A 55,354-nucleotide genomic window follows, 5' to 3' on the forward strand; every position below is an offset into this window, starting at 1 on the left:
CAGGACACGGGATCGGCTCGCCTCGCGGAGCTCGACGACGACGGCGAGCGCGTCGAGCGCCTCCGGCAGGACGGCGACGCGGCGCGCGAGGCGCTCGACCGGGCCGCGGGCGCCCTGACCGCCGCCCGGCGCGCGGCGGCGGAGGCGCTCGGCGAGGCGGCGACCGCCGAGCTGCACGCGCTCGCGATGCCCGACGCGCGGCTCGTCGTCGACGTCTCGCCCGGCTCGGAGTCGGCGCACGGGCACGACGAGATCGCCTTCCTGCTCGCGCCCCACCCCGGGGCGGATCCCCGGCCCGTCGCGAAGGGCGCCTCGGGCGGCGAGCTGAGCCGCGTCATGCTCGCGATCGAGGTCGTCGTCGCGCAGACGGATCCCGTGCCGACGTTCATCTTCGACGAGGTCGACGCGGGCATCGGCGGCGCGGCCGCGATCGAGGTGGGGCGGCGCCTCGCCCGCCTCGCCGAGTCGTCGCAGGTCATCGCCGTGACGCACCTCGCGCAGGTCGCGGCGTTCGCGAACAACCACCTCAACGTCGTGAAGTCGAGCGACGGATCCATCACCGCCTCGAGTGTGACGCGCCTCGAGGGCGACGCGCGCGAGGCCGAGATGGCGCGGCTGCTGTCCGGGATGGCCGACAGCGACGCGGCGCTCACCCACGCCCGCGAGCTGCTGTCGCTCGCCGCCCGGCCGTGAGTATGCTCGTGCTCAGTCCATTCCCAGCGCCGCGAGGCGGCGCGCCCACGCGGAAACCGACAAACGGCGTTAGGATTGAAGCCCGTGATGCAGACTTCTGACGCGGCGACGAGCGACACCACCAAGCACATCTTCGTGACGGGCGGTGTCGTTTCCTCTTTGGGTAAGGGGCTCACGGCGGCCAGCCTGGGCAACCTCCTCACGGCCCGCGGCCTGCACGTGGTCATGCAGAAGCTGGATCCGTATCTGAACGTGGATCCGGGCACCATGAACCCGTTCCAGCACGGCGAGGTGTTCGTCACGGACGACGGCGCCGAGACCGACCTCGACATCGGGCACTACGAGCGCTTCCTCGACATCAACCTCTCGCAGGCGGCGAACGTCACGACGGGGCAGATCTACTCGAAGGTGATCGAGCGCGAGCGCCGCGGCGAGTACCTCGGCGACACCGTGCAGGTCATCCCGCACATCACCGACGAGATCAAGCGCCGCATGCGCCTGCAGGCGGAGGATGACCCGAAGCCCGACGTCATCATCACCGAGGTGGGTGGCACCGTCGGCGACATCGAGTCGCAGCCGTTCCTCGAGTCGGCCCGCCAGATCCGCCACGAGCTCGGCCGCGACAACGTGTTCTTCGTGCACGTCTCGCTCGTGCCGTTCATGGGCGCCTCGGGCGAGCAGAAAACGAAGCCGACGCAGCACTCGGTGGCGGCGCTACGTCAGGTCGGCATCCAGCCCGACGCGCTCGTGCTTCGCAGCGACCGGCCCGTGACCGAGCAGAACATGAACAAGATCGCCCTCATGTGCGACGTCGAGTCCGACGCCGTCGTGAACACGGTCGACCTGCCGAGCATCTATGACATCCCGTCGACGCTCAACCGCCAGGGACTCGACGCCGTCATCGTCCGCAAGCTCGGCCTCGACAAGGCCGGGGAGGTGGACTGGTCGCGCTGGCAGCGCGTGCTCGACGCCGTGCACCACCCGAAGCACGAGGTCACGATCGGCCTCGTCGGCAAGTACATCGACCTGCCCGACGCGTACCTGTCGGTGACCGAGGCCATCAAGGCGGGCGGCTTCGCGCACGACACCAAGGTCAACATCCGCTGGATCCCCTCGGACCTGTGCGAGACCGAGGAGGGCGCGACCGAGCAGCTCGGCTCCCTCGACGGGATCTGCGTGCCGGGCGGATTCGGGATCCGCGGGATCGAGGGCAAGCTCGGCGCGCTGAAGTTTGCGCGCGAGCAGGGGATCCCCACGCTCGGCCTGTGCCTCGGTCTCCAGTGCATGGTCATCGAGTTCGCGCGGAACGTCGCCGGCATCGAGGGCGCGTCCTCCAGCGAGTTCGACCCCGAGACGGCGACGCCCGTCATCGCGACGATGGCGGAACAGGTCGAGATCCTCGACGGCGGCGACCTCGGCGGCACGATGCGCCTCGGCCTGTACCCCGCGACCCTCGCGCAGGGCTCGATCGCCGCGGAGGTGTACGCGTCGACGCAGGTGACGGAGCGCCACCGCCACCGCTACGAGGTCAACAACGCCTACCGCGAGCAGATCGGCGCGGCCGGGCTGTCGTTCTCGGGCATCAACACGGAGCTCGACCTGGTCGAGTTCGTCGAGCTCCCGCGCGACACGCACCCCTACTACATCGCCACGCAGGCGCACCCCGAGCTGCGCTCGCGCCCGACCGAGGCGCACCCGCTCTTCCGCGGCCTCATCGGCGCGGCGCTCGAGCGCAGCCGTTCGAGCGAGCTGTTCGAGGTCGAGGAGTGACGAACGCCCTGCGCGACGAGGAGCGCCCCGCCGAGGTCGTCGCCTCCGAGGTCGTGTTCGACGGCCACGTGTGGGACGTGCGGGAGGATCGCTTCCGATACGGCGAGGGCGAGCTCGTCCGGCACTACGTCGACCACACGGGGGCCGTCGCGGTCGTCGCGGTCGACGCGGCCGGCCGGGTCCTCCTGATCCAGCAGTATCGGCACCCCATCCGCACGCGCGACTGGGAGATCCCGGCCGGCCTGCTGGACATCGCGGGGGAGGATCCGCGCGACGCGGCCGAGCGCGAGCTGGCCGAGGAGGCCGACCTCGTGGCGGACACGTGGGAGGACCTCGGATCGTTCGCGATGTCGCCGGGCGGGTCCACCGAGTTTATCCGGATCTTCCTCGCGACGGGGGTGGGGCCCGCGCCCGAGTCCTTCGCGCGCGACGCGGAGGAGGCCGACATTCGCGCCGAGTGGGTCCCGCTCGGCGACGCGGTCCGCGCGATCGAGGAGGGTCGCATGACGAACGCGGCCATGACGATCGGCGTCCTGCTCGCGGCCCGGCGGCTCGGCGCCTGAGACAGGCCGCGTGGGCATCGAGCGCGCGGTCGACGCGTACCTCCGCCACATCTCGATCGAGCGCGGGCTGAGCGACCACACCGTCGCCGCCTACCGCCGCGACCTCGGGGCGTACGCCGCGTGGCTCGCGGAGCGGGGCATCGACGACGTCGACGCGGTGACGCCCGCGCGGGTGTCGGAGTTCGCCGAGGAGCGCGCCGTGGCCGTCCCGCCGCCCGCGGCGTCCTCGCTCGCGCGCCTGCAGTCGTCGGTGCGCGGACTGCACCGCTTCCTCGTGCGCGAGGGGAACGCCGAGGCGGATCCGACGGCGCGGCTCGCGCCGCCCCGCCAGCCGCAGCGCCTCCCGAAGGCGCTCACGATCGACGAGGTCGAACGCCTCCTTCACGCCCCGAGCGGGGAGGATCCGATCGGGATCCGCGACCGCGCGCTCCTGGAACTCCTCTACGCCACGGGGGCGCGGGTGAGCGAGGCGATCTCGCTCGACGTCGACGATCTCGCTGCGGGCGACGTCCTCCGGCTGCGCGGCAAGGGCGACAAGGAGCGGATCGTGCCCGTCGGGTCGTTCGCCCGCGACGCCGTGGACGCCTACCTCACCCGGGTGCGGCCAGCGCTCGCCGCGCGGGGATCCGCGACGCCGCGTCTGTTCCTCGGCGCGCGCGGGGCGCCGCTGTCGCGGCAGAGCGCGTGGCTCGTGATCCAGAAGGCCGCCGACGCGGCGCACCTCGCGGCCCACGTCTCGCCGCACACGCTGCGGCACTCGTTCGCCACGCACCTGCTCCAGGGCGGCGCCGACGTCCGCGTGGTGCAGGAGCTCCTGGGGCATGCGTCGGTGGCGACGACCCAGATCTACACCCACCTGACCGCCGACGTGCTGCGCGACATGTATCAGCAGGCCCATCCCCGCGCCGTCTGAGGCCCCTTCCGCGCGCGCCGCGGCGCCGCTACCCTGGGGCGCACACGCCGCACGAGGGGGACGAGATGGCCGGCTCCGATCTCGCCGTCGAGGCGCGGGGGCTCGTGAAGACCTTCGGCTCGACGCGCGCCGTCGACGGGATCGATCTCGCGATCCCGCGGGGCGGCATATACGGCGTCCTCGGCCCGAACGGCGCCGGAAAGACGACCGCGCTGCGCATGCTCGCCACGCTCCTGCGGCCCGACGCGGGCGAGGCGCGCGTGCTGGGGCACGACGTGTTTACCGAACCGAAGCGGATCCGCGAATCGGTCGCGCTGACGGGACAGTTCGCCTCGCTCGACGAGGACCTGACGGGCATCGAGAACCTCGTGCTCCTCGGCCGGCTCTACGGGTTCCGCGCGGCGGCCGCGCGCCGCCGCGGCATGGACCTCCTCGAGGCGTTCGGCCTGACGGAGGCCGCGGGCCGGCAGGTGAAGAAGTTCTCGGGCGGCATGCGCCGGCGCCTCGACATCGCCGGATCCCTCGTCGTCACGCCGCGGTTGATGTTCCTCGACGAGCCCACGACCGGCATCGACCCGCGCAGCCGCAATCAGGTGTGGGACATCATCCGCGCGCTCGTCGACGGCGGCACCACGATCCTCCTCACGACGCAGTACCTGGAGGAGGCCGACCAGCTCGCCGGGCGCCTCGCGGTCATCGATCACGGGCGCGTGATCGCCGAGGGCACGCCCGGCCAGCTCAAGGCGCAGGTCGGGGCGGGCGCGCTGGCGGTGCGGGTTATCGAGCCGGAGGACCGGGACACCGCCGCCGTGGCCCTCGAGGTCGCTCTCGGGATCGCGGTCACGCGGGAGGCGGATCCGGCGGCGCTGTCCGCGACGCTCTCGGACACGCGGCGCGCGGGGGCCGCGCTCGCCGCGCTCGAGTCCACGGGCGTCGAGATCGAGACGTTCTCGCTGGGGCAGCCGAGCCTGGACGAGGTCTTCCTCGCCCTCACGGGGAAGCCGGCCGAGGACGCCGCGCCCGAGGGCGCCGCCGCAGAGGAGGGGTCGCGATGAGTATCGACCAGGCCGAGCACACCGCGCGCGTGCGCACCGTTCTCCTGCCGGAGCAGGACAGGCCCCGCCCCGCCGGCCCCGTGAGCTCCTCGATCACCTACGGGTGGCGCGCCCTGCTGAAGATCAAGCACATCCCCGAGCAGCTGTTCGACGTGACGGTCTTTCCCATCATGATGACGGTCATGTTCTCGACGATCTTCGGCGGCGCGCTCGCCGGGGGCGTCGGGAACTACGTCCAATGGCTCATCCCCGGCGTCTTCGTGCAGACCCTCGTGATGATCACGATGTACACGGGCCTCACCCTCAACCGCGATATCTCCAAGGGGGTCTTCGACCGGTTCCGGTCCCTCCCGGTGTGGCGCCCGTCGCAGCTCGTCGGCGCGCTCCTCGGCGACCAGGTGCGCTACACGATCGCGGGCGTGATCATCCTCGCGGTCGGCTTCCTCATGGGCTTCCGGCCCGAGGGTGGGTTCTGGGGGATGGCCGCGGCGTTCGCGCTCCTGCTGGTGTTCAGCTTCTGCCTGTCCTGGGTGTGGACGATGGTGGCGCTCATCATGCGCACCGAGCAGGCCGCCATGGGCGTGTCGATGTTCATCCTCATGCCGCTCACCTTCGTGTCCAACATCTTCGTGGATCCGTCGACGATGCCCCGGTGGCTGCAGGGGTTCGTCGAAATCAACCCCGTGAGCGTCGTCGTGGGCGCGAGTCGCGACCTGATGGGCGGATCCTTCGACGCCGCGCAGATCAGCATCGTGCTCGCGTACTGCGCCGTGCTGGTCGTGATCTTCGGGCCCGTCTCGATGCGCCTGTACAACCGGAAGAGCTGACCCGCCGCGATCCTGCCCGGCCACGAGGTAACGATGCGGATACACTCGTCTGAGCGTGTCAGGAGGTTCATCGGTGGCCCACACCCCACATCAGCCGTCGAAGAGCGACGAGGTCATTCTCGGCCCCACGGGGCGCCCGTACCAGGGCTTCTCGACCCCCGCGAAGCTCGACTCCCACGGCCCGGCCCGCATCATCGCCCTGTGCAACCAGAAGGGCGGGGTCGGGAAGACGACGACGAGCATCAACCTCGCGGCGTCGCTGGCCGAGTACGGCCGCAAGGTACTCGCGGTCGACTTCGACCCGCAGGGCGCGCTCTCGGCGGGCCTCGGCATCGCGACGCACGACGTACCGACGATCTACGACCTCATGCTCGACACGAAGCGCGACGCCCACGAGGCGATCGTGGAGACCAACGTGCCGGGCCTCGACGTGATCCCCGCGAACATTGACCTGTCGGCCGCCGAGGTTCACCTCGTCAACGAGGTCGCCCGCGAGATGATCCTCGCCCGCGTGCTGCGCAGCGTCGCGAAGGAATACGACGTCATCCTCATCGACTGCCAGCCCTCGCTCGGCCTGCTGACGGTGAACGCCCTCACGGCCGCGCACGGCGTGCTCGTGCCGCTCGAGTGCGAGTTCTTCGCGCTGCGCGGCGTCGCGCTCCTCATCGAGACGATCGAGAAGGTCCAGGACCGCCTGAACCCCTCGCTGGAACTCGACGGCCTCCTCGCGACCATGTACGACGCGCGCACGCTGCACTCGCGCGAGGTGCTGGAGCGGATCGTCGAGACGTTCGGCGACAAGGTGTTCGAGACGGTCATCGGGCGCACCGTGAAGTTCCCGGACGCGTCGGTCTCGGGCGTCCCGATCATCGAGTACGCGCCGCAGCACCCGGCCGCGCAGGCCTACCTCCGCCTCGCGCGGGAGCTCGTCGCCCGCGGCGCCGTCGCCTGAGTCCATGAGCCTCGGCGAGCCCGCATCCGGTTCGTCGGCGCCGGAGGACGGGCGCGGGTTTCGCGTCTCCCTGGCGAACTTCGACGGGCCGTTCGACCTGCTGTTGAGCCTCATCACGAAGCGCGAGCTGGACATCACGGAGGTCGCGCTCTCGGCCGTCACCGACGAGTTCATCGCCTACCTGTCGGCGCTCGGCCCGGACGAGAACCTGGACCAGGCCAGCGAGTTTCTCGTCGTGGCCGCCACCCTGCTCGACATGAAGGTTGCGGGGCTGCTCCCGCAGGGGGAGCTCGTCGACGCCGAGGCGGTCGCGCTCCTCGAGGCCCGCGACCTGCTGTTCGCGCGCCTGTTGCAGTACCGCGCGTTCAAGGAGGTCTCCGCGTGGTTCGCGGAGAACATCGCGCGCGAGGAGACGCGCCACACGCGCGAGGTGCCGCTGGATCCGACGTACCGCGAGCGGACCCCCGAGCTCGTCTGGACGCTCTCGCCCGAGGACTTCGCGGCGGTCGCGACCCTCGCCTTCGCGCCGCGCGAGATCCCGGCCGTCGGCCTCGGCCACTTGCACGCGCCGCAGGTGTCGATCCGCGAGCAGGCGGCGATCGTCGTCGCCGCGCTGCGCGGGCGCGCGTCGCTGACCTTCCGCGAGCTGATCGCGGGCGAGGGCGAGCCCGGCGTGATCGTGGCGCGCTTCATCGCCATCCTCGAGCTCTACCGGCACGCGGCCGTGTCGTTCGAGCAGCTCGAGCCGCTCGGCGAGCTCACCCTGCGGTGGGTCGCCGAGGCGTGGAACGACGAGAACCTCGCGAGCCTGGGAGCCGAGTATGACCGCTGACGACCGCCCTCTTTTGCAGCGCCTCGAGGCGCTCCTCATCGTCGCCGACGAGCCCATGAGCGTCGTCTCGCTCGCGACCGCCGTGAGCGCGCCGGTGGCCGTCGTGCGCCGGGCGCTCGCGCGGATCCGCGAGGAGTACGCGGGCGAGCACGGCCTGCCGCCGCGGGGCTTCGAGCTGCGCGAGGTCGCGGGCGGGTGGCGCGTGTACGTCCGGCCCGAGCTCGACCCCGTCGTGACCGACTTCGTGGGCAGCCAGGCGCCCGCGCGCCTGTCGCAGGCCGCGCTCGAGACGCTCGCGGTCATCGCCTACAAGCAGCCCGTGACGCGCTCGCAGGTCGCCCAGATCCGTGCCGTGAACGTCGATTCCGTCGTGCGCACGCTCCTCGGCCGCGGCCTGATCACGGAGATCAGCGCGGATCCGGAGACGGGAGCCATGCACTACGGCACGACCGACCTGCTGCTGCAGAAGCTCGGGATCAACTCGATCGAGGAGCTCCCGCCGATCTCGCCGCTGCTCGACGACGGCGCGAACGGCTTCGACGACATCGTGGGCGCGTGAATCGCGGCCGGCTTTCTGCGGGCGGTCAGGCGGATCCGCCATGATGGAGCGTTGACCTCGCGCGCGCGGGGGAGGGACGGATCCGTGAGGAGAACGAGATGAGCGATTCCGCCGAGGGCGTGCGCCTGCAGAAGGTGCTCGCGAACGCCGGCGTCGCGTCGCGTCGCGTCTCGGAGCAGCTCATCGTCGAGGGCCGCGTGCGCGTCAACGGCGAGGTCGTCTCCGAGCTCGGCTCGCGCATCGATCCCGCCACCGACCTCGTCGACGTCGACGGGCAGGCCGTACAGCTCGACACCTCGAAGCGCTATGTCGTCCTCAACAAGCCCACCGGCGTCGTCAGCACGATGCGGGACGACCGCGGCCGGCGCGACCTGACGGAGTTCGTGCGCGACTTCGACGAGCGGCTCTATAACGTCGGCCGCCTCGACGCCGAGACCTCCGGGCTCCTCGTGCTGACGAACGACGGCGAGCTCGCCAACGTCCTCGCCCACCCGCGCTACGGCGTGACGAAGGTCTACATCGCGCGCGTGTCGGGCGAGGTCCAGCCGAAGACCCTCGCGACGCTCACGCGCGGCATCGAGCTGGAGGACGGGCCGATCCGGGCCGACAAGGCGCGGATCCTCGACACCTCCCGCGGCTCGAGCCTCGTCGAGCTGACGCTGCACTCGGGCCGCAACCGCATCGTGCGGCGCATGATGGCGGCCGTCGGGCACCCCGTCACGGAGCTCGTGCGGCGCCAGTTCGGGCCGCTGCACCTCGGGACGCTGCAGGCGGGCCGCGTGCGCGAACTCGATAAGGTGGAGCGCGGCGCCCTGCTGACCCTGTCGCGTCAGGCGGCGGCGGACGCGCCCGGCGACAAGGAGGCCTCGTGACGGACGACACGCGCGCACCCGCTCTCGCCGCCCGCGTCTCCGGCACCGTCCGCGTCGTCGGCGCCGGTCTCCTCGGCTCCAGCATCGGGCACGCCCTTGCGCCGCTCGGCGTCGACGTCGCGCTGAGTGACACGTCGCCCGCGCAGCTGCGCCTCGCGATCGACTACGGCGCCGGCCGCGCCGCGACCGAGGCCGACGACCCCGCCCTCGTCGTCGTGTGCACGCCGCCCGACGTGGTCGCGGACACCGTCGCCGCGGAGCTGGCGCGCTACCCCCGGGCCGTCGTGACCGACGTCGCCTCCGTGAAGCTGGATCCGCTCCGCGACCTCCGGGCCCGCGGCATCGACCTCACGCACTACATCGGCTCCCACCCCATGGCGGGCCGCGAGCGCGGCGGCGCGATCTCCGCGCGCGCCGACATCTTCGCGGGCCGGCCGTGGGTGATCTGCCGCGACGAGGAGACCACGGCGGGCGACCTGGCGATCGTCGAGGCGCTCGCGCTCGATCTCGGCGCCACCCCCGTCGAGATGACGCCGGAGGAGCACGACCGCTCCGTCGCGCTCGTCTCGCACGTGCCGCAGGTGGTCGCCTCGCTCCTCGCGGCGCGGTTCGCGAGCGCGCCCGAGGCGTCGCTCGCGCTCGCGGGCCAGGGCGTGCGCGACACGACGCGCATCGCGCACTCGGCGCCCGAGCTGTGGGTGCAGATCCTCGCGGCGAACGCGGATCCGGTGGTCGAGCAGCTCGACCTGATGGCGGCCGACCTCGCGCGCGTGGCCGACGCGCTGCGCGCCCCGGACGCCCCCGGCTCCCGCCGTACGGCGGCCGACGCGATGCGTCAGGGTAACGTCGGCGTCGCGCGCTTGCCCGGCAAGCACGGCCAGAAGCGGCGCTTCGAGAGCTTCGTCGTCATGGTGGACGACGCGTCCGGTCAGCTGGGGCGCCTGTTCGGCGACCTGGGCGAGCTGGGCGTGAACGTGGAGGACCTGCGCCTCGAGCACTCGCCGGGGGCCCCGCTGGGCCTCGCCGAGATCTCGGTCGATCCGGCCACGCTCGAGGCGGCCGTCGACGGCATGTCGGCGCGCGGATGGCGGATTGCGGGGACCAGTGACTGAGGCATTTTTCGTCGGGATCGACGGGCCGGCCGGCTCGGGCAAGTCGAGCGTCTCGAAGGAGGCGGCGCGCCGCCTCGGCTTCGGGTATCTCGACACCGGCGCCGTGTACCGGGCGCTCGCGTGGCACGTGCTGAACGCGGGCGCGACGACGGAGGACCCGGGCGCGGTCGAGGCCGCGTTCGAGACCTTCCGCCCGGAGATCGGCCTGGACCCGGATCAGCGCTCGGTGCGCGTGGACGGCGTCGACGTGACCGCGGCGATCCGCACGCCGGAGACGACCGCGGCGGTCGCGGGCGTGGCCCGGACGCTCCCCGTGCGCGAGAAGATCAACGCGCTGTTCCGCGAGATCGTGCGGCGCGCGAAGGCCCCCGGCGTCATCGTCGAGGGCCGCGACATCACGACCGTCGTGGCGCCCGACGCGCCCGTGCGGATCCTCCTCACCGCCCACCCGGAGGTGCGCGCGGCCCGCCGCAGCGCCGAGATGGGCGCCGAGGACGTCGCCGCCGTCGCTGAGGCCATGCGCCGCCGCGACGCGAGCGACTCGACCGTCGTGGACTTCCTGAACGCCGCCGACGGCGTGACGGCGGTCGACACGACCCACCTGGATTTCGACCAGTCCGTCGAGGCCGTGCTCGCGGTCATCGACGAACGACTCAAGGGAGGCCGAGATGGCCGCTGACAACGAATACGACACCCCCGACGCGCCGGATGCCCCGGACGCGCTCGCGGAGCGCCTCGACGAGCTCGACGACGACCTCATGGACCAGCGCGCGGCGACGCTGCGCGAGTCGCTGTCCGACTACGAGCTCGACGACGAGGACGCCGAGCTGCTCGCCGGGATCACGGTCGGCGAGGACGGCATCGAGTACCTGCCCGCCCTCCCGGTCGTCGCGATCGTCGGGCGCCCCAACGTGGGCAAGTCCGCGCTTGTGAACCGGATCCTCGGGCGCCGCGAGGCGGTCGTCGAGGACACCCCGGGCGTCACGCGCGACCGCGTCACCTACAAGGCCGAGTGGCTCGACCGGCGCTTCTCCGTCGTCGACACGGGCGGGTGGGAGCCCGACGCGAAGGGCATCGACCGTTCGGTCGCCGCGCAGAGCGAGGTCGCGATCGACCTGGCCGACGTCATCCTCTTCGTCGTCGATTCGCGCGTGGGCGCGACCTCGACCGACGAGCACGTCGTGCGCCTGCTGCGCAAGACGGACAAGCCGGTCTTCCTCGTCGCGAACAAGGTCGACGACGCCTCGCACGAGGCCGAGGCGGCCGCGCTGTGGAACCTGGGCCTCGGCGAGCCGCACCCCGTCTCCGCGATCCACGGCCGTGGCGTCGCCGACCTGCTCGACGCCGTCATGGCCAAGACGCCCACCGTGTCGGCGGTCGCGAAGAACGAGATCGGCGGCCCCCGCCGCGTCGCGATCCTCGGGCGCCCGAACGTCGGCAAGTCGTCGCTGCTGAACAAGGCCGCGGGCGAGGAGCGCGTCGTCGTGAACGACCTCGCGGGGACCACGCGCGATCCGGTGGACGAGGTCGTCGAGCTCGGCGGGAAGAAGTGGACGCTCGTCGACACCGCCGGCATCCGCCGCCGGGTCCACATGGCGCAGGGCGCCGACTTCTACGCGAGCCTGCGCACCTCGACCGCGCTCGAGAAGGCCGAGGTGGCCGTCGTCGTGCTCGACGTCACCGAGCCCATCAGCGAGCAGGACGTGCGGATCATCGACCTCGTGCTCGAGTCGGGCCGCGCCCTCGTCCTCGCCTTCAACAAGTGGGACATGCTCGACACCCCCGAGATGGAGGACAAGGAGCGCCGCCGCTTCCTCGAGCGCGAGATCGAGCAGGACCTCGCGCACGTCGCGTGGGCGCCCCGCGTGAACATCTCCGCCAAGACGGGGCGACGCCTCGACAAGCTCGTCCCGGCGCTCGAGACGGCGCTGGAGAACTGGGACCGCCGGATCCCCACGGGCAAGCTCAACGCGTTCCTCACGGAGCTCGTCGCCGAGCACCCGCACCCCCTGCGGGGCGGCAAGCAGCCGCGGATCCTGTTCGGCACGCAGGCGTCGACGCGCCCGCCGACATTCGTGCTGTTCACGACCGGGTTCCTCGACCCGGGCTACCGGCGCTTCATCCAGCGCCGGCTGCGCGAGCTGTACCCGTTCGAGGGCACCCCGATCGTCGTCAACATGCGCGTGCGCGAGCGCCGGAAGCGCTGAGCGCGCGCGGCATGACGCCCCGCGTCCCGAAAGGGGCGCGGGGCGTGTGCCGTGCCGTAGGTTGGGAGCGTGACGACGAGCAGGAACCCCGGGGACGCCTGGGTCGAGGCCCCCGACGGATCCCGGTACTGGGGTCTGTTCGGCGCGGCGGGCCTCCTCGCGCACGACCCGGCGCGCGGCGTGCTCCTGCAGCACCGCGTCGGCTGGAGCCACTTCGGCGGCACATGGGGGATCCCGGGCGGCGCCCTGCACGAGGGCGAGACGCCGCTCGCGGGCGCACTGCGCGAGGCGGGCGAGGAGGCGGGCGTGCCCCGCGGATCCGTCGTGCCGCGCGCCGAGCACGTGTACGACGTCGCCGACCTCTGGCGTTACACGACCGTGATCGCCGACGTCGCGGAGCCGTTCGAGCCCGTCATCAGCGACCCCGAGTCGCTCGAGCTCGCGTGGGTTCCGGTCGACGAGGTCGACCAGCTGGAGCTGCACCCGGGGTTTGCGGCCTCCTGGCCCACGCTCCGCGCCGCGCTCGGCGTGCGCCCCGTCGTCCTCGTGGACGCCGCGAACGTCGTCGGATCCGTGCCGGACGGCTGGTGGAAGGACCGGCGCGGGGCCGCCGAGAAGCTCCGGGGCCGGCTCGAGGCGCTCGCCGCGGCGGGCGTCGACGCCGACGCGCTGGGGCTCGAGCTGTTCTGGTGGCATCCGATCATCGCGACCGTCGTCGAGGGGCAGGCCCGCGATGTCGGCGCCGGCTCCGGCGCGGTCGCCGTGTTCCGGGCCGAAGCGTCCGGCGACGACGAGATCGTGGCGCGGGCCGAGGCGATGGTCGAGGCCGGACTCGACCTGACCGTCGTCACGAGCGACCGCGAGCTGCGGGGGCGCGTTGAGGCGCTGGGCGCGCGGGTGCGCGGGGCTCGGTGGCTGCGCGATCAACTCCCGCCGGCGGATCCGGGCGCGTCCGACGCGGTGACGGAAGCCGGCATGTGGACGGTGACGGGCGTCGTCGCCATGATCAACGCCCTGTGGGGGTGACTACAGCCCGCCACGGAGCCGGTCGATCTCGCGCCGGTCGCGCTTGGTGGGCCGCCCCGCGCCGCGCTCGCGCGTGACGATGGGCGCGACGAACTCGCGCGGCGGCGGGGGAGGTGTGCGATCCTCGTATGCCTCGGCGGCCAGTGGCGCGCCGACGCGCTTGAGGAGCAGCTTCCGCACGCCGAGGATCCGGTCGAATCCCGCGATCCGCGCGCGCACCTCGTCGCCGGGCTTGACGCTGTAGGAGGCCTTGACGGGATCGCCGTTCACGCGCACGTGCCCGCCGCGGATGGCGGTCGTCGCAGCCGACCGGGTCTTGTACACGCGCACGGCCCAGAGCCACACGTCGATGCGCACGGAGGACGGTTCGCTCATCCGTCCATTCTGTCTCAGAGCGCGCGCGAGGCGACGTGTTTCGCGGATCCGAGGGTCGGAGACGGCGAGCGTCGCCCGTCGAGCGGGTCGAGGGTCCCTTGCCGTGATCGCGGAGGCGCTCCAGGGCGCGCAGCGCGACCAGGCCTGGCGGCTGTTCACGGAGGCGAGCGACGCGTTCCTCGGCTACCAGAAACGCACCGATCGTGTCATCCCGGTGTTCGTCCTGCGGATCCGCGAGCCCTGACGCGCCCGGCCCGCGCCCGAATTAGCGACCCCGCGGCGCGTCGGGTAGACTTCTTGAGTTGCCCCGCGGGGTGACGACAAGCGAATAACGGGATGTGGCTCAGCTTGGTAGAGCACTCGACTGGGGGTCGAGGGGTCGCAGGTTCAAATCCTGTCATCCCGACGGATACACGAGGAAGTCTCTCATCGGACGTCAGAAAATGCCTGATGAGGGGCTTCTTCTTGCAACCTTGACTCTTGCGTTGAGGGTGAAGGACTCGTCGCCATCTCGGCAACAGTTCGGAGAGAAATACCTGGCTACGCCGCGAATCCAGGGTTCTTCTTGTTTTCTTTCCCGTCAGGTACCTTGTGGGAAGTCAACCAGGCGGATCGTCGTCGGGTTTCCCTGAGGTGCTTTCTGTCCAGGCGAGCAACAGCGCCTGCGCGAGAAGCTTCGCGTCGGGTTCGGGGCGGACGAGACTTCGGAGGCGGATCTCGTCTCGGCCGCGTCTGCCGCGCGTCGGCCCGCGCCGCGGGGACACGGGAGGCGCCGTTCGCCTGTCGTGATCGACGGCTTCCTGCGCGTCGAGGAACTCCTGGAAGGCGACGCTCGCTCGCCTCGGCAGGTCTCGATCGCGTGTGACGATTCGGCGGCGGTGTTCGGCCACGGCGCTCCTGCGCAGCGGCTTCGATGGGAGATAGAACGCGTGGAGTAGCCACTGCTTCGTCGGGGTCAGACGGGATAGCGCGGGCCCTCCTGTCGCCCAGTCGGAGCACAGAAGCAGGCGTCTTTCCCAGTAGGTGTCGTCATCGAGGTGTGGCATGTCGCACCGGTTCGCGTCTCGACGTCAGTGCTCGCTTCTATGCTCGTCCGTATGAGGGTCGGCGTCTACATCGACGGGTACAACCTGTACTACGGTGCGCGCGGGCTCTGCGGGCGGTCGACGTCGGGATGGCGCTGGCTGGATCTGCGAGGCATGGTCGAGAGTGTGATCGCCGCCCGTTCGCACTGGGGAGAGGTGACGATCGAGAACGTCACCTACTGCACGGCCCGGATCAGCGGTGCGAGCAACCCCGAGGGGCAGCGGGAGCAGGACGTGTACCTGCGGGCTCTGGCGCACACGGGCTCGGCGACGAGGATCAGCTTCGGAACGTACGTCGCGCGCGTGTCGACGGCGCCGCTGGCCGTCAAAGGACGCAACAGCAAACCTGTTCTCGTCGAACCGGACTGGCCGATCATGATCCAGGACCACAGCGGCCAGGACGTCCCGGGCGCGACGTTCATGGCCTCCGTCGCCCGGCGCGAGGAGAAGGGCAGCGACGTGAACGTCGCCTCCCATCTGCTGATCGACGTGCTGACCCGTAGGGTGGATGCGGCCGTCGTCATCAGCAATGACAGCGACCTCGCCTACCCGATCGGCGTCGCGCGCGAGCACGTTCCCGTCGGCCTGATCAACCCGACGAAAGGGGTCCGCGCGGGCAAGCTCGCAGGGACGCCGACCGAAGGCGCAGGCAACCACTGGTGGTACCGTCTTGAGCCCGATGACCTCTACGCGCATCAGCTCCCGAACGTGATCTCGTCCCGGATCACGAAGCCCGCACCATGGTGACGAGTGCTAACATGGGGTCATACCACCCGGCGCCTCTGGCGCCGGGTCTTTTCTTTGCGTATCACCGACGGTCCGGGGGCGCTCGGTAGCCTGGGAGCCGTGCGCCGTCCGGAGACCACCGCTGAGATAGATGCCCTGCGGACACGGATCGCGAGACTGGAGCGGGAACTTGCAGAAGCCCGCGAACAGCTGAGGGAGCTTCAGAGAGAGCAGCCGGTCGGCGCGCGCCCTCGCTCCGATCTGCTTCCTACCGTCACGGCGGCCTCGTCGAGCGCCGAGAAGCTCGCCTTGTTCCGAGCGCGCTTCACCGGCAGGCACGACGTCTACGCAACGCGCTGGACCAGCGCGCGCACGGGGAAGTCTGGCTGGAGCCCTGCGGTGCGCGGCGGCTTCTACACCGGCTCCGAGACCGCTGCTGACTACCTGCCACTCGATGAGCGCACGATCGAACGGCATCTGCGGGGCGCGGCTGCTCCTGGGGAGCGCGAGTTCCATATCGGTCTCTACCCGATGCTCGAAGGCGACCAGTGCAGGCTTCTCGTCTGCGATTTCGACGACGCAGAGTGGCGGCACGACGCCGCGGCCTTCGTCGCAGAGTGCGAGCAGGTTGGGATCCACGCGCTCACCGAGGTCTCCCGTTCCGGCGAAGGCGCGCATGTCTGGATCTTCTTCGAGGACGTGCTCCCCGCCATGACGGCTCGCGCAGCCGGGATGCGGCTCCTGCGCGCTGCGATGACCCGCAGGCCGGCGATGGACTTCCGCAGCTACGACCGCTTCTTTCCCTCGCAGGACACGCTGCCCGAACGATCCTCAGGGCGGGCGCGCCTGGGCAACCTCATCGCGTTGCCCTTGCAAGGCGACTGCCGCCGACGCGGGACGACCGTGTTCGTCGACCCCGACACATGGCGTCCGCACGAGGACCAATTCGCGGCACTCGCGTCGACGACGCCCGTCTCCGCAGAACGAATCAGGGAACTTGGAGCGACGAGCCACGCAGAGGCGCGCGTGGGGCCCGCCGAGTCGTTGGGCGCCAGGCCACGGCGAGCGAGCATCCGAGCGGCCGCGCGCGGAACCGCGCATAGGTCGCTGAAGCTTCGCCGCGATGCTCTGCTGCACGTCCCGACGGCACACCTTCCGGGCATCGTGATCACCGAGCTCAAGCACATGGCATCGGTGCCGAACCCCGAGTTCTACCGCAGGCAAGCACAGCGGTTCAGCACCTTCGGGACGCCACGCCTGGTCACCAGCTTCGAGCACGACGAGCACGAGCTGCGGCTACCACGGGGGCTTACCGACGAAACCGTGGCGCTCCTCGCGGATGCGGGATTCCAGGCAGCGATCGAGGCAACAGCGACGGCACAGACACGTCTGGAGCTGACATTCACGGGGCAGCTGCGAGAGAAGCAACAGGAAGCCGTCGACGCGCTCCTCGCACATGACACCGGAGTGCTCGTTGCACCGCCCGGGGCGGGCAAGACGGTCATGGCCTGCGCGCTCATCGCCGAGCGCGCCAGGCCGACGGCGATCCTCGTGAACCGGGCCGAACTGCTCACACAGTGGCGTGAGCGTCTTCAGCAGTTCCTCGGCCTCACCGACAAGCAGATCGGACAGCTGGGAGCCGGGCGTCGGAAGCGGCGAGGTGTCGTGGACTTGATCATGATGCAGTCCGTCTCGCACCGGAACGCCGACCCTGCGGTGCTGGAAGAGTACGGGCAGATCATCGTCGACGAGTGCCATGCCGTCGCCGCTCCCGCGACCGAGGCCGCCCTGCGCAATGTCAGCGCACGCTACTGGGTCGGGCTGACAGCGACCCCCTACCGTGCCGATCAGTTGAACGGCCTGATCACGATGCAGTGCGGGCCGGTGCGGCACGTGCTCGACTCTCAGGAGCGAGCGGAGCGCAAGCTGATCGTCCACGAGACGACCTTCCGCACGGACGAGCCCGGGACAGACGGGCCGTCTATCCAAGCGATCTACTCGGAGCTCGCCGCCGATCCCGAACGCAACGCGATGATCGCCCGGCACGTCAATGAAGCGGTCGCCCAGGGGCGGACGTGCCTCGTCCTGACGAACAGGCTCGAGCATCTCGACGCGCTCGCAGATGCATTGAAGGGATGCGCGGCGCCAGTGGTCGGGCTCCATGGGCGCCTCCCCATCGCGGAACGCCGAAGCATTAGAGCGTCTCTCAACGAGATGGAAGCACGGCAGCAGCCATACGTGCTCCTCGCCATCGACAAGGTCGCCGGCGAAGGGCTCGATCTCCCGGCGCTCAACACGCTGTTCCTGGGAGTTCCGGTCTCCTTCAAGGGGCGAGTGATCCAGCAGATCGGACGCATCACCCGCGGGCATGATGCCAGTCACCTCCCCGCCACCGTTCATGACTACCGCGACATGTACGTACCGCTTCTGGAGCGCATGTACTCGCGACGACGGCGCATCATGGCGAAGGAGGGCTTCGTGACGGCGGGGCCCTCCGAAGAGGAGTAGGTGCCGTTCATCGACGAGGACGCAGTACCCGTCTGATCGTGGATTCGCTCACTCCGTACATCTCCATCAGCTCGCGTCGGGTCGCCCCGCTGGCGAACAGACGCCGAGCCTCGGCCTTCTGCTCCTCGCTCAGGGCTGCGCGCTTCGACTTGGCGGTGAGGTCGAACCCGGCGCGCCGGAGCGTGTCGCGGACGGTGTTGCGGCGCACGTTGTACCGCTTGGCAAGCTCATACGTGGATGCTCCGGCCTCATAGTCATCGATGATGAGCCTCACGACCGATCGATGCAGTGCGTTTTGCTGGGGGAGTGGCCGGTCATCCGCTTCCCGCGTCGAGCCTCGCGCAGTGGCCAGGAGTTCGGCCAGTTCCGCGGTTCTCCGCCCTTGTTGGCAGTAGTTTCGCAGCAGCCCGACAGATTGTCCGAAGAGGGCCGGGTTCTCCCGGCCCTCTTCGCGTGTCGGTGGGTCGTCCTAACGTGGGCGCATGGGCGGGATGCGGCGGTACTCGGATGACGAGCTGCGCGCTGCCATCGAGGCGTCGCGGTCGTGGCGCGGAGTGTTGCGCGAACTCGGTTCTGTGGCGACGTCGTCGGCGGCGATCCGCTCGGTGCGCCATCACGCCGATCGCCTCGAGCTCGACTATGCGCACTTCACGGGTGGTCGTCGGTGGACCGATGCCGCGCTCGGCGCCGCCGTTGCCGACGCAGGTGCGTGGGCGGAGGTCGCCGAGCGCGTGGGGGGCGTGAGGAACGAACTGATGACAGGTCGGGCGAAGCTGTCACGGGTCCCTTCCTCACGCCCCCCGCGTGTCACGCGTCCTGAATCCGCCTCATATCGATGCCCACCAGCGCGTCACAGCCAGCAGCGAGTCAGACGGACTGCGGACCCTGCGCGAACAGGATCCGCTCCAGCGCGCGGCGCGGCGACTCGCCCGCGCGCACCGCTTCCAGCCACGGCGTCCACCGCCGGGCGTTGAGCCGGAAGGTCCGCGGGCGGCGGTCGCCGTCCGTCGGCCACAGCTCGAACAGCGGCGCGTGACGGGTGACGTCGAGCGCGTCGATCCGGCTGCCGAGAAGCTCCGCGAGCAGGTAGTAGTCCGCGGGGGTGAAGCCCGCGGCGTGGAGGCTCCGGGCGGTGTCCTTCCAGAGTTGCGGCGCACGGGTGCCGCCGTTCGTCACGCCCGGCACGAGGCGGGCCATCGCGCTCACGCCGGGGAACCACGGCAGGTGGTCGGCCAGGTAGCGCGACCACAGCGGCCGGTCCGCGGCGGGGACGTCGCCCCACCCGTCGGCGGGGTGCAGCTCGTCGGCGGCGCCGGACTCGACAACGATCAGGGACATGGGAATCTCCATCCCGGAGCCCGCCGCGGCGGGCATCCATCGACTTGCCCGTCACGCGTGTGCGCCGGGCCCGTTCTTCCCCTGGGGCACCCCGCTCGATGGAGGGGGTTGCCGCGCAACCGGCCAGGTACCGACAGTTGCAACTCGTGAACGTGGGAACGAGCGTAGCGCATCCACGCGCCCGGCGAACGGGGGAGCGGATCCGCCCTCCTCCCGACCCGCGCAAGGGCTACCGTGAGGCAAGCGGGCGGACCCTGACGCCCCGGAAACGCTGGGAGGCGGCGGAGATGGCGAACAAGAGCACGAGCGGATTCAGCGCGGACGAGCGCGCCGCGATGAAGCAGCGCGCGGCGGAACTGCGCGCGGAGGAGAAGCGCGGCAAGACCCGCGCCGCCGGCCTCGCCGACGTGACGAAGGTGCTCGAGGAACTCCCGGAAGAGGACCGAGCGCTCGCCCAGCGCTTCCACGACCTGGTGACCGAGGTCGCGCCCGAGCTGGATCCCAAGACCTGGTACGGGTTCCCGGCCTACGCGACCGGCGGGAAGGTCGTCACGTTCTTCAAGCCCGCCTCGAAGTTCACGAGCCGATACGCCTCCATCGGGTTCGAGGAGGCGGCCCAGCTCGACGACGGCCCCCTCTGGGTGACCTCGTACGCGATCATCGCGTGGGACGACAGCGTCGAGAAGACCCTGCGGCAGGCGGTGCGCACGGCGGCGGGCGCGCGCGACTGATCGCGGCCCGGGCGCGTTGGCGTCGGTTGCGGCGACGCGTTCCCGCTAGCATCCAAAGGGACACGATGGGGGAGTGCCGATGGCCACACAGCCCGCCACCAATTTCTTTCGCGAATGGGAGCCGGAGCCGATCCAGACCTGGTCCGACTTCCAAGAGCAGGTCAACGAGCTGACTGGCCGATATCAGGACCAGCGCCTCCTCTGGCGCGGCGCCCGCAACGCGAACTGGGGCGTTGAGAGTTCCCTGTACCGCGCGCTTCGTGAAGTCCTGGGGCGGCCGCCGATCGAACAGGAGATGGTCGACGCGGAGAAAGAGATCCTCGACCGCGCGCGCACCGACTGGCGATTCGACGGAAAACCCGCACTCGAGATCTTCGCCGAGCTGCAGCACGTGGGCGGGCCCACCCGCTTGCTCGATGTCACGGAGAACCCGATGTTCGCGCTGTGGTTCGCGACCGAGCGACCGGTGATGTACGGGGCGCACGCCGAGAGCGAGTCGGACGGCCGCATCCTCGCGTTCGTCGCGCCCGACAAGAGCGATATTTCGCTCAATTCGAACTGGCACACCCGCGATCCACTGTGGCACACGCTCAGCGACGACGCGCACCGCGCGCAGAAGCGGTGGGGTACCGGCACCTGGCGGCGCTACTGGCGTCCGCCGGTCTACCACGCGCGCATCGCCGCGCAGGGCGCCGGGTTTTTGCTGGACGGTGTCCCGATCGACGCCGGACCCGACGGGCTGGGATTCGTCGCCCCGGGCGAGCGTTCGCGGTGGAGCGTCGAAGACATGCGCGAGTACAGCTCGATGGCGCTGAAGCTGACGCGTGCCCGCGACGGTCACCTGCCCGCGGATCGCGCGCCCGTCTTCACCTTCCGGGTCGCGCACCGTGCCAAGGAAGAGATCCGCGATCAGCTGGAGCGGCGGTATGGCATCCGCACGTCGACCATGTACCCGGACATGTACGGGCTTGCCGTGTGGCTCGGGAAGCGGCCCGAGAGTCTCGTGCGCTGAGCGACGAGCTCGGTCGTCTCGTTCGTGCGCGCGCGAAACGCCGAGTATTTAGGTTTACCTACCCTAAATAAGGCTTCGCTAAGTTCGTCGGAATCCCCGTCACCGACTGATTGGCTTTCGCCGTGCTTCGACGAACTTCCTTTGCCGTCCTCGCGGCCGCTTCCGCGGCCCTGCTTGCCTCCTGCGCCTCGACGTCCGGCGACGCGGCGGACCCCGCGGACGCCGACGAGGCCGTCACGCTCGAGCACCCGTCGCTCGACGGCGTCGCGATCGACTTCGACGCGCAGCCCGAGAGCATCGTCATGGACTGCTACGCATACAGCTCGCTGCATGAGTACGGCATCGAGCCCGTCGCCCTTTTCGGCTACGAGTGCGAGAACCCCTTCGTCATGGGCGATGCCGACATCTCCGATATCCCCCGGATCGGCGTCGACGGCGAGATTGACGTCGAGAAGCTCGCGGAGCTGCGCCCCGACGCGGTCGTCGGGCAGGGCGCGGCCGACGGCTGGTCGTGGTTCGACGAGGACGTGAACGCGCAGATCACGCGCGTCGCCCCGTTCGTGCCGCTGCCCGCGAGCGGCACGATCGACGACCGGATCGCCGACACCCGCGAGGTCGCCGCGTTCTTCGGTGCCGATGTCGCTTCCGACGCCATCGTGCAGTCCGACGCCGACCTGGCGGAGGCCAAGGAGGCCTTCCGCGAGGCGGCCACCGACAGCGGGCTGAACATCATGCTCACCAGCCCCACGAAGGAGATGCTGTACACCGGCGTCGGCTTCGCCCAGGCCGACCTGCTTGAGGAGCTCGGCGCGTCGATCGTCGGCCCCGACGCGCCCGCGACCGGCAACCCGTGGGGCCAGGTGGCGTGGGAGGACGCGTCCACTTACCCCGCCGACATCCTTCTCATCGAGGGCTATAACGACGACTTCGCCTTCACCGCCGACCTGTGGGAGGCGCTGCCCGCCGTGGAGGCCGACCAGCTCGGGGCGTGGAGCTCGAAGGGCGCCATGACCGCGACCACCTACGCGGCCTGGCTGAACGACGTGACCGAGCTCGTCTCGACGTCGACGAAGGTCGCCTGACCCCCGGATGAGCTCGCACCTCGCGGCAGCCGGATCCGCCCCGCACACCCCCGTGTCCGGGGCGGATCCGCGTCCGCTCTCCTCCCGGTCCGCCGCGGGACGGCGCTGGATCGGCCTCCTCCCGCTCGCGCTCCTGTGCCTCGCCGCGCTCGCCGCGAGCATGCTCGTCGGATCCCGGAGCGTGCCCCCGGCGGAGGTGCTCCACGCCGTCCTTTACCCCGACCCCGACGATGCGATCTCGCAGACCGTCTGGTTCTCGCGCGTACCCCGCACCGTGCTCATCCTCGTCGCGGGGGCCGCGCTCGGTGTCGCCGGTGCGCTCATGCAGGCCGTCACGCGCAACCCCATGACCGCCCCCGGCATCCTCGGCGTCAACGCGGGCGCCTCGCTCGCGGTCGTCGTGGGCCTGGCCTTCTTCGGCGTGCGCGACATCTCGCAGTACATGTGGTGGTCCTTCGCGGGAGCGATGCTCACCTCCGTGCTCGTGTTCGTGATCGGCAACACGGGCACCGCCCGTGGCAACCCCGTGCGTATGACGCTCTCGGGCGTCGCCCTCGGAGCCGTGCTCGGCGGGTTCTCCTCCGCCGTGCTCCTGACGCACTCGGAGATTCTCGAGCGCATGCGCGGGTGGTCGGCGGGCACCACCGCCTCCCAGCCGCTGGAGGCGACCCTCGCGATCGCGCGGTTCATCGTGGCGGGGCTCGTGATCGCGATGCTCAGCGCGCGCTCGCTCGACGTGCTCTCGCTCGGGGAGGCGTCCGCCGTGTCGATGGGGGCGCACCCGAACCGGATCCGGCTCGTCGTGCTCGTCGCGATCGCGCTGCTCGCGGGCGGCGCGACGGCCGCGGCCGGGCCGGTCGGGTTTCTCGGGCTGCTCGCCCCGCACGTCGCGCGCCTCGTCGTCGGGCCGCACCAGGGGTGGATCCTCGCCTACTCAGTCTTCATCGCCCCCGTCGTCATGGGCGTCGCCGACGTGCTCGGCCGCGTCCTCACCGCCGGCGAGGTGCCGGTGGGCGTCGTGACCGCGTTCATCGGCGCCCCGGTGCTGATTTTCATGGTGCGGCGATTCCGCGTCTCGGAGGTGTGAGGGCATATGACCAGCCTTGATCTCGGGCGGCGCGTGCTGCGCATCGGCCCGCGCTCGCGCCCCGTCCTTCTTGTCGACGCGCGTTCGGTCGCCCTCTGCGCTGGGCTCTGGGGCGCGATCGTCGTCCTCGGCGTCTTCGCCGTGTGCTCCGGGCCGGCGGCCATCACGCCGATGGAGGCGCTCGCCGCGCTCGCCGGCCGGGGGGACGAGTACACGTCCATGGTCGTGCTCGAGTGGCGCGCGCCGCGGATCCTCCTGGCGGTGTTGCTCGGAGCGTGCTTGGCGATAAGCGGCGCGATCTTCCAGAACCTCACCGGGAACCCCCTGGGCTCGCCCGACGTCATCGGCTTCCAGACGGGCTCCTACACGGGCGCGATCGTCGTGATGCTGATTCTCGGGGGCGGGTCGACCGCGACCATGGCGGGCGCGCTCGCCGGCGGCGTGACGACGGCATTCGTCGTGTTCTTCCTCTCCGCGAAGCGTGGCGCGGTCCGTGGGGTGCGCCTCATCATCGTCGGCATCGCCGTCAGCGCGATGCTCGCCTCGGTCAACGTGTGGATCCTGCTGACCGCGACGGTCGAGGACGCGATCATGGCGAGCCTCTGGGGCGCCGGGAACCTCTCGGGCGTCTCCTGGGCCACCTTCCTCGCGGCCCTCGGCGGGTCGGCGGTCTTCGTGGGGGGCGCGTTGGCCCTGAGCCGACCGATGCGGGTGATGCAGATCGGCACGCCGTTCGCCACGGCGCTCGGCCAGAACGTCCGCGCCATCCAGGTGGCGGCGATCGTCGTCGGCGTCGGGCTGACGGCCCTGGCCACCGCCACGGTCGGCCCCATCTCCTTCATCGCGCTCGCCGCGCCGCAGATCGCTCGGCGGCTGGCCCGGTCGGACGGACTCGCGCTCGGCCCCACCGCCGCGGTCGGATCCCTGCTCCTGTTGCTCGCCGACGTGATCGCGCAGCGTATCCACCCCGATTCCCCCCTGCCCGTCGGCATCGTCACGGTGTCGATCGGCGGGCTGTACTTCCTATGGCTTCTCCTGCGAGAGGGAAAGAGACGATGACCCGACTGACCGTCGACGGCGCCGCGCTCGGATACGCCGACACGCTCGTATGCGCCGAGGTGTCTGTGGAGGTCCCCGACGGGGCCTTCACCGTGATCGTGGGCCCGAACGCGTGCGGCAAGTCGACGCTGCTCAAGAGCCTCACACGGCTCCTGCCGCCGAGCCGCGGAACGGTGCTCCTCGACGGCAGGAGCCTCCACGACCTGCCCACCAAGCACGTCGCGCGCGAGGTTGGCCTGCTCCCGCAGGGCCCGGTCGCCCCCGAGGGGATTCGTGTCGTGGACCTCGTCACCCGCGGCCGGTACCCCCACCAGCGGCTCTTCGCGCCCTGGTCGCCGGAGGACGAGGCCGCCGTCACGGAGGCGATGGACGCCACCGGCATCCGGCACCTGTCCGGCCGCATGGTCGACGAGCTCTCGGGCGGACAGCGCCAACGCGTCTGGATGGCGGTCGCGTTGGCGCAGCAGACCCCGATCCTGCTCCTCGACGAGCCGACGACGTATCTCGACGTCAGCCACCAGATCGAGCTGCTCGAGCTGTGTCGCTCTCTCAACCGCACGCAGGGCCACACCCTCGTGGCGGTCCTCCACGACCTGAATCAGGCCGCGCGTTACGCCGACCACATCATCGCGATGAAGGATGGGGAGGTCGTGGCGACGGGGGCGCCGGACGCCGTGATCACCGAGGCGCTCGTGGCCGATGTCTTCGGGCTCGACGCGCGGGTGATTCCCGATCCGGAATCCGCGAGCCCGCTCGTTGTCCCGCGCTGGTCGCATCGCTGACGCGCGCGACGGGGCGCCGTCATGGCCAGCGTGACGGATCCTGCGTAAACCACACACTCTCGGTACGTGTCTTGACAGGCCCTTCCGCGCGGTGGGCGCCCGGGGACAGGCTGGATGCAGGTCGAAAGGAGACCCACCATGACCGACGCAGATTTCGACAGCCTCTTCCCGCTCGGCGAGAAGAACGACGCGTTCGCCTCGTACTTCATCGGGCAGAGCTACCTGGCCCCGCTGGCGGACCTCGGCATGTTCGTCGCGAACGTGACGTTCGAGCCCGGCTGCCGCAACAACTGGCACATCCACGCGGCCGAGTCCGGCGGCGGCCAGATCCTGCTGTCCGTCGCGGGCAGCGGCTGGTTCCAGGCCGAGGGTGAGGAGCCCGTCAGCCTCGAGCCCGGATCCGTCGTCCAGATCCCCGCCGGCCAGAAGCACTGGCACGGCGCGAAGGCCGACTCCTGGTTCAGCCACGTCGCCATCAGCGTCCCGGGGGAGGGCACGGACAACGTCTGGCTCGAGCCCGTCGAGGACGAGTACTACACGACGCTTCCTACCGCGAAGGAGATCCACGCATGATCACGAACGAGACCTACACCCTCACGAACGGCGTGACGATCCCGAAGCTCGGGCTCGGCACGTGGTTCATCGATGACGATCAGGCCGCGCAGGCCGTGCGCGACGCGGTCGCGGCGGGCTACCGCAACATCGACACCGCCCAGGCGTACGGAAACGAGCGCGGCGTCGGCGAGGGAGTCCGCACGGCGGACGTCCCGCGCGAGGAGATCTTCGTCTCGACGAAGCTCGCGGCAGAAATCAAGGACTATGACGGCGCGGTCGCCGCGATCGACGCCTCGCTCGAGACGATGGGCCTCGAGTACATCGACCTCATGCTCATCCACAGCCCGCAGCCCTGGGACGACTTCCGCGGCGGCGACTACGCCGAGGGAAACCGTGCCGCCTGGCGCGCGCTCGAGGAGGCGCTCGCAGCCGGCAAGCTGCGCGCGATCGGCGTCTCGAACTTTCAGCAGGCCGACATCGAGGCCCTGCTCGAGGGGGCGAGCGTCACGCCGCACGTCAACCAGCTGCTCGTGCACGTCGGCAACACGCCCGCGGACCTCATCGCCTTCTGCGAGCGCGCGGGGATTCGCGTCGAGGCGTACTCGCCGATGGCCCACGGCGAGATGATGAAGAATCCCGAGGTCACGGCGATGGCGGAGCGGTATGGCGTCAGCGTGCCGCAGCTGTGCATCCGGTACACGCTGGAGCTCGGCACGGTCTCGCTGCCGAAGACCGCGAACCCCGACCACATGCGCGACAACGCGCAGGTCGACTTCTCGATCAGCGCGGAGGATCTTGAGACGCTGCGCGGCCTCGAGCACAAGGAGTACGGCGAGTTCTCCTTCTTCCCCGTGTACAGCGGGAAGTAGCCCCGTGACCGGCGACGCATCCGCGTTCGAGCGCATCGGGCGACGCGGCGAGCTGCGCGTATCGAGCCTTCGCGCCGACGGCACACACAGCCGCTTCGTGCCGATCTGGTCGGTGATGGTGGACGGTCGACTGTTCGTCCGCTCCTACATGGGCACCGAGGGGCGCTGGTATCGCGGGGCGATGGCCCGGCGTGCCGGGCGCGTCTCGTCCGGTCCGGACACGATCGACGTGGCCTTCGCGCCCGCCCCGGCGGACCTCGCCGACCGCATCGACGGCGCGTACCGCGAGAAGTATGCCGGCAGCGCCTATCTGGCCCCGATGCTCAGTGCGGACGCGCGCGCGTCCGCACTCGAGCTGACGGCGCGCGACGCATAGGTCGGGCGGGCCCGGAACGCCAGCGGCCCCGGACTCCTTCAGGAGTCCGGGGCCGCTGGCCCGTCGGTGCTCAGGCCTCCGCGTCGTCGGAGGCGAGCGCCTCCTTCGCGACGCCCATCGCCGAGAAGGCCTGCGGCCATCCGGCGTAGAACGCGAGGTGAGTGATCGCCTCGACGACCTCGTCCTGGGTCAGGCCGTTCGATACGCCGAACGGGATGTGGAACCCGAGCTGCTCGGCCTTTCCCATCGCCGTGAGCGCCGCGATCGTGATGAGGCTGCGGTCGCGGGCCGACAGCTCCTCGCGCGCACACACCTCGTCGAACACCACCTTCTCCGTATAGTGCGCGAGCGCGGGGGCGAAGTCGCCGAATGCCTTCTGCCCGCCGGTCCAGCCGGTCGCCTGGTTCTCTGTCATGGTCACGTCTCCTTCTCGGTGGGGCGCCGGGTCGTGGGGGAGCGGCCCGGCTTCGTCCAGGGCGGCTCGTCGGCACGCCTCTTGTCCCATCCGAGCACGGGGCGCGCATCGACGCGATGCCCCCGCTTTCCGCGTACTGGCAGTACCTGGTTCGCGGGCGCGCCGCGCCGTAGCGTGGACGCATGGATCACCGGACCGAAGTTCGCGAGTTCCTCACCGCCCGCCGCGCCGGGCTGAAGCCGGAGGACGTCGGCCTGCCGCGCTTCGGTGGACGCCGGCACGTGAAGGGGCTGCGCCGCGAGGAGGTCGCGATGCTCGCGGGCGTCTCGACTGAGTACTACGCCCGGCTCGAGCGCGGCGATATCGCCGGCGCCTCCACGCAGGTCCTCGAAGCGCTCGCGGACGCCTTGCGCCTCGACGAGACCGAGCGCGACCACCTCGCGAACCTCGCCCAGTCCGCCTCCGCCCGTCCCCGCGCGCGCCGGCCCTCGCCGCCGTCCGGTGCCCTCCGCCCGGGCGTGCGGGCCGCGCTCGACGCGATCACGGGCGCGCCAGCCTTCGTGCGCAACGGCGCGCTCGACGTCCTCGGCGCCAACGAGCTGGGCCGCGCGTTCTATGCGCCGATGTTTGCGCGCAGCGCGACGCCGAACCTCGCGACGTTCACCGTCTTCGACCCCGCGGCCCAGGCGTTCTATCCCGACTGGATCCGCGCCGTCGACAACACCGTCGCGATCCTCCGGCACGAGGCGGGGCGGAACCCGTTCGACAAGCGCATCACCGAGGTGATCGGGGAGCTCTCGACGCGCAGCGAGGTCTTCCGCGACCGGTGGGCCAACGCGATCGTGCACCGCCACGACGCGGGGTACAAGGTCGCCGTCCACCCTGTCGTGGGGGAGATCTCGCTGCACCTCGTGGGGACGGAGATGATCGCGGATCCGGGCCTGTCGCTCATGATCTACTCGGCCGAGGCAGGTAGCGCCGCCGAGGAGAAGCTCCGATTGCTCGCCGCCTGGTCCGCCACCGCGGCGTCCGAGCGGGCGGGCGAGGGCGCGACAGCGGACCGCTGAGCGCGGACCTACCGATATCGAGGCGCGCCCATAATCGCGAGGGTTCGATAGTCTCCCCCTATGGTCCGGGAGGGGATGCGCGCGGGGCGCGGAATCACGTTGCAGCAGCTGCGGTACTTCGTGGAGGTCGCCGTCGAGGGGTCGATCAGCGCCGCCGCCGACCTGATGTACGTCTCGCAGCCGACGATGTCGGCGGCCCTCAAGGACCTCGAGGCGCGCACGGGGTGCACCCTGTTCACCCGGTCCGCCCGCGGCGTCACGCTGACGGAGGACGGATCCGAGTTCCTCGGCTACGCGCGCCAGGTGATCGAGCAGGCGGAGCTCCTCGAGCAGCGCTACCTCGGGCGCCCGCCCTCGAAGCGTCTGCTCGCCGTCTCGGCGCAGCACTATTCGTTCGTCGTGGACGCGTTCGTGCGCATGGTGAAGGCGACGGATGCCGACGAATACTCCTTCGCGCTGCGCGAGACGCGCACGTGGGACATCATCGAGGACGTCCGGACCCTCCGAAGCGAGCTCGGCGTCCTGTATCGCAACGACTTCAACCGGAACGTGATCGACAAGCTGCTGCGCGACTCGGGGCTCGCGTTCACGCCGCTGTTCCGCGCTACGCCGCACATCTTCATCGCGCGCACGAACCCGTTGGCCGAGCGCGAGCGCGTCACGCTCGACGACCTCGCGGACGCGCCGCGGCTGACCTTCGACCAGGGGGCGAACAACTCCTTCTACTTCGCGGAGGAGATCCTCTCGACGCGGTCCGCCTCCCGCGACATCCGCGTCAGCGACCGCGCGACGATCTTCAACCTCATGATCGGGCTCGGCGGATACACGATCTCGACGGGCATCATCTCGGATGACCTGGATCCGTCCATCGTCGCCGTTCCGCTCGAGGTCGACGAGCGCATCGAGATCGGGTGGATCGGCCAGTCGTCGATTGCGCTGACGTCCCAGGCGCAGCGTTTCGTCGCGGAAATGCGCGAGGTCGTCGCCGAGTTCGGGGTCGAACTCCTGGCATAGGCTTAGGCTTTGGCCGCGCATTGTGGGAGCGTATGGGGCTATATCTGCGACCCGTGCCTACACTGATCCAGCCGCGCACACCGCGCGCCGGCTGGCGGATCCTCGCCGGCCCCCGACCCCACGAGGCACGGATCATCATGACGAACGCATGCGACTTCCGCATCAGCACGACGCGGTTCGACGAGGACTACACCCCGTCGGCCACCTCGCGCACGACGACGAACTTCGCGAACCTCGCCCGAGGCGAGAACCGCCGCGAGAACCTCGGGACCGCGATGTCGATGATCGACGGTCGTTTCAACGAGCTCGTGCACTGGGACAACCCGCGGCGCGACCGCTACACGGTGGAGCTCGACATCGTCTCCGTCGACCTCGAGATCGCGGCCGCCGACGCGGCCTTCCCCGTGATCGAGGTCCTCGACGTGCACGTCGTCGACCGGGAGAGCGGCGCGCGCCACTCCGGCATCGTCGGCAACAACTTCTCCTCGTATATTCGCGACTACGACTTCAGCGTGCGCTTGCCGGAGCACACGGCGTCGGGATCCGGGATCCCGGAGGACTTCGGCCAGCTGCACGGTCGCGTCTTCGAGCGCTTCCTCGAGTCCGAGGCGTACCGCGCGCGGTACGCCCTCCCGCCCGTGATCTGCATCAGCGTGTCGACATCGCGCACGTACACGCGCCTGACGAACGAGCACCCGATCCTCGGCGTCGAGTACCAGCAGGACGACTACTCGCTCACCGACCGGTACTTCGCCCAGATGGGCCTGAAGGTGCGCTACTTCATGCCCCCGGGATCCGTCGCGCCGCTCGCGTTCTATCACCGCGGCGACCTGCTCGGCGACCACACCCCGATCGCGTTGGCGGCCACCGTCGCGACGATGGAGACGTTCCAGAAGATCTACCGCCCCGAGATCTACAACGCGAACACGACCGCGGCTGACGTCTTCCGCCCGAGCCTCGAGCGCCGCGACTTCTCGCCGACGCGCGTCGAGTACGACCGCGAGGAGCGTAGCCGCCTCGGCGTCACGCAGGGGCACTTCACGAACGAGCACCTCATGACCCCGTACGGCGACCTCCTCGAGGAGTGGACCGCCCCGAGCCCCGTGCTGTCCGCATGACGACCCCCGGATCCGCCATGACCGCGCCCCTCCTGCCCACCACGCTCGTGGGAAGCCTCCCGAAGCCCAGCTGGCTCTCCGAGCCCGAGAAGCTCTGGTCGCCCTGGCGCCTCGAGGGCGAGAACCTCCGCACGGGGCAGCTCGACGCGCAGGCGCTCGCCGCCGACGCGCAGCGCCGCGCCGGGGTCGACGTCATCAGCGACGGCGAGCAGACCCGGCAGCACTTCGTCACGACCTTCATCGAGCACCTCGACGGCGTCGACTTCAACCGCCGCGAGACGGTGCGGATCCGGGATCGCTACGACGCCAGCGTGCCGACCGTGGTGGGCCCCGTGAGCCTCGACGGATCCGTGTTCGCGGAGGACGCGAAGCGCCTCCGCGCGCTGACGGATCAGCCGATCAAGTGGGCACTTCCCGGGCCCATGACGATGATCGACACGCTCTACGACGCGCACTACGGCAGTCGGCAGGAGCTCGCCGGGGAGTTCGCGCGGATCCTCAACCAGGAGGCCCGGGCGCTTGAGGCGGCGGGCGTGGACATCATCCAGTTCGACGAGCCGGCCTTCAACGTCTTCTTCGACGACGTGCGCGAGTGGGGCGTGGCCGCGCTCGAGCGCGCCGCCGAGGGCCTTCGCTGCGAGACCGTCGTGCACATCTGCTATGGCTACGGCATCAAGGCGAACACCGACTGGAAGGCGACCCTCGGATCCGAGTGGCGCCAGTACGAGGAGTTCTTCCCCCTGCTGCAGGCGTCGAGCATCGACATCGTCTCGCTCGAGTCGCGCGGCTCGCACGTGCCCGTGTCGCTCATCGAGCTCCTGCGCGGCAAGAAGGTCATGGTGGGGGCGATCGACGTCGCGACCGACGAGATCGAGACGCCGGAGGAGGTGGCCGAGACGCTCCGCGCCGCCCTCGCGCACGTGGATCCGGACAAGCTCCTCCCGAGCACCAACTGCGGCATGGCGCCCCTCGCGCGGGACGTTGCCGAGCGCAAGATGGCCGCGCTCGCCGCGGGCGCCGCGATCGTGCGCGCCGAGCTGGAGGGCTGAGCGGGGCGAATCCGGGCTCGCGATATCTATCGAAAGTCGATATCTATACATCGACGGACGAAAGGTGAGCCACGGGAAATGCACCGATCGTGGCGCTTAAGGCGGTGATCGCGCTCGCCCTGGCCGGCTCGGTGGCCGTGCAGGCCGTGGTCCTGCCGCTGGCGTGGCTGGATGCCGCCGGATCCGGCGCCGCGCCGTGGCAGGCGGCGCTTCTCATCGGGATCCTGGGGTGCGGGATCCTCACGATGCGGGTGTTCGCCGTGTGCGTCTGGCGGTTACTCACACTCGTGCGCCGCGAGGCCGTGTTCTCGGAGGGCGCCTTCCGGTACGTCGGCGCGTTCGTGGCCGCCGCCGCGCTGGCGGCGGCGCTCGGCGTCCTGCTCCGCCCCGGGCGCCGTCACCGCCGCGCCGCTCCCCCCCCCCCCCCCGCGCGCCTCAGTTGAGGGCGCCGAGGGGGTGAGCGGCGAGGCCTGTGCCGCCAGTGGTGGCGACGGTGGTGGGATAGACCCATGCACTCCGCTGAGCTCACCGCCGGTCGTCGTTTTCTTCTCGTCTTGGAGCCGGGGGAGGACCTCCTCGCTGAGATCACCGCGTTCTGCACGCGCGAGGGAATCGGATCCGCCCTGATGCCGGTGCTCTTCGGCGCGTTCCGATCGGTGAGGCTCATCGGCGCGGAGGGGGCGCCCGCGGATCCGGAACTCCCGCTCCCCGAGAGCATCGAGGTGACATACGTGGAGGGCACCGCCCAGGGGTCGGTCGCGCGCGGGCCCGAGGGGGACGTGCGCGTGCACGTGCACGCCGCCGTCGGGCGCAAGGACCAGGGCGCGCTCGCCTATGCCGGTCACGTGCTCGACGCGCGCGTGCACTACACGACGGAGGTGCTCGTCGAAGAGGTACTCGAGCCACCGTTCCGCTCCGTGCCCGTTCAGGCCAGCTTCGGGATTCCGTGCCTGCGGTTCGAGTGACCGGCGGTTTGTGCACACCCGGCCGCGCGGCTCGCTCGACCGCTCGCGCGGGTCTAGCGTGACCCCATGGCTTCTGTCGTGTGGTTCCGTGACGACCTCCGCCTCGCCGACCACGCCGCGCTCGCCGCGGCGGCCGAGGACGACGACGGCCTCATCGCCCTCTACGTCCTCGACGAGGAGTCGGACGAGACGCGCCCCCTCGGTGGCGCCGCCAAGTGGTGGCTGCACGGATCGCTGGAGCGACTCGACGCGGCGCTCCGCGAGCGCGGCGGCGCGCTCGTCCTCCGCCGCGGCCGGGCGGAGGAGGTCGTGCCGGCCGTCGTCCGCGCCGCGGGCGCGACGCGGGTGTTCTGGAACCGTCGCTACGGCGCCGAGCGGGAGATCGACTCGCGTCTGAAGCAGGCTCTCCGGGACGACGGGATCGACGCGCGGTCGTTCCCCGGAAGTCTGCTGTTCGAACCGTGGACGATCGCGACGAAGTCCGGCGGGCCCTATCGCGTGTACTCGCCGTTCTGGCGGGCCTGCCTGGAGGCGCCCGAACCGGCGCGGCCGCTCCCGGCCCCCGCAGCGCTCGCGAGCGCCGACGCGCATACCGAGAGCGACGACCTGGCCGCGTGGAAGCTCCGGCCGAGCTCCCCGGACTGGGCGACCGGCATCGCCGAGCGCTGGACCCCCGGGGAGGACGCAGCACACGCCGCCCTCGAGGACTTCCTCGACGGGCCGGTCGGGCGCTATGACACAGGTCGCGACGTGCCCTCCGAGGACGCCGTCTCGGGGCTGTCGCCGTATCTCAGGTGGGGCGAGATCAGCCCCCGCACCGTGTGGCACGCGGCGTGGGGGTCCGGCGCCGAGGTCGGCACGTTCCTCTCCGAGCTCGGGTGGCGCGAGTTCGCCTGGCACACCGCGTTCCATCACCCGGACCTCCACACCCGCGGGCTCAACGCGCGCTTCGACGCGTTCCCGTGGGAGGATCCGGATCCCGCCGACCTCGCGGCGTGGCAACAGGGGACGACGGGCTACCCGCTCGTCGACGCGGGGATGCGCGAGCTGTGGCAGAGCGGATCCATGCATAACCGCGTCCGCATGGTCGCCGCCTCGTTCCTGACGAAGAACATGCTCGTCGACTGGCGCGTGGGGGAGCGGTGGTTCTGGGACACGCTCGTCGACGCGGACGCCGCGAGCAACCCGTTCAACTGGCAGTGGGTCGCCGGGTGCGGCGCCGACGCCGCGCCCTACTTCCGCATCTTCAACCCGCGCACGCAGGAGCAGAAGTTCGACCCCGACGGCCGTTACGTGAAGGAATGGGCGCCGGACAGCCTCCTCACCCCCGAGCTCGTCGACCTCAAGGCCAGCCGCGAGCGCGCGCTCGCCGCGTACGACACCATCTGACGACGCGCGAAAGAGGGGGCCGCCGCTGCACGCGACGACCCCCCGGAATTCTCGGTCCGCTTAGAACTGGAACTCGTCGATGTTGTCTGCGTCGAAGACGAACGGGTCGCCGAGGAGGACGACGCCGTCGGCGCCGACCGTGAACTCGCCGAGGTCGCCGGCGCTGAAGGTGTCGCCCTCGGCCCCCTCGATCTCGCCCGTGGCGACCGCCGCCGCGGCGTAGGTCGCGAGCGTCCCGAGGTCCTCCGGGTTCCACAGCGCGAACGCCTCGACCGTGCCGTCCTCGATGAACTCGCGCATCTGGTTCGGGGTGCCGAGACCCGTCAGCGCCACCTCGCCCTTCGCGTCCGAGTCGGACAGGTAGCGCGCCGCGGCCGCGATGCCGACCGTCGTGGGCGAGACGATGCCCGCGAGATCCGGGTTGGACTGCAGGAGCGCCGCGGTCTGGTCGAAGGACTTCTGGTCCTCGTCGTCGCCGTAGACCGTGTCGATGATCTCGATGTCGGGGTAGGTCTCGTTGACGTACTCGATGAGCGCCTCGTTCCAGGTGTTCTGGTTGGTCGCGTTCGCGGAGGCCGAGAGGATCGCGACCTCGCCCTCCTCGCCGATCTGCTCGGCGATGAGGTCCCCCTGCACCTTCGCGATACCGGCCGTGTCGGCCTGGTTGATGAACAAGTCGCGGCAGTCGGCGCTCGTGTCCGAGTCGAAGGTGACCACCGTCACCCCGTTGTCGCGGGCCTCGTTCAGTGCGTCGCAGATCGCGTTCGGGTCGTTCGCCGAGACGACGAGCGCCGAGCGGCCCTGCTGCGCGGCCGTGTTGATGTAGCTGACCTGGCCGTCCGGGGTCGCCTCGGTCGGCCCCACCTGCTCGAACTCGGCGCCGAGAGCCTCGGCGGCCGCCGAGGCTCCCACCTCGGACGCGTCGAAGTACGGGTTGCCGAGGTTCTTCGGGAGGAGCGTGATCGAGAGGTCGTCGGAGCTGGCAGCGTCGCCGGATCCGGAGCCGCCGCTGGTGCTCGTGTCCGCACAGCCGGCCAGCGTGAGGGCGGCGATCACGGATACGGCTGCGCCAGCCGCCACTCGCGAGAGAGTGAACTTCATTGTTATACCTTTCGTGGAGTGCGCCGCGGGCGGGACCCGCGGCAGGGACCTCAGGAGGATGAGGCTGCCGCCGCGCGGGCGGGCGTGGGGGCGGAGCGCCGGGTCTTCGCCCAGGCGAAGACGCTGGCTCCCACCACCGAAATGATCAAAAGACCACCGGTGATGATGTTGATGATCGCGCTCGAGATGCCCTCGAGGCGCAGCGCGCTGGAGAGCGCGCCGATCAGCAGGACCGCCGCGATGACGCCGTGAATCTTGCCGCGCCCGCCGAACACGGACACGCCGCCCAGGACGACCGCCGCGATGACCTGCAGCTCGAGACCCGTCGCGTTGTCGCCGCGGGCGCTGCTGTAGCGCAGTGTGTAATAGACGCCGGCGAGCGCCGCCACGAATCCGGCGAGGACGAACACGATGAACTTCGTGCGCTCGACGTTGACGCCCGAGAACTTCGCCGCGTCGGACGAGAGCCCGACCGCGAAGATCCCGCGCCCGAACGGCGTGAAGTGATACAGCACGACAAAGATCACGAGCAGCACGAGAAACGGAATTACGATCCAGGGGATCGAGGTGCCCGCGAGCTTCGCCTTGGCGAGCGCCGTCCAGAACTCGGGGAACTCCGTCACGGCCGTCGTGCCGAGCATGCCGACGGCGATGCCGCGGAAGAGGGCGAGCGTACCGATCGTCACCGCGAGCGACGGCAGGCCGACAACCGTGACCAGGTAGCCGTTGACCGATCCGCCGACGACTCCCACGGTGAGCGCGACGAGCGCCGCGATTTCGAACGGCGCGCCGGACTGGACGAGCACGCCCGTTGTCACGCTCGCGAGACCCGCCATGGATCCGACCGACAGATCAATCTCGCCGGTCGTCATCACCAGGGTCATCGGCAGGGCGATGAAGAGGACGGGGGCGATGTCGAGCAGCAGATAGTTGTACGTCAGCGGCTGCGCGAACCCCTGCACCGTCAGCGAGGCGACGACGAGGACGAGGACGAGGAGACCGATGATGGCGAACTCGCGCGTGGCGAGCACGCGACGCCACAGCGGCCGTGCGTAGTCGAACTGCACGATGCTCGTGGTCTGGGTGGCCGTGGTCATGCGTTGTCCCTCGTCTCGATGAGGCGTCGTTTCTGGCGGAGCGCGAGGACGCGGTCGAGGACGATCGCGCCGATGATGAGGACACCCACGACAGCTTGCTGCCAGAAGTCGGGGATCCCGACGATCGGAAGCGCGCGGTTGATGGTCATGAGGAGGAACGCGCCGATCGCGGCGCCCCACACCGTGCCGACGCCGCCGACGATCGCGACGCCGCCGATGACGGCCGCGCCGATCGCGTTGAACTCCCATCCCATGGCGGCCTGGGAGTCGACCGTGCCGTAGCGCGCGGCGTAGAACACGCCGGCGAGGCCCGACAGCGTGCCCGAGACGATGAACGCCGTGAGGACGCGGCGCGTCGTCTTCAGACCGTAGAGGTTCGCGGCCTGCGGGTCGGATCCGATCGCGTACAGCTCGCGCCCCGACCGCATGTTCGCCAGGTACCAGGCGGCGGCGACGAGGACCGCCACCGCGACGATCGTCAGGACCGGGATCGTGAGGAACTGCGCCGTGCCGAACGCGAGGAAGGCCTTGGGCATGTCGGACGGGTTGATGCGATTGCTGCCCGTCCAGAGCACGTTAATGCCGCGGAAGGCATACAGCGTGCCGAGCGTGATCACCATCGCGGGGACCTTCGCGAACGCGACGAGCGCGCCGTTGACGAGCCCGAGCAGAGCGCCGAAGAGGACGGAGGCGAGCACGACGAGCGGAATGGGGATCCCCGGGAACGTCGCGAACAGCCACCCCGTCATGTAGGCCGTGAGGCCGACGATCGACCCCACGGAGATGTCGACGTTGCGGGTGATGATGACGAACGCCTGGCCGATCGTGACGAGCAGGAGCGGAGCGGGGGTGAGAAGGAGATCGCGCCAACCGTCGCCGGAGAACAGGAACTTCGGGTTCGTGAGGGTGGCCGCGAGGATCACGAGGACGAGCGCCAGGAGGATCCCGAGCTCGCGCATGCGCCCGCCCGAGAGGAAGGCGCGCACCCGGCTCGTGCCCGCGGAGATGTCGATGGTCGTGGTCATGCGGTGGGCTCCGTTGCGTGGGTCGCGGCGTGCATGATGTTCTCGCTCGTGGCCTCGGCGCGGTCGAGCTCGGCCGTGATACGCCCCTCGTGCATGACGAGCACGCGGTCGGCCATGCCGAGGACCTCGGGCAGCTCGGACGAGATCATGATGATGCCGAGTCCCTGGCCCGCCAGCTCCGACAGGAGCGCGTGCACCGCGGCCTTCGTGCCGACGTCGATGCCGCGGGTCGGCTCGTCGACGATGAGCACGCGCGGATTCGTCGCGAGCCACTTCGCGAGCACGACCTTTTGCTGGTTTCCGCCGGACAGCGTGCCGACGACCGTGTCGAGCGCGTGGCTCTTGACCTCGAGCTTGGCGTCCCACGGGCGCGCGGCGCGATGTTCCATGCCCGTCGTGAGGAACCCGAACGCGGCGATCTTCCGCCACATGGCCATCGCCGTGTTGCTGCCGACGGTCGATTCGATGACGAGGCCCTGCTTGCGTCGGTCCTCGGGGACGAGCGCGAGGCCCGCGGCCATCGCGGCGGTGGGCTTGCCCGCGGGGATCCGCGTGCCGCTCATGGTGACGCTGCCCGACGCGTACGCGTCGACGCCGAACACGGCGCGCACAACCTCGCTGCGCCCCGCGCCGACGAGGCCCGCGAGCGCGACGATCTCGCCCGCGCGGACGCGGAAGGAGATGTCGTGGAAGGATCCGGGGCTCGTGAGGCCCTCGACGGCGAGGAGCTCCTCGCCGACGGCGGTCTCCTTTTTCGGGAACAGCTCCGTGACGTCGCGCCCGACCATCTGCCGCACGAGCTCGTCCACCGACGTGTCCTCGATCGGGTGCGTGGAGATGTATGCCCCGTCGCGCATCACCGTGACGGTGTCGCAGAGCGCGAACACCTCGTCGAAGCGATGCGAGATGAACATGATGGCGCGGCCTTCGTCGCGCAGGCTCCGCGCGACGGCGAACAGGCGCTCGACCTCCACGCCCGACAGCGCGGCGGTCGGCTCGTCCATGATGAGCACGCTCGCGTCGAGCGAGATCGCCTTCGCGATCTCGATGATCTGCTGGTCGGCGATCGAGAGGCCCTCGGTGATCCGGTCGGGATCGAGACGCACGCCGAGGCGCGCGAAGATCTGCTCGACCTCGGCCCGCATCGCCTGCCGGTCGATCCGGCCGAACCGCCCCGTCGGTTGGCGGCCCATGAAGATGTTCTCGGTGATCGACAGGTCGGGGAAGAGCGTGGGCTCCTGATAGATCACGGCGATGCCGGCGTCCTTGGATTGCGCCGTCGAGCTGAAATCGACGCTCTCGCCGTGGAAACGAAAGTCTCCGGCGTCGCGGCGATACAGGCCCGCCATGATCTTGACGAGCGTCGACTTGCCCGCACCGTTTTCGCCGATCAGGGCGTGGATCGAGTGCGGGCGGAGCGTCAGGCTGCCCGAGCGGAGCGCGACGACCGGTCCGAAGGACTTGACGACGCGATCCAGCTCCAGCGTCGGGGCGCCTCCGGGGCGGGCGGGATCTTCGGTGACCACGTGGGGTCCTCTCCATCGAGGTGCGAGCGAATCTGAAACGACATGAATCGATTCACGGTGGGTTCAGGCTAGTGTATGTCGGGAGCTGCTCGCCACACGCGCATGGCGACGGTGATCAGAATGTGATGCGCCTCCAACGAAGGAGATCGGGTGGCCGTCAGGATCCGCGATGTCGCGCAGCGCGCCGGCGTGTCGGTCGGCACGGTCTCGAACGTGCTGAACCGCCCCGACGAGGTGTCCCCGGACTCCGTCGAGCGCGTCGAACGGGCGATCCGGGAGCTCGGGTACGTCCGCAACGACGCCGCGCGCCAGCTGCGCGCCGGGGTCAGCGCGACCGTCGGATTCGTCGTGTTGGGGAGTCAGAACCCGTTCTATAACGACGTCGTGCGCGGGGCGCAGGATGAGGCCGCGGCCGGCGGACTCGCGATGCTGTCCGGGAGCTCGGACGAGGACGAGGCGCGCCAGAAGCTCTATCTCGACCTCTTTCGGCAGCAGCAGGTGCGGGGGATCCTGCTCGCGCCGTACGGGGACGTGCTCGCCGACCTGCGTCGTTTGAAGCGCGCCGGGATCGCCACGGTGCTCGTCGACCGGTTCAGCGCCGACCACGAGTTCTCGTCCGTGTCGCTCGACAGCGTCGCCGGTGGACGCCTCGCGATGGAGCATCTCATCGCCCGTTCCCGCCGCCGCGCGGCGTTCGTCGGCGGCCCGTTTGGCCTGCGGCAGGTGTCCGATCGGCTCGAGGGCGCGCGCGCCGCGGCCGACGACGCGCAGGTCCCGCTCGAGGTGGTGCCCACGTCGGGGATGACGCTCGAGGACGGACTCGCGGCGGGCGAGCGCCTGCTCGCGCGCCCCCGCCGCGAGCGTCCCGACGCGATCCTCGCGGCGAACGATCTCATCGCGATCGGCCTGCTGCAGTCGCTGGTGGAGGGCGGCCGGCTCCTCGTGCCGGGCGAGATCGCTCTCGTGGGCTTCGACGACATCCCCTTCGCCGCGGCCGCCGCCGTGCCGCTGACGACGGTGCGCCAGCCGGGGCGCCAGATCGGGCGCACGGCGCTCCGCATGGTGCTCGAGGAGGTCTCGGATCCGCTCAGCCTGCCGCGGCAGACGGTGTTCCCCCCCGAGCTCGTCGTCCGCCGCTCGACGGAGCGCTGAGGGCCTACCGGACGGCGGCCGCGATCGCCTCCGTCGCCGTGGCGTGCGCGAAGCTGAACCCCGAGTCGAGCAGCGCGGCCGGTCGCACCGCGGCGTCGGCGAGCAGGAGGGAGTCCGCGGCGTCGCGGCCCAGCCCGACGCGAAGCGCCCACGCGGGCGCCGGGAGCAGGTAGGGGCGGTGCACGCGCGCCGCCAGCGCGCGCCCGATGTCGTTCGCGGTCGCGAGGGTCGGTCCCGTGAGGTTGACCGGCCCGCTCAGCCCGCGGTCGATGACGTGGCGGATCGCGCGCACTTCATCCTCCAGCGAGATCCACGGCCACACCTGGGTGCCGCGCCCGAGCGGCCCGCTGACGCCGGCCCTCGCCAGGAGCATCATCGGCTTCAGGACGCCGCGCGGATGAAGCAGCGGCGCGGTCCGGAGGAATGCCACGCGCGGGGCGGATCCGGCCGCCGCCTTCTCCCATTCGCCGCAGAGCCGCGCGAGGAAGGTGTCGCCCGGCCCGCTGGACTCCTCGAGGTCCTCGCCGGGACGGTCGCCGTAGAAGCCCACGGCCGACGCCGATACGAACGCCGGGGCGTCCGCGCCGAGCGCGGCGAGCGCGCGCGCGAGCGTGCGCGTGGGGGCCAGCCGCGACGACACGAGCTCGCGCCGGTAACGAGGCGTCCAGGGGAGGCGACCGATGCTCGCGCCCCCCAGGTTGACCACAGCGGCAGCGCCCGCCAGGACCGCGGGATCCAGGTGGCGCTCGCCCGGCGACCACGCGATCTCGTCCGGATGCTCCGGCGGCCGGCGCACGAGCCGCGAGACGGGGATCCCGTCGGCGGCGAGCGAGCGCACGAGCGCCTGCCCGATGAGGCCGGACGACCCGGCGATGACAATCCGATCGGCTCTCATGAGCTGATGGTCTCACGGGGTGGCGCGCCGGGAGTGCCTCCTGATGAATCCGCTGGATCCGCCCCCGCCGTCGCACGGCTGTGTTTACCATGGCGTCGCGGGCCCCCGGGTCCGTGCATGATCCCGCCGTACTCATGGCCCCATAAGGGCCCTCAGAAGGAGGCAAGGATATGAGCAACGAGAATAAGTTCGAGGCCGCCGCCGACAAGCTCAAGGGCAAGGCGAAGGAGACCTGGGGGCGCGTCACGGACGACGACGAGCTCCAGGCCGAGGGCCAGGCGGATCAGGCGGCCGGCCACACGAAGGACGCGGCGGAGAACGTCAAGGACGCCGCGAAGAACGTCGGCAAGTCGTTCGGCAAGTAACGACGACCACGGGGCGGGGCGAGATTCGCCCCGCCCCGACGCGTTTTTGCGACCATTCGATTCTCGAGAGGGGCCACACCATGCACACCGACCAGCTCACCTTCACGGATCCCGTCACCCGCTTCCCGTCCGTTACCCCGCCGACGCAGCACCAGCCCGAGCCCGGCCTGGACGCCGAGCTCACCCCGCGCGCCGACCGCGGTGAGAACTCTTACCGCGGCACGGGCCGCCTCGAGGGGCGGCGCGCGCTCATCACGGGGGCGGATTCGGGGATCGGCGCCGCCGTCGCGATTGCGTTCGCGCGCGAAGGCGCGGACGTCGCGCTGAACTACCTCCCCGCGGAGGAGGAGGACGCTCAGCGCGTCCGCGCGCTCGTCGAACAGGCCGGCCGCCGCGCCGTCCTGCTCCCGGGCGATCTCGCGGACGCCGAGTTCTGTCATCAGGTCGTCGCGGACGCCGTGCACGGCCTCGGAGGCATCGACGCGCTCGTGAACAACGCCGGAAAGCAGATCGCCGTCGAGAGCCTGGACGACCTGACGGACGAGCAGTGGCAGGAGACGTACGACGTCAACGTGCGCGCGATTTATCGCGTCACGAAGGCGGCCGTCCCGCACCTGGAGCCGGGATCGACGGTCGTGAACTCGACGTCGATCCAGGCGTACCAGCCGTCGGCTCACCTCATCGACTACGCATCGACGAAGGCCGCCATCAACAACCTGACGAAGGGCCTCGGGCAGCAGCTTGCTCCGCGCGGCATCCGCGTGAACGCGGTGGCGCCGGGCCCCGTCTGGACGCCGTTGCAGGTCTCGGACGGGCAGCCGAAGGAGGCCCTGCCGCACTTCGGGAAGTCCACGCCCTTGGGGCGCGCGGGCCAGCCTACGGAGCTCGCGCCGGCGTACGTGTTTCTCACCTCCTCCGAATCGAGCTTCGTCATCGGCGAGACCCTGAACGTCAACGGAGGCACGCCAAGCCCCTAACGCTCGGCATGACGGCGCGCGGCCCGCCCCGTCCCGATGCAAGGGTGGGCCGCGCCTCGCGCTATGCGACGGTCGTGCCGAAGAGGCTGCCCACGACGAACGTGGCCGCGAGGGCGAGCGCGCCGCCGAGGACCGTGCGCATCACGGCCCGCCCGCGGCTCGCGTCGCCGATCCAGGCCGCGACGTATCCCGTCAGGGCGAGCGCGCCCAGCACCGCGACGAAGGTTCCGGCCACGCGGGCTTCGAGCGGGAGGAACATGATCGTGAGCATCGGCAACAGGGCGCCGAGGGTGAACGCGACGGCGGAGGCGAGCGCCGCGTGCCAGGGGCTCACGACGTCGTCCGGGTCGATGTTGAGCTCCGCCGACAGGTGGGCGCGCAGCGCGTCGTGCTCCGTGAGTTCCTCCGCCACGCGCCGCGCCGTCTCGGGCGAGATGCCGCGCGCGGCATAGAGCCCGGCGAGCTCCTCCAGCTCCGCTTCGGGGTCCTCGCGGAGCTCGGCCTTTTCCTTCGCGATCAGCGCGCGCTCCGAGTCGCGCTGGCTGGCCACCGACACGTACTCTCCGAGCGCCATCGAGATCGCGCCGCCGACGAGGGCCGCGGCGCCCGCGACGAGGACGGGCCCCACGCTCGCCGTCGCGCTCGCGACGCCGACGACCACGGCGGCCGTCGAGACGATGCCATCGTTGGCGCCGAGGACGCCCGCGCGTAGCCAGTTGAGCTTCTGCGCGATGCCCGGGCCGTGGGGCTCGCCTGCGTGGGTTCCGGCGGGGGAGTCGGTCATGGCCCGACCTTATCGCCCCCGCCGGCCGAGCGTCAGAGGTTGACCGTGATCTCCGCGTCGGCGCGCAGGTCATCGATCAGCTGCTGCGTCGCCGCGTTCTGCTGCTGCGTGATCGTCTGCTCTTCCAGCTGATCCCGCACGTCCTCGAACGCCGGGATCTCGGATCCGCTCTCGGCCGCCTCTGCCTGCTCCACCAGAGCGTCGTACTGGGCCTGCAGCTCCGCCTCCGTGGGCTCCTCGATCACCGCCTCCTCGGCAATGAGCCCGTCGATCTGGAACTGCGCGGCCGCGTCCTGACGGACCTGATCCTCGTCCACGCCCTGCTCGGCGAACGCGTCGATCACAGCGGCGACGTCCTCCAGGCCGGCCTGGTCCGCGACGCCCTGCAGGACGTCGTCAACGTCCGCGTCCGTCGCCTCGATACCCGCGTCGCTCGCCGCCTGGGTGAGCAGCCGATTATTCACGAGCAGATCGGCGGTCTCCGTCTTCAGCGCGTCCTGGTCGACCTCCTCGCCCGTGCTGGAGGCGCTCAGGGCCGCGGACTGCAGTCGAGTCTCGTACGCCGTGCGGAACTCGTCGATCCCGATCTCGTCGCCGTTGACGACGGCGACGATGTCCGGCACGCCCTCAAGGTCGGCCTCGGGCGTCGCGGCCTCCGCGGACGCGCTCGCCGTGGGCTCCGCCGCGTCGTCCTCGGTCGCCGCACATCCGGCGAGGGCGAGCGTCGCGACGGCCGCCGCGGCGAATAGGGCACGGGCGCGACGGGTCATGGGGGCTCTTGAACGAGTGAACATCCCGGCGAGGCTACACCGCGCGCTGGGGTGGCGGATGAGCGCGCCGTCAGGAATCCCGCGCCGCCGCGCGCAAGCTGGCAGGATGCGCGGCATGACCACCCACGACGCGGCGCCGGGCCGGCGCGACGAGACGCCGGACGAACGAGCCGACCGTAACTGGCTGGAGGTGCTGCAGGAGCTGCGCGTGCTGCAAACGGGCACCCAGATCCTCACGGGCTTTCTGCTCGCCATCGTGTTCCAGTCGCGCTTCGACGACCTGTCGGGCGGGCAGAGGGCGTTCTACCTCGGGCTCGTCGTGCTGTCGGCGCTGAGCGCCGTCGTCGCGCTGGCACCCGTGGCCCTCCACCGCGGCCTCTTCGCGCGGGGGCGCAAGGGGCGCACGGTCCGTTTCGGGCACGTGGCCCTCATCGTCGCGCTCGCGACCGTCTCGATCCTGCTCGTCGGGGTCGTCGCGTTTATCTTCGACATCGTTGTGGGGCGCGGCGCGGCGATCGGCGCGGCCGCCAGCCTCGGCGCCGTCGTCGCCGTGCTGTGGATCGCGGCGCCGCTCGCGCTCCGCGCCGGCGGCGGACGGGGGGAGGCATCGTGACCGACGCCGGGGAGCAGCGCCCGTGGCGCGTGGATGTCGTCTCGGATCCGGGAATCGCGACGCGTGCTGTCCGCGACGTGATCGCCGCCGCGGACGGGGGAGCGGCCGAGGGGCCGTACGAGATGCGCCACGAGCGCCGACGTATTCCCCTGCGCGACGACGGCTCGCTCGATCTCGACGAGATTCGCCAGTGGTCGACGGAGGACGCGGCCGACATGCTCGTGATCGTTACGGAGATTCCTCGGCGGGCCGGCGCGCGCCCCAAGATCTCGGCCCTGCACTTCTCCGAGCGCCTGGCGATCATTTCCCTGCCGGCGCTCGGCTGGATCCGCGTGCACGCGCACCTGCGTCGGGTCCTGTTCGACTCGGTCGACGCGCTGGCCGCGGGAACGGATCCCGACATCCGGGCCGGGCGCATGCGGTTCGGGGCGGTGCACGAGCAGGCCTCGGAGACGGGCCGGTCGGTCTACATCGACTCGCCGTGGTGGCGCCCGAGGCGCACGGCGCTCGTTCTCGGCATGGTGCGGACGAACGAGCCGCTCGCGGTCGTGCCGAAGCTCTCCGGCGTCCTGACCGCGGCCACGGCGACGGGTGCCTTCGGCGTGTTCTACTCGTCGATCTGGCGGATGGCCGCAGCCCTTCCCACGTGGCGCCTGGCCCTGATCGCGGTCGCGGCTATCGTCGCGATGGTCGTGTGGCTCATTGTGTCGAACCGCCTATGGGAGCGTTCCCGCCAACACGGCAGCCTCGTCGAGGCGACGATGTACAACGCCTCCACCGTCATCACGCTGGCCCTCGCCGTCACCGCCCTCTACCTGTCGCTGACCGTGGCGATCTTCGTGACGGCGATCGTCGTCATCGAGGCTGGCTTCATGGCCAGCGTCCTGGGGCGGGAGGTCAATCTCGGGACGTATGCCGAGATCGCGTGGTTGAGCGCCTCGATGGGAACGGTGGCGGGCGCCCTGGGATCGAACTTCGACAGCCGGGATCACATCACGGAGCTCACGCAGGGCACGCGCCGCGCGCACCGCTACGCCCCGCGCGGCGAGGAGTGACGAGCGCGGCGACCTGAAAGCCGTACCCCGCTTGGAATTGGTTTTACGATCATCCATGGAGTGAAACGTTCCAAGTTCCGAGAGGACAACGATGTCACACGCCGTCACGCGCACGCGGGTGGGCCGCCGCGGTGCGCCCGCCATCCAGTCGAGCTCCCGTCCGGCGCTCACGTGGGTCGTGGAGGGAGCGGACGCGGGGTGGCTTCAGGCGGGGGCATCGATCGAGCTGCGGAGGGCGGATGGGAGCCGGGAGCGCGTCGAGCACGCGGGCCGCGACAGCGCGAACGTCGCCTGGCCCTTTGCCCCGCTCGCGGCCTACGACGCGGTCGATGTGCGCGTGTCCGCCGTGTCGGAGGCGGGGGAATACGCCGCGTTCTCGGAGTGGACGCCGGTCGCAACGGGGCCGCTGGGCGCAGATGAGTGGACGGCGCCGTTCATCGCGAGTCGGGACGACCGCTCGGAGGCGTGCGCGCTCGATGCGACGGTCGCGCGCGGGGCGACGGCCGCGGACGTCCGCGCCGATCTCGCCGCCGACGACGCGGATCGCGGCGTCACGCGGCTGCGTCGCATCGTCGACATCGAGCGGCCCGTCGCGCGGGCGCTGCTGTCGTACACGGGGCACGGCATCGTCGAGCTCACGATCGATGGCCGCGAGGTGTCGGACGACCTCTTCGCCCCCGGCTGGACGGCCTATGCGGACCGTCTGCTCTTCCGCACCGTCGACGTGACCGCCGAGCTGGCCGAAGGGACGCGGATCCTCGGGGCGCGCGTCGCGCCGGGATGGTACGCCGAGCACTTCGGGTTCGACGGCGACTTCCGCCGCACCTGGCACGGGCAGCGCGCGCTCTCTGCGCAGCTGCGCGTGGAGTTCGCGGACGGGACCGTCGACACGATCGTCACCGACGAGACCTGGGAGGCGAGCATCGCGGGCCCCGTGACGTTCTCCAGCATCTACCAGGGCGAACGCTACGACGCGCGCCGCGAGGACGAGGCCCTCGCGGCGGCGGTTCCGTTCCCGGGCGCGGCACCCGCCGTGCGGGTCGCTGCGGATCCGACCCGGCTGCGTCCGGCGGAGCTGCCGCCCGTGCGCGTGACCGAGACGCGCGATGTCGTCCAGCGCCTTGCGGGCGCGGACGGCGGCGTCATCCTCGACTTCGGCCAGAATCTCGTGGGGCGCCTGCGGATCCGGCTGGCGGCTGAGGCGGGGACCGTCGTGACCCTGCGTCACGCCGAGGTCCTCGAGCAGGGCGAGCTCGGGAGGCGCCCCCTGCGCTTCGCCGCCGCGAGCGACACCTACGTCGCGTCGGGCGGACCGGCGGAATGGGCCCCGCGCTTCACCTTCCACGGCTTCCGGTACGCGCAGGTCGACGGCATTTCCGTCGACCAGATCGAGGTCGTCGCCGAGGTCCTGCACACCGACCTCGTGCGCACCGGGACCCTCCGCACGGGCGTGGCCGACCTCGACCGCCTGCACGAGAACGTCGTCTGGGGCACGCGCGGCAACTTCGTGACGCTTCCGACGGATTGCCCGCAGCGCGACGAGCGCCTCGGCTGGACGGGGGACATCCAGGTCTTCGCTCCCACGGCGTCGTTCCTCTTCGACGTTGACGGGTTCCTCTCGTCGTGGCTCGAGGACTTCGCCGCCGATCAGGCGCGCCTGGGCGGCGTCGGCCCGCTGTACTCGCCCCTCATCGATCAGGATCTGTTCGCCCCGACCCCCATGGCGGCCTGGAGTGACGCCGCCACGGTCGTGCCGACCGTCCTCTACGAGCGCTTCGGCGACCGCGACGTGCTCGAGCGGCAGTTCGCGAGCATGTCCGCGTGGGTCGAACGGGTCGCCCAGGAGGCACCCAACGGGCACTGGCACACGGGCATGCAGCTCGCCGACTGGCTCGACCCGTCGGCGCCCGCGGACCGGCCGTTCGAGGCGCAGACGGATCCGTACCTCGTCGCCACCGCGTATTACGCGCGCTCCGCGGCTCTGACCGCCCGCGCGGCGCGAATCCTCGACCGGGCGGAGGACGCGGCGCGGTTCGAGGCCCTCGCCGAGACGGCGCGCCAGGCGTTCCAGCGCGAGTACGTCTTCGCGGACGGTCGCCTCGCGTCCGACTCCCAGACCGCGTACGCCCTCGCGATCGTGTTCGAGCTCCTCCCTCACGAGTTGTACGCCCCGGCCGGCCAGCGCCTGGCGACGATCGTCGCGGACGGTGGGCACCGCATCGGGACGGGCTTCGTCGGAACGCCCATCGTGAGCGACGCGCTCACCGTCACGGGACACCGGGACGTGGCGCAGGGGATGCTGCGCACAGCGGAGCTACCCAGCTGGCTGTACCCCGTCTCGCGGGGCGCGACGACGGTGTGGGAGCGGTGGGACTCGATGCTCCCGGACGGCACCATCAACCCGGGCGAGATGACGAGCTTCAACCACTACGCGCTCGGAGCGGTGGCGGACTGGATGCACCGGGACATGGGCGGCATCGCGCCGCTGGAGCCCGGGTACCGCCGGGTGCTCGTCCGGCCGCGCGCCGGCCTCACCGCCGCGGCCGGGGCCAGCTACTCGTCGGTATACGGCGAGATCCGCGTGGCCTGGTCGGCCCTCGAGCCCGAGCGCGGAGAGCTCAGCCCACTCGCGGTGACGGTGACCCTCCCCGCCAACACGACGGCCATGATCGACCTTCCCGGGCGCGAGGCGCTCGAGGTCGGATCCGGGACCCACACCTTCTAGTTTCCTCCCCTACCTGTTCGAAGGAGAACCCATGACCACACCCTCGACGCGTCACTCCTGGTGGGTCGCCACGCTCGCCGGAATGGTGTCCTACCTCGACGCCGGTGCGATCGTGACGACCGGCACCGCGCTCGTCATCTATCGCGAGGCGTTCGGATTCGACGACCTCCAGTTCGGCACGCTGTCCGCACTGCTGACGATCTCGATCGCCGTCGGCGCGCTCGTCGGCGGCCCCGCGGGCGACCGCTTCGGGCGCAAGCCCGTCTTCCTCGCGACCCTGTCGCTCTTCGCAGTCGGCGCGCTCGTGCTGACCTTCGCAACCGGCACCTACATGCTGTTCCCCGGCGTGGTTCTCCTCGGCTTCGCGGCGGGCGCGGACCTGCCCGTGTCGCTGTCGATGGTGGCGGAGGCGGCCACGGACGCGAACCGCGGAAAGCTCATCTCGTTCTCGCACATCCTCTGGATGGCCGGGGTGATCGTCGTCAGCCTGCTGGGCACCCTCTTCGGCGACCTCGGCGTACTGGGCGCGCGGATCCTCTACGGTCACCTCCTGGTCGTCTCGCTCGTGGTCCTTGTCCTCCGCATGGGCCTGCCCGAGTCGCAGGCGTGGCGAAACAGCCGGGCCATCGCCGTCGTCCGGCCGGGCGAGGCGCGGGGCCTGCGCGGGCTCGCCGAGCTGCGTCGCCCGCGGTATCTCGCGGCGATCGTCGCGACGGGCCTGTTCTACGCGCTCGTCAACATCGCCGCGAACACGAACGGGCAGTTCAGCAGCCTCCTCTACGTAGAGGTCGCCGGCGCGAAGGTGTCGCAGGCGTCGCTCATCTCGATGATCATCACCTTCGTGAGCGCGGGCTCGCTCCTCCTCATGATGCGCATCGTGGACGGCCGCACGCGGATGAAGTGGTTCACCGTGATGGCGGCGCTGAGCATCGTCGCCTTCCTGATCCCGGGCATCGGCGGCGTCACGATCGCGACGCTCGCGATCTTCGGCGTGCTCTACTCGATCGCCGGCGCGGTCGCGGGCGAGCCGATGTACAAGGTGTGGTCGCAGGAGCTCTTCCCGACGTCGATCCGTGCGACCGCTCAGTCCATCACGATCGCCTTCACGCGACTCGTGGCGGCGGCGGTGGCGATCTTCACGCCCGCCCTGATCTCGTTTGGCCCGTCGATCATTTTCTACTTCATGGTGGCGACGAGCGTCGTCGCGTTCGCGATCGGCATCTTCTGGATCGCGCGCATGCCGCGCGCGACCGACGACGATCCCGCGCTCCGGGGAGATCGCGTCGAGGTGCGCTGAGCGAACCACGCCACACAGGAGGTGGCCCGGACCTCGGTCCGGGCCACCTCCTGTATGCGCGGGATCAGGCGGGCGGGTGCCCCGGCATTTCGGCCGTCTCGACGAGCTGCGTGAAGAACCGGATGACGACGTCGCGTTCGGCGGGAGAGAGGGAGGCCGCGACGTCAAAGCGCCGCGCGTGCGTGCGCCCCACGCTCTCGCGGGCGGAGATGCGCGTCTCCTCGGTGATCTCGATCGCGAGGCTGCGCCGGTCGTTCGGGTGGGGGTGTCGGGTGACGTGGCCGCCCTTCGCGAGGCGGTCGAGCAGCTTGGTCGTGGAGGCCGTCGAGATCCCGAGGTGCTGCGCGATCGAGCTGGGGGTGGCGACCGTGTCCTGGGTGCGGCAGGCCACGAGGAAGCGCAGGGCGCGCATGTCCGTGTCCCCGAGCTTCATGTAGCGCTGCGAGGCCTCGCTCATGGCGCGCTCGGTCTCGCGCCATCGGTGCATCGCCTCGAGGAGCTCGACCACCTGCGCGACGTCGTTCCCCGAGAGGTGGTCGCGCGCGACAATCTCGCTCTCGGGGTCAAGGATCCGCGGGTCGAGCATTGTGAAACGCTCCTCGCGCGTCGGCTCTCGGTCTGCTGTCACGAGAACGATCTTACGACGAAAGTAGATATCTTCCGATCTAGTAGTTAGGTTGGCGAGTAATTAACCTAAGGAGTGGAAGTGCACGCCACCACAGAACGTGTCATCCTGCTCGACGACAGCGGCCGTCCCACGGGCGTCACCGACAAGGCGACCGTCCACCACGCCGCGACGCCGCTCCACCTCGCCTTCTCGTGCCACGTCGTCGACGACGACGGCCGCGTCCTGCTCACCCGCCGGGCGCTCACGAAGCGCGCGTGGCCCGGCACCTGGACGAACGCGTTCTGCGGGCATCCCGCGCCGTTCGAGCCGATACCCGACGCCGTCGAACGCCGCGCGCACGATGAGCTCGGCCTCCGCGTGGCCGACCTGCGCCTTGCTCTGCCCGACTTCCGATACCGCGCGGTCGACGCCAGCGGCGTTGTCGAGAACGAGATCTGCCCCGTGTATCTCGCGCGTCCGGCGTCGCCCCTCCGTCCGGCACCGGAGGAGGTCATGGACACGCGGTGGGTCGAGGCGCACGACCTCGCCGCGGCGCTGGAGGCGGCGCCGTGGGCCTTCAGCCCCTGGCTCGTGATGCAGGCGCGACAACTGTCGGGCGCCTCCGGGGTCATCGGCGCTCGCGCGTGGCAACAGGCGGAGGCCGCCGCGTGAGCGCCATCGAGACGCGGGGCGACGTCGACGCCGTGCTCGAGGATTTCTTCGCCGCGCGCATCGCGCGGGCGGCCGACGTGGGGAGCGCGCACGAGGCGCTCTGGCGCCGCGCGGCCGAATCGTCGCGCGGCGGAAAGCGGCTCCGCCCCCTGCTCGTGAGGAGCGCGCACGACGCCTACGGAGGATCCGAGCCGGCCGATGCCGTCCTCATCGCGGCCGCATTCGAGGTCATGCACACGGCCCTCCTCCTCCACGACGACGTCCTGGACGGCGACCTCGTGCGGCGGGGGCGCCCGAACCTCGCCGGACGATTCGCCGAAGACGCGCTCGGCGCCGGTGTTGCGCCGCGCGCGTCGACGGCGTGGGGGACCGGATCCGCGCTCCTGGCCGGCGACCTCCTCCTCAGTGCGACGCACGCTCTGGTCGCGCGCGTGCGCGCCGACACTCGGGGTCGGATCCACGAGATCGTTGACGACTGCCTGGACCTCACGGCGGCCGGCGAGCACGCGGACATCGGCCTCGCGCTCGGGACCCTCGCCGCCGCGCCCGAGGAGATCCTGCGTATGATGGCGCGCAAGACCGCCGCGTACTCGTTCTCGGCGCCGCTTCGCGCCGGGGCCGTGCTGGCGGGCGCGGGGGATGACGCGCTCGCCGCGCTCGACGAGATCGGGACCGACATGGGCATCCTCTTCCAGCTCCGCGACGACATGCTCGGGGTGTTCGGGACCGTCGCGCGCACGGGGAAGACCGCGACGGGCGACCTGCGGGAGGGAAAGCGCACCCTGCTCGTCGCCCACGCCGAGGGGCACCCCGCCTGGGAGGCGGTCGCTCACCTGTTCGGCCGGCGCGGCCTCGACGACAACGACGCGGCGCGCCTGCGCGAGGCGCTTGTCGCGAGCGGCGCGGCGGCCGACATGGAGCGCTTCATCGCCGACCGGCACGAGCGGATCCGTGCCCGCATCGCGGACGCCGCGCTCCCGGCCGCCCTCGCGCGAGACCTCACGCGGCTCGCGCGCCACTCCGTGGAGCGCGACGCGTGAGCGCCGCGACGGGCCTGGAGCTGTACACGGCCACGGCGCGCGCCGCCTCGGCGCGCGTGATCGGCGCGTACTCGACGTCCTTCGGCCTCGCCAGCAGGCTCCTCCCGCGCCGCGTGCGCGGGCACATCGCCGATATCTACGCGCTCGTGCGCGTCGCGGACGAGGTCGTCGACGGCCCCGCCGGCGAGGCGGGGGCGACGGCGGGGGAGACCCTGGAGCTCGTCGACGCCCTCGAGCGCGACACGCTCCGCGCGCTGCGCACCGGCTTCAGCGCGAACCTCGTCGTGCACGCGTTCGCCGTCACGGCGCGCCGCACCGGCATCGACGAGGCGCTCGTACGGCCGTTCTTCGCCTCGATGCGCGTGGACGCGCGCGGCGTGCGCGCCTTCGACGACGCGGCCTATCGCGCATACATCCACGGATCCGCGGAGGTCGTCGGGTCCATGTGCCTCCGCGCCTTCGCGCAAGAGGGGCGGGGGATCGCCATCGACGCGCAGCTGGATGAGGGGGCCCGACGGCTGGGCGCGGCCTTCCAGAAGGTGAACTTCCTCCGCGACCTGGCCGATGACTGCGACCGGCTCGGCCGCACGTACCTGCCCGGCATCGACCCCGCGCGGTTCACGGAGGCCGACAAGGACGCGATCGTCGACGACATCGACGCCGACCTCGCCGTCGCGCGCCGGGCGATCGACCGGTTGCCGCCGGCGTCGCGCCGCGCGACGGCCGCCGCGTGGGGCCTGTTCTCGCGGCTCAACCGCATCCTCGCCGAGACGCCTGCGGCCGAGGTGCGGCGCGCGCGCGCGTCCGTGCCCGCCGCGGAGAAGGCACGGATCCTCGCGCTCGCGGCGGCGGGACGGGTGAGCGCATGACCCGTCGGAGCGTCGTGATCGGCGGCGGCATCGCGGGCCTCGCGACGGCGGCGTTGCTCGCGCGCGAGGGCGACGACGTGACCCTCGTCGAGGCGCGGGCCGACCTCGGCGGGCGCGCCGGCCGCTACGAGCGCGACGGATTCGCGTTCGACACGGGGCCGTCGTGGTACCTCATGCCGGAGGTGTTCGACCACTTCTTCCGGCTCATGGGCACGTCGGCCGCGGCGGAGCTCGACCTCGTGACGCTCGACCCCGCCTACCGCGTGTTCTTCGAGGGGGACGCGGAGCCGTTCGACCTGCCCGCGCACGGCGCGCGCGACGCGCTCGTGGGCCTGGATCCGTCCGCCGCGGAGCGCATCGACGCGTACCTGGATTCCGCATCCGACACCTACCGGATCGCCACCGACACTTTCCTCTACAGCACGTTCGAGCGCCTCACCCCGCTTCTCACGCGCGACACGGTGCGCCGCCTCCCGCGGCTCGCCCGCCTGCTCACGCAGCCGCTTGACGCGTTCATCGCGGCGCACACCCGCGACCGCCGCGCGCAGCAGGTGCTCGGATACCCGGCCGTGTTCCTCGGCACCTCGCCGTCCGCCGCCCCGAGCATGTACCACCTGATGACGCATCTCGACGTCGGGCAGGGCGTGCTCTATCCGCGCGGTGGCTTCGCCGCGGTCATCGCCGCGATTGCGCGCGTCGCCGAGGAAGCGGGGGTCCGGATCCTGCGGTCCACGCCCGCGCGCCACATCACCGTCGACGACGGCCGCGCGACGGGGGTCGAGGTGGAATCTCCGGAGGGCGAGCGGCGGGTCCTCGCCGCCGACGTCGTCGTCTCCACCGCCGACCTGCGGGTGACGGAGCGCGAGCTCCTCGCGCCCGAGCACCGCGAGCGCTCCGACGCGTGGTGGGAGGCGCGCAACCCCGGGCCCGGGGCCGTCCTCGCACTCCTCGGCATCCGCGGGGAGCTGCCCGAGCTCGCGCACCACTCGCTGTTCTTCACGCGGGACTGGGAGGCGGGGTTCGACGCCATTTATGGCGACGAGCCGCGGATCCCCGACCCGGCGTCCCTGTACGTGTGCCGCCCGAGCGCCTCGGACGACACCGTCGCCCCGGCCGGGCACGAGAACCTGTTCGTGCTCGTTCCGGTGCCCGCGGACGTCGCGATCGGCGCGGGAGGCGACGAGGGGGCGGGCGATCCGCGCGTCGAGCGCACCGTCGACCGCGCGATCGCGCAGGTCGCGGAGTGGGCGGGGGTCGGCGACCTCGCCGAGCGCGTCGTCGTGCGCCGCACGGTCGGGCCGGCGGACTTCGAGCGCGAGTTCGGCGCGTGGCGCGGGGGAGCGCTCGGGCCGGCGCACACCCTTCGCCAGAGCGCGTTCTTGCGCGGGCGTAATGTCTCGAAACGCGTCGACGGGCTGCTCTTCGCGGGAGCGACGACGATCCCCGGCATCGGGCTCCCCATGTGCCTCATCAGCGCCGAGCTCGTCCTCAAGCGCCTGCGCGGCGACACCAGCGCGGGCCCGCTGGAGGTGCGCTGATGGGACTGGTCTACCTGGCGTGCCTCGTCGTCTCGCTCGCCGGCGTGGTGGCGCTCGACCTTCGCCACCGCCTCTTTCTCGGCGCCGCACCGGGCCGGGCGCTCGCCGTGCTTGCGATCGGCGTGTGCTTCTTCCTGGCCTGGGACATCGCGGGCATCGCGCTCGGCGTGTTCTTTCGGGGAGACACGGCGTTCATGACGGGGATCCTGCTCGGCCCGGAGCTCCCGATCGAGGAGGTCGTGTTCCTCGCGTTCCTGTGCGAGCTCACCATGGTGCTCGTGCTGGGGGTCGAACGGATCCTCGCCGCGCGGAGGACACCGTGACCTACCTCGTGCTCTGCCTGCCGTTCCTCGCCGTCGCCCTCGTGGCCTCGCTCGCGACGCGCCGCGGCGGCGTCCGGATCGCGGCGATCGCGCTCGCGGCGATCGCGCTCGTCGCCCTCACGGCCGTCTTCGACAGCCTCATGATCGCCGCCGGCCTCGTGGCCTACGACGACGCGCACCTCGTCGGCGCGCGCATCGGGCGGGCGCCGATCGAGGACTTCGCCTACCCGATCGCGGCGTGCCTCCTCCTGCCCGCCGCCTGGACACTGATCAGGGGGCGCCGTGATCCGTGACCTCCTCGCCGTCTCCCGGCCGCTCAGCTGGATCAACACGGCCTACCCGTTCGCCGCCGCGTACCTTCTCGTCGCGCGCGAGGTGGACCTCCCCCTCGTGCTCGGCACGCTGTTTTTCCTCGTCCCGTACAACCTCGCGATGTATGGCATCAACGACGTGTTCGACTACGCCTCGGACCTCGCCAATCCCCGTAAGGGCGGCGTCGAGGGGGCTCTGCTCGATCCGGCCCGCCACCGCGGCGTGCTCGTGGCCGCGGCGCTCGCGTGCGCGCCGTTCGTCGCGTTCCTCGCGATCGTCGGTTCCCCGTGGTCCTGGGGCGTTCTCGGGGTGAGCCTGTTCGCGGTCGTCGCGTACTCGGCGCCCCCGTTTCGGTTCAAGGAGGTCCCGGTGCTCGACTCCGTGACCTCGAGCACGCACTTCGTGAGCCCCGCCGTGTACGGCGTCGTGCTGGCGGGCGGCGCGTGGGATCCGGCGCTCGTGGCCATCCTCGCTGCCTTCTTCCTCTGGGGCATGGCGAGCCACGCGTTCGGCGCGGTACAGGACGTCGTCCCGGATCGCGACGGTGGGATCTCGTCGATCGCCACGGTGCTCGGCGCGCGCGGGACCGTGCGGTTCGCGCTCGCCGCCTGGGCGGCGGCGGGAATCC

At 70.9% G+C, this 55,354-nt stretch carries 60 protein-coding genes, 1 tRNA gene and 1 riboswitch (2 of these 62 only partly in view); of the genes, 49 read left to right on the plus strand and 12 right to left on the minus strand.

All coding sequences use genetic code 11. The features are described 5' to 3' along the window. The 14 genes from recN to GJQ66_RS03020 all read left to right on the plus strand — a co-directional run. Positions 1 to 693, plus strand: partial view of a DNA repair protein RecN gene (recN, locus tag GJQ66_RS02955; RefSeq protein ID WP_155047829.1) — the 3' end only. It extends 996 nt beyond the left edge of the window; the window shows 693 of its 1,689 coding nt (coding positions 997-1,689); its start codon lies beyond the left edge, outside the window; its stop codon occupies positions 691 to 693. 87 nt (positions 694 to 780) lie between these two features. Further along, positions 781 to 2,463 carry a CTP synthase gene (locus tag GJQ66_RS02960; RefSeq protein WP_155047927.1) on the plus strand — a complete coding sequence of 561 codons (1,683 nt, stop codon included), beginning with the start codon at positions 781 to 783 and terminating at the stop codon, positions 2,461 to 2,463. Then, on the plus strand, positions 2,460 to 3,026 hold the full coding sequence (locus GJQ66_RS02965) for an NUDIX domain-containing protein (protein WP_368732594.1): 567 nt from the start codon (positions 2,460 to 2,462) through the stop codon (positions 3,024 to 3,026). The genes GJQ66_RS02960 and GJQ66_RS02965 overlap by 4 nt, the downstream gene beginning before the upstream one ends. Before the next feature lie 10 nt (positions 3,027 to 3,036). Continuing rightward, the gene (gene xerD / locus GJQ66_RS02970; RefSeq protein ID WP_368732595.1) at positions 3,037 to 3,939 is read left to right on the plus strand and encodes a site-specific tyrosine recombinase XerD; all 903 of its coding nucleotides are present in this window, start codon (positions 3,037 to 3,039) and stop codon (positions 3,937 to 3,939) included. Positions 3,940 to 4,004: 65 nt separating this feature from the next. Then, positions 4,005 to 4,994 (plus strand): ATP-binding cassette domain-containing protein, encoded by a 990-nt coding sequence (locus GJQ66_RS02975; protein WP_155047830.1) that lies wholly within the window; start codon positions 4,005 to 4,007, stop codon positions 4,992 to 4,994. Beyond that, positions 4,991 to 5,821, plus strand: a complete 831-nt coding sequence (locus GJQ66_RS02980; RefSeq protein ID WP_155047831.1) for an ABC transporter permease — start codon at positions 4,991 to 4,993, stop codon at positions 5,819 to 5,821. Before GJQ66_RS02975 ends, GJQ66_RS02980 begins: the two co-directional genes overlap by 4 nt. A 73-nt stretch (positions 5,822 to 5,894) precedes the next feature. After that, positions 5,895 to 6,773: a ParA family protein gene (locus GJQ66_RS02985; RefSeq protein ID WP_166316620.1), complete on the plus strand. Its 879-nt coding sequence runs from the start codon at positions 5,895 to 5,897 to the stop codon at positions 6,771 to 6,773. Between the two features lie 4 nt (positions 6,774 to 6,777). Beyond that, positions 6,778 to 7,605 carry a ScpA family protein gene (locus GJQ66_RS02990; protein ID WP_155047833.1) on the plus strand — a complete coding sequence of 276 codons (828 nt, stop codon included), beginning with the start codon at positions 6,778 to 6,780 and terminating at the stop codon, positions 7,603 to 7,605. Next, the gene (gene scpB / locus GJQ66_RS02995; RefSeq protein ID WP_155047834.1) at positions 7,595 to 8,164 is read left to right on the plus strand and encodes an SMC-Scp complex subunit ScpB; all 570 of its coding nucleotides are present in this window, start codon (positions 7,595 to 7,597) and stop codon (positions 8,162 to 8,164) included. The genes GJQ66_RS02990 and scpB overlap by 11 nt, the downstream gene beginning before the upstream one ends. A gap of 98 nt (positions 8,165 to 8,262) precedes the next feature. Beyond that, on the plus strand, positions 8,263 to 9,036 hold the full coding sequence (locus GJQ66_RS03000) for a pseudouridine synthase (RefSeq protein ID WP_155047835.1): 774 nt from the start codon (positions 8,263 to 8,265) through the stop codon (positions 9,034 to 9,036). Then, the gene (locus GJQ66_RS03005; protein WP_368732596.1) at positions 9,033 to 10,148 is read left to right on the plus strand and encodes a prephenate dehydrogenase; all 1,116 of its coding nucleotides are present in this window, start codon (positions 9,033 to 9,035) and stop codon (positions 10,146 to 10,148) included. The genes GJQ66_RS03000 and GJQ66_RS03005 overlap by 4 nt, the downstream gene beginning before the upstream one ends. Beyond that, the gene (gene cmk, locus GJQ66_RS03010; RefSeq protein ID WP_368732597.1) at positions 10,141 to 10,827 is read left to right on the plus strand and encodes a (d)CMP kinase; all 687 of its coding nucleotides are present in this window, start codon (positions 10,141 to 10,143) and stop codon (positions 10,825 to 10,827) included. The genes GJQ66_RS03005 and cmk overlap by 8 nt, the downstream gene beginning before the upstream one ends. Further along, positions 10,817 to 12,355, plus strand: coding sequence for a ribosome biogenesis GTPase Der (gene der / locus GJQ66_RS03015; protein ID WP_155047837.1), 1,539 nt, complete (start codon positions 10,817 to 10,819; stop codon positions 12,353 to 12,355). Before cmk ends, der begins: the two co-directional genes overlap by 11 nt. A 69-nt stretch (positions 12,356 to 12,424) precedes the next feature. Then, positions 12,425 to 13,381 (plus strand): NUDIX domain-containing protein, encoded by a 957-nt coding sequence (locus tag GJQ66_RS03020; protein ID WP_368732598.1) that lies wholly within the window; start codon positions 12,425 to 12,427, stop codon positions 13,379 to 13,381. On the opposite strand, the gene GJQ66_RS03025 is transcribed toward GJQ66_RS03020, so the two are convergent. Continuing rightward, complete coding sequence (locus GJQ66_RS03025) at positions 13,382 to 13,756, minus strand: RNA-binding S4 domain-containing protein (protein WP_155047838.1); 375 nt, start codon at positions 13,754 to 13,756, stop codon at positions 13,382 to 13,384. Here GJQ66_RS03025 and GJQ66_RS14570 point away from each other — a divergent pair. The 5 genes from GJQ66_RS14570 (at position 13,731) to GJQ66_RS15335 (ending at position 18,075) form a co-directional block, all read left to right on the plus strand. Then, positions 13,731 to 14,000 (plus strand): nitroreductase/quinone reductase family protein, encoded by a 270-nt coding sequence (locus GJQ66_RS14570; protein ID WP_230379231.1) that lies wholly within the window; start codon positions 13,731 to 13,733, stop codon positions 13,998 to 14,000. The genes GJQ66_RS03025 and GJQ66_RS14570 overlap by 26 nt on opposite strands. Before the next feature lie 88 nt (positions 14,001 to 14,088). After that, a tRNA-Pro gene (locus GJQ66_RS03035) sits at positions 14,089 to 14,162 on the plus strand. A 379-nt stretch (positions 14,163 to 14,541) separates the two neighbouring features. Beyond that, entirely contained in the window at positions 14,542 to 14,694 is a 153-nt protein-coding gene (locus GJQ66_RS03040) for a hypothetical protein (RefSeq protein WP_155047840.1), read from the plus strand. Between the two features lie 159 nt (positions 14,695 to 14,853). Then, a complete protein-coding gene (locus GJQ66_RS03045) occupies positions 14,854 to 15,588 on the plus strand; it encodes an NYN domain-containing protein (RefSeq protein ID WP_155047841.1) in 735 nt (244 codons plus the stop codon). Between the two features lie 99 nt (positions 15,589 to 15,687). Further along, complete coding sequence (locus GJQ66_RS15335) at positions 15,688 to 18,075, plus strand: DEAD/DEAH box helicase family protein (RefSeq protein ID WP_368732599.1); 2,388 nt, start codon at positions 15,688 to 15,690, stop codon at positions 18,073 to 18,075. Between the two features lie 7 nt (positions 18,076 to 18,082). Here the strand turns inward: GJQ66_RS15335 and GJQ66_RS03055 are convergent, their stop codons facing one another. Continuing rightward, on the minus strand, positions 18,083 to 18,349 hold the full coding sequence (locus GJQ66_RS03055; protein ID WP_196215788.1) for a helix-turn-helix domain-containing protein: 267 nt from the start codon (positions 18,347 to 18,349) through the stop codon (positions 18,083 to 18,085). A 593-nt stretch (positions 18,350 to 18,942) separates the two neighbouring features. Next, positions 18,943 to 19,413 carry a hypothetical protein gene (locus GJQ66_RS03060; protein WP_155047843.1) on the minus strand — a complete coding sequence of 157 codons (471 nt, stop codon included), beginning with the start codon at positions 19,411 to 19,413 and terminating at the stop codon, positions 18,943 to 18,945. Between the two features lie 35 nt (positions 19,414 to 19,448). Continuing rightward, positions 19,449 to 19,565, minus strand: a riboswitch (SAM riboswitch). Positions 19,566 to 19,700: 135 nt separating this feature from the next. On the opposite strand from GJQ66_RS03060, the gene GJQ66_RS03065 reads away from it, so the two are divergent. From GJQ66_RS03065 to GJQ66_RS03105, 9 genes are all read left to right on the plus strand, one after another. After that, positions 19,701 to 20,144 (plus strand): DUF1801 domain-containing protein, encoded by a 444-nt coding sequence (locus GJQ66_RS03065; RefSeq protein ID WP_155047844.1) that lies wholly within the window; start codon positions 19,701 to 19,703, stop codon positions 20,142 to 20,144. Between the two features lie 79 nt (positions 20,145 to 20,223). After that, positions 20,224 to 21,156, plus strand: a complete 933-nt coding sequence (locus GJQ66_RS03070; RefSeq protein WP_155047845.1) for an FRG domain-containing protein — start codon at positions 20,224 to 20,226, stop codon at positions 21,154 to 21,156. A 122-nt stretch (positions 21,157 to 21,278) separates the two neighbouring features. Next, positions 21,279 to 22,238, plus strand: coding sequence for an ABC transporter substrate-binding protein (locus tag GJQ66_RS03075; protein ID WP_368732600.1), 960 nt, complete (start codon positions 21,279 to 21,281; stop codon positions 22,236 to 22,238). 7 nt (positions 22,239 to 22,245) lie between these two features. After that, positions 22,246 to 23,325, plus strand: a complete 1,080-nt coding sequence (locus GJQ66_RS03080; RefSeq protein WP_155047847.1) for an iron chelate uptake ABC transporter family permease subunit — start codon at positions 22,246 to 22,248, stop codon at positions 23,323 to 23,325. Between the two features lie 6 nt (positions 23,326 to 23,331). Beyond that, positions 23,332 to 24,384, plus strand: a complete 1,053-nt coding sequence (locus tag GJQ66_RS03085) for an iron chelate uptake ABC transporter family permease subunit (RefSeq protein WP_155047848.1) — start codon at positions 23,332 to 23,334, stop codon at positions 24,382 to 24,384. Continuing rightward, a complete protein-coding gene (locus GJQ66_RS03090; RefSeq protein WP_155047849.1) occupies positions 24,381 to 25,166 on the plus strand; it encodes an ABC transporter ATP-binding protein in 786 nt (261 codons plus the stop codon). Before GJQ66_RS03085 ends, GJQ66_RS03090 begins: the two co-directional genes overlap by 4 nt. 138 nt (positions 25,167 to 25,304) lie before the next feature. Further along, positions 25,305 to 25,739 carry a cupin domain-containing protein gene (locus GJQ66_RS03095; protein ID WP_155047850.1) on the plus strand — a complete coding sequence of 145 codons (435 nt, stop codon included), beginning with the start codon at positions 25,305 to 25,307 and terminating at the stop codon, positions 25,737 to 25,739. After that, positions 25,736 to 26,590, plus strand: a complete 855-nt coding sequence (locus tag GJQ66_RS03100; protein ID WP_155047851.1) for an aldo/keto reductase — start codon at positions 25,736 to 25,738, stop codon at positions 26,588 to 26,590. The genes GJQ66_RS03095 and GJQ66_RS03100 overlap by 4 nt, the downstream gene beginning before the upstream one ends. A gap of 4 nt (positions 26,591 to 26,594) precedes the next feature. Beyond that, positions 26,595 to 26,966 (plus strand): DUF2255 family protein, encoded by a 372-nt coding sequence (locus GJQ66_RS03105; RefSeq protein ID WP_368732601.1) that lies wholly within the window; start codon positions 26,595 to 26,597, stop codon positions 26,964 to 26,966. Positions 26,967 to 27,036: 70 nt separating this feature from the next. Here the strand turns inward: GJQ66_RS03105 and GJQ66_RS03110 are convergent, their stop codons facing one another. Next, on the minus strand, positions 27,037 to 27,381 hold the full coding sequence (locus tag GJQ66_RS03110; protein WP_155047853.1) for a carboxymuconolactone decarboxylase family protein: 345 nt from the start codon (positions 27,379 to 27,381) through the stop codon (positions 27,037 to 27,039). 182 nt (positions 27,382 to 27,563) lie between these two features. Between GJQ66_RS03110 and GJQ66_RS03115 the strand changes: the two genes are divergently transcribed. The 7 genes from GJQ66_RS03115 to GJQ66_RS03145 all read left to right on the plus strand — a co-directional run bounded on the left by GJQ66_RS03115 (position 27,564) and on the right by GJQ66_RS03145 (position 33,983). Continuing rightward, positions 27,564 to 28,448, plus strand: a complete 885-nt coding sequence (locus GJQ66_RS03115; RefSeq protein ID WP_155047854.1) for a helix-turn-helix transcriptional regulator — start codon at positions 27,564 to 27,566, stop codon at positions 28,446 to 28,448. Between the two features lie 60 nt (positions 28,449 to 28,508). Then, positions 28,509 to 29,462 (plus strand): LysR family transcriptional regulator, encoded by a 954-nt coding sequence (locus GJQ66_RS03120; protein WP_155047855.1) that lies wholly within the window; start codon positions 28,509 to 28,511, stop codon positions 29,460 to 29,462. A gap of 137 nt (positions 29,463 to 29,599) precedes the next feature. Next, complete coding sequence (locus GJQ66_RS03125; protein ID WP_155047856.1) at positions 29,600 to 30,580, plus strand: putative oxygenase MesX; 981 nt, start codon at positions 29,600 to 29,602, stop codon at positions 30,578 to 30,580. 17 nt (positions 30,581 to 30,597) lie between these two features. Further along, entirely contained in the window at positions 30,598 to 31,629 is a 1,032-nt protein-coding gene (locus GJQ66_RS03130; RefSeq protein WP_155047931.1) for a methionine synthase, read from the plus strand. Between the two features lie 89 nt (positions 31,630 to 31,718). Next, positions 31,719 to 32,072: a DUF2975 domain-containing protein gene (locus tag GJQ66_RS03135; RefSeq protein ID WP_155047857.1), complete on the plus strand. Its 354-nt coding sequence runs from the start codon at positions 31,719 to 31,721 to the stop codon at positions 32,070 to 32,072. 66 nt (positions 32,073 to 32,138) lie between these two features. Next, positions 32,139 to 32,594, plus strand: a complete 456-nt coding sequence (locus GJQ66_RS03140; protein WP_155047858.1) for a PPC domain-containing DNA-binding protein — start codon at positions 32,139 to 32,141, stop codon at positions 32,592 to 32,594. 66 nt (positions 32,595 to 32,660) lie between these two features. Further along, positions 32,661 to 33,983, plus strand: a complete 1,323-nt coding sequence (locus GJQ66_RS03145) for a deoxyribodipyrimidine photo-lyase (protein ID WP_155047859.1) — start codon at positions 32,661 to 32,663, stop codon at positions 33,981 to 33,983. Between the two features lie 60 nt (positions 33,984 to 34,043). Here GJQ66_RS03145 and rhaS read toward each other — a convergent pair whose 3' ends face one another. From rhaS to GJQ66_RS03165, 4 genes are read right to left on the minus strand one after another with little or no spacing between them, the layout of a single operon-like run. Next, the gene (rhaS, locus tag GJQ66_RS03150) at positions 34,044 to 35,084 is read right to left on the minus strand and encodes a rhamnose ABC transporter substrate-binding protein (protein WP_155047860.1); all 1,041 of its coding nucleotides are present in this window, start codon (positions 35,082 to 35,084) and stop codon (positions 34,044 to 34,046) included. A 50-nt stretch (positions 35,085 to 35,134) separates the two neighbouring features. After that, positions 35,135 to 36,181: an ABC transporter permease gene (locus GJQ66_RS03155; RefSeq protein ID WP_155047861.1), complete on the minus strand. Its 1,047-nt coding sequence runs from the start codon at positions 36,179 to 36,181 to the stop codon at positions 35,135 to 35,137. Then, the gene (locus GJQ66_RS03160; RefSeq protein ID WP_155047862.1) at positions 36,178 to 37,206 is read right to left on the minus strand and encodes an ABC transporter permease; all 1,029 of its coding nucleotides are present in this window, start codon (positions 37,204 to 37,206) and stop codon (positions 36,178 to 36,180) included. Before GJQ66_RS03160 ends, GJQ66_RS03155 begins: the two co-directional genes overlap by 4 nt. Continuing rightward, the gene (locus tag GJQ66_RS03165) at positions 37,203 to 38,732 is read right to left on the minus strand and encodes a sugar ABC transporter ATP-binding protein (protein ID WP_368732602.1); all 1,530 of its coding nucleotides are present in this window, start codon (positions 38,730 to 38,732) and stop codon (positions 37,203 to 37,205) included. Before GJQ66_RS03165 ends, GJQ66_RS03160 begins: the two co-directional genes overlap by 4 nt. A 150-nt stretch (positions 38,733 to 38,882) precedes the next feature. Between GJQ66_RS03165 and GJQ66_RS03170 the strand changes: the two genes are divergently transcribed. Next, the gene (locus GJQ66_RS03170; protein WP_368732603.1) at positions 38,883 to 39,884 is read left to right on the plus strand and encodes a LacI family DNA-binding transcriptional regulator; all 1,002 of its coding nucleotides are present in this window, start codon (positions 38,883 to 38,885) and stop codon (positions 39,882 to 39,884) included. Positions 39,885 to 39,888: 4 nt separating this feature from the next. Here the strand turns inward: GJQ66_RS03170 and GJQ66_RS03175 are convergent, their stop codons facing one another. Further along, the gene (locus tag GJQ66_RS03175; protein WP_155047863.1) at positions 39,889 to 40,779 is read right to left on the minus strand and encodes a TIGR01777 family oxidoreductase; all 891 of its coding nucleotides are present in this window, start codon (positions 40,777 to 40,779) and stop codon (positions 39,889 to 39,891) included. A 170-nt stretch (positions 40,780 to 40,949) separates the two neighbouring features. Here GJQ66_RS03175 and GJQ66_RS03180 point away from each other — a divergent pair, with 170 nt between their 5' ends. After that, entirely contained in the window at positions 40,950 to 41,144 is a 195-nt protein-coding gene (locus tag GJQ66_RS03180) for a CsbD family protein (protein WP_155047864.1), read from the plus strand. 80 nt (positions 41,145 to 41,224) lie between these two features. Continuing rightward, positions 41,225 to 42,121: an SDR family oxidoreductase gene (locus tag GJQ66_RS03185; RefSeq protein ID WP_155047865.1), complete on the plus strand. Its 897-nt coding sequence runs from the start codon at positions 41,225 to 41,227 to the stop codon at positions 42,119 to 42,121. A gap of 61 nt (positions 42,122 to 42,182) precedes the next feature. Here GJQ66_RS03185 and GJQ66_RS03190 read toward each other — a convergent pair whose 3' ends face one another. Continuing rightward, entirely contained in the window at positions 42,183 to 42,905 is a 723-nt protein-coding gene (locus GJQ66_RS03190) for a VIT family protein (protein WP_155047866.1), read from the minus strand. A 32-nt stretch (positions 42,906 to 42,937) separates the two neighbouring features. Further along, on the minus strand, positions 42,938 to 43,675 hold the full coding sequence (locus GJQ66_RS03195; RefSeq protein ID WP_196215789.1) for a SurA N-terminal domain-containing protein: 738 nt from the start codon (positions 43,673 to 43,675) through the stop codon (positions 42,938 to 42,940). A 115-nt stretch (positions 43,676 to 43,790) separates the two neighbouring features. On the opposite strand from GJQ66_RS03195, the gene GJQ66_RS03200 reads away from it, so the two are divergent. The 4 genes from GJQ66_RS03200 to GJQ66_RS03215 all read left to right on the plus strand — a co-directional run bounded on the left by GJQ66_RS03200 (position 43,791) and on the right by GJQ66_RS03215 (position 49,365). Next, a complete protein-coding gene (locus tag GJQ66_RS03200) occupies positions 43,791 to 44,288 on the plus strand; it encodes a DUF6328 family protein (RefSeq protein WP_230379232.1) in 498 nt (165 codons plus the stop codon). Continuing rightward, positions 44,285 to 45,343, plus strand: a complete 1,059-nt coding sequence (locus GJQ66_RS03205; RefSeq protein ID WP_196215790.1) for a hypothetical protein — start codon at positions 44,285 to 44,287, stop codon at positions 45,341 to 45,343. The genes GJQ66_RS03200 and GJQ66_RS03205 overlap by 4 nt, the downstream gene beginning before the upstream one ends. A 91-nt stretch (positions 45,344 to 45,434) precedes the next feature. Beyond that, entirely contained in the window at positions 45,435 to 48,068 is a 2,634-nt protein-coding gene (locus tag GJQ66_RS03210) for an alpha-L-rhamnosidase (protein ID WP_155047869.1), read from the plus strand. Between the two features lie 31 nt (positions 48,069 to 48,099). Beyond that, positions 48,100 to 49,365, plus strand: a complete 1,266-nt coding sequence (locus GJQ66_RS03215; RefSeq protein WP_155047870.1) for an MFS transporter — start codon at positions 48,100 to 48,102, stop codon at positions 49,363 to 49,365. Positions 49,366 to 49,429: 64 nt separating this feature from the next. Here the strand turns inward: GJQ66_RS03215 and GJQ66_RS03220 are convergent, their stop codons facing one another. Continuing rightward, positions 49,430 to 49,993: a MarR family winged helix-turn-helix transcriptional regulator gene (locus GJQ66_RS03220; protein ID WP_368732604.1), complete on the minus strand. Its 564-nt coding sequence runs from the start codon at positions 49,991 to 49,993 to the stop codon at positions 49,430 to 49,432. 72 nt (positions 49,994 to 50,065) lie between these two features. Between GJQ66_RS03220 and idi the strand changes: the two genes are divergently transcribed. The 7 genes in view from idi to GJQ66_RS03255 are tightly spaced (each overlapping or abutting the next) and all read left to right on the plus strand, a layout consistent with a single transcriptional unit that may run on beyond the window. Beyond that, entirely contained in the window at positions 50,066 to 50,644 is a 579-nt protein-coding gene (gene idi, locus GJQ66_RS03225; protein WP_368732605.1) for an isopentenyl-diphosphate Delta-isomerase, read from the plus strand. After that, positions 50,641 to 51,684 carry a polyprenyl synthetase family protein gene (locus GJQ66_RS03230; protein WP_196215791.1) on the plus strand — a complete coding sequence of 348 codons (1,044 nt, stop codon included), beginning with the start codon at positions 50,641 to 50,643 and terminating at the stop codon, positions 51,682 to 51,684. The genes idi and GJQ66_RS03230 overlap by 4 nt, the downstream gene beginning before the upstream one ends. Beyond that, complete coding sequence (locus GJQ66_RS03235; protein WP_368732606.1) at positions 51,681 to 52,553, plus strand: phytoene/squalene synthase family protein; 873 nt, start codon at positions 51,681 to 51,683, stop codon at positions 52,551 to 52,553. Before GJQ66_RS03230 ends, GJQ66_RS03235 begins: the two co-directional genes overlap by 4 nt. Next, the gene (gene crtI, locus GJQ66_RS03240; RefSeq protein ID WP_155047872.1) at positions 52,550 to 54,091 is read left to right on the plus strand and encodes a phytoene desaturase family protein; all 1,542 of its coding nucleotides are present in this window, start codon (positions 52,550 to 52,552) and stop codon (positions 54,089 to 54,091) included. The genes GJQ66_RS03235 and crtI overlap by 4 nt, the downstream gene beginning before the upstream one ends. After that, complete coding sequence (locus GJQ66_RS03245) at positions 54,091 to 54,414, plus strand: lycopene cyclase domain-containing protein (protein WP_155047873.1); 324 nt, start codon at positions 54,091 to 54,093, stop codon at positions 54,412 to 54,414. The genes crtI and GJQ66_RS03245 overlap by 1 nt, the downstream gene beginning before the upstream one ends. Further along, positions 54,411 to 54,707: a lycopene cyclase domain-containing protein gene (locus GJQ66_RS03250; RefSeq protein ID WP_368732607.1), complete on the plus strand. Its 297-nt coding sequence runs from the start codon at positions 54,411 to 54,413 to the stop codon at positions 54,705 to 54,707. The genes GJQ66_RS03245 and GJQ66_RS03250 overlap by 4 nt, the downstream gene beginning before the upstream one ends. Next, positions 54,697 to 55,354, plus strand: the 5' portion of a protein-coding gene (locus GJQ66_RS03255) for a prenyltransferase (RefSeq protein ID WP_368732608.1). The gene runs 203 nt beyond the window's last position; the window shows 658 of its 861 coding nt (coding positions 1-658); the start codon lies at positions 54,697 to 54,699; its stop codon lies off the right edge, out of view. The genes GJQ66_RS03250 and GJQ66_RS03255 overlap by 11 nt, the downstream gene beginning before the upstream one ends.

The sequence above is a fragment of the Microbacterium sp. ZXX196 genome, assembly GCF_009709595.1.
Classification (GTDB): domain Bacteria; phylum Actinomycetota; class Actinomycetes; order Actinomycetales; family Microbacteriaceae; genus Microbacterium; species Microbacterium excoecariae.

Coding starts and splice junctions, on each gene's coding strand:
- GJQ66_RS02960 (WP_155047927.1), top strand. CDS start 781: ATGCAGACTTCTGACGCGGCGACGAGCGACACCACCAAGCACATCTTC.
- GJQ66_RS02975 (WP_155047830.1), top strand. CDS start 4,005: ATGGCCGGCTCCGATCTCGCCGTCGAGGCGCGGGGGCTCGTGAAGACC.
- GJQ66_RS02980 (WP_155047831.1), top strand. CDS start 4,991: ATGAGTATCGACCAGGCCGAGCACACCGCGCGCGTGCGCACCGTTCTC.
- GJQ66_RS02990 (WP_155047833.1), top strand. CDS start 6,778: ATGAGCCTCGGCGAGCCCGCATCCGGTTCGTCGGCGCCGGAGGACGGG.
- scpB (WP_155047834.1), top strand. CDS start 7,595: ATGACCGCTGACGACCGCCCTCTTTTGCAGCGCCTCGAGGCGCTCCTC.
- GJQ66_RS03000 (WP_155047835.1), top strand. CDS start 8,263: ATGAGCGATTCCGCCGAGGGCGTGCGCCTGCAGAAGGTGCTCGCGAAC.
- der (WP_155047837.1), top strand. CDS start 10,817: ATGGCCGCTGACAACGAATACGACACCCCCGACGCGCCGGATGCCCCG.
- GJQ66_RS14570 (WP_230379231.1), top strand. CDS start 13,731: ATGCGCACGGAGGACGGTTCGCTCATCCGTCCATTCTGTCTCAGAGCG.
- GJQ66_RS03025 (WP_155047838.1), bottom strand. CDS start 13,756: ATGAGCGAACCGTCCTCCGTGCGCATCGACGTGTGGCTCTGGGCCGTG.
- GJQ66_RS03045 (WP_155047841.1), top strand. CDS start 14,854: ATGAGGGTCGGCGTCTACATCGACGGGTACAACCTGTACTACGGTGCG.
- GJQ66_RS03060 (WP_155047843.1), bottom strand. CDS start 19,413: ATGTCCCTGATCGTTGTCGAGTCCGGCGCCGCCGACGAGCTGCACCCC.
- GJQ66_RS03065 (WP_155047844.1), top strand. CDS start 19,701: ATGGCGAACAAGAGCACGAGCGGATTCAGCGCGGACGAGCGCGCCGCG.
- GJQ66_RS03070 (WP_155047845.1), top strand. CDS start 20,224: ATGGCCACACAGCCCGCCACCAATTTCTTTCGCGAATGGGAGCCGGAG.
- GJQ66_RS03080 (WP_155047847.1), top strand. CDS start 22,246: ATGAGCTCGCACCTCGCGGCAGCCGGATCCGCCCCGCACACCCCCGTG.
- GJQ66_RS03085 (WP_155047848.1), top strand. CDS start 23,332: ATGACCAGCCTTGATCTCGGGCGGCGCGTGCTGCGCATCGGCCCGCGC.
- GJQ66_RS03090 (WP_155047849.1), top strand. CDS start 24,381: ATGACCCGACTGACCGTCGACGGCGCCGCGCTCGGATACGCCGACACG.
- GJQ66_RS03095 (WP_155047850.1), top strand. CDS start 25,305: ATGACCGACGCAGATTTCGACAGCCTCTTCCCGCTCGGCGAGAAGAAC.
- GJQ66_RS03100 (WP_155047851.1), top strand. CDS start 25,736: ATGATCACGAACGAGACCTACACCCTCACGAACGGCGTGACGATCCCG.
- GJQ66_RS03110 (WP_155047853.1), bottom strand. CDS start 27,381: ATGACAGAGAACCAGGCGACCGGCTGGACCGGCGGGCAGAAGGCATTC.
- GJQ66_RS03115 (WP_155047854.1), top strand. CDS start 27,564: ATGGATCACCGGACCGAAGTTCGCGAGTTCCTCACCGCCCGCCGCGCC.
- GJQ66_RS03120 (WP_155047855.1), top strand. CDS start 28,509: ATGGTCCGGGAGGGGATGCGCGCGGGGCGCGGAATCACGTTGCAGCAG.
- GJQ66_RS03125 (WP_155047856.1), top strand. CDS start 29,600: ATGACGAACGCATGCGACTTCCGCATCAGCACGACGCGGTTCGACGAG.
- GJQ66_RS03130 (WP_155047931.1), top strand. CDS start 30,598: ATGACCGCGCCCCTCCTGCCCACCACGCTCGTGGGAAGCCTCCCGAAG.
- GJQ66_RS03140 (WP_155047858.1), top strand. CDS start 32,139: ATGCACTCCGCTGAGCTCACCGCCGGTCGTCGTTTTCTTCTCGTCTTG.
- GJQ66_RS03145 (WP_155047859.1), top strand. CDS start 32,661: ATGGCTTCTGTCGTGTGGTTCCGTGACGACCTCCGCCTCGCCGACCAC.
- rhaS (WP_155047860.1), bottom strand. CDS start 35,084: ATGAAGTTCACTCTCTCGCGAGTGGCGGCTGGCGCAGCCGTATCCGTG.
- GJQ66_RS03155 (WP_155047861.1), bottom strand. CDS start 36,181: ATGACCACGGCCACCCAGACCACGAGCATCGTGCAGTTCGACTACGCA.
- GJQ66_RS03160 (WP_155047862.1), bottom strand. CDS start 37,206: ATGACCACGACCATCGACATCTCCGCGGGCACGAGCCGGGTGCGCGCC.
- GJQ66_RS03175 (WP_155047863.1), bottom strand. CDS start 40,779: ATGAGAGCCGATCGGATTGTCATCGCCGGGTCGTCCGGCCTCATCGGG.
- GJQ66_RS03180 (WP_155047864.1), top strand. CDS start 40,950: ATGAGCAACGAGAATAAGTTCGAGGCCGCCGCCGACAAGCTCAAGGGC.
- GJQ66_RS03185 (WP_155047865.1), top strand. CDS start 41,225: ATGCACACCGACCAGCTCACCTTCACGGATCCCGTCACCCGCTTCCCG.
- GJQ66_RS03190 (WP_155047866.1), bottom strand. CDS start 42,905: ATGACCGACTCCCCCGCCGGAACCCACGCAGGCGAGCCCCACGGCCCG.
- GJQ66_RS03195 (WP_196215789.1), bottom strand. CDS start 43,675: ATGACCCGTCGCGCCCGTGCCCTATTCGCCGCGGCGGCCGTCGCGACG.
- GJQ66_RS03200 (WP_230379232.1), top strand. CDS start 43,791: ATGACCACCCACGACGCGGCGCCGGGCCGGCGCGACGAGACGCCGGAC.
- GJQ66_RS03210 (WP_155047869.1), top strand. CDS start 45,435: ATGTCACACGCCGTCACGCGCACGCGGGTGGGCCGCCGCGGTGCGCCC.
- GJQ66_RS03215 (WP_155047870.1), top strand. CDS start 48,100: ATGACCACACCCTCGACGCGTCACTCCTGGTGGGTCGCCACGCTCGCC.
- crtI (WP_155047872.1), top strand. CDS start 52,550: ATGACCCGTCGGAGCGTCGTGATCGGCGGCGGCATCGCGGGCCTCGCG.
- GJQ66_RS03245 (WP_155047873.1), top strand. CDS start 54,091: ATGGGACTGGTCTACCTGGCGTGCCTCGTCGTCTCGCTCGCCGGCGTG.